Source organism: Klebsiella sp. HMSC16C06, assembly GCF_001808325.1.
Taxonomy (GTDB): Bacteria; Pseudomonadota; Gammaproteobacteria; order Enterobacterales; family Enterobacteriaceae; genus Klebsiella; species Klebsiella variicola.
In genome coordinates this window covers 474,600-531,888 of the sequence record NZ_KV793012.1, presented here as the reverse complement: position 1 = coordinate 531,888, position 57,289 = coordinate 474,600, and the positions used below count along the sequence as shown (strand labels likewise).

At 57.7% G+C, this 57,289-nt stretch carries 53 protein-coding genes and 1 tRNA gene (2 of these 54 only partly in view); 35 read left to right on the top strand and 19 right to left on the bottom strand.

Annotated elements, in window-relative coordinates; translation table 11 throughout:
• The 3 genes from nagC to nagB form a co-directional block, all read right to left on the bottom strand.
• On the bottom strand, positions 1–45 hold the start of the coding sequence (gene nagC, locus HMPREF3142_RS21380) for a DNA-binding transcriptional regulator NagC (protein ID WP_070612538.1). The gene continues 1,176 nt to the left of window position 1, outside the view; the window shows 45 of its 1,221 coding nt (coding positions 1–45); its start codon is at positions 43–45; its stop codon lies beyond the left edge, outside the window.
• Between the two features lie 8 nt (positions 46–53).
• A complete protein-coding gene (nagA, locus tag HMPREF3142_RS21375) occupies positions 54–1,202 on the bottom strand; it encodes an N-acetylglucosamine-6-phosphate deacetylase (RefSeq protein WP_012542447.1) in 1,149 nt (382 codons plus the stop codon).
• Positions 1,203–1,315: 113 nt separating this feature from the next.
• A complete protein-coding gene (gene nagB / locus HMPREF3142_RS21370; RefSeq protein WP_012542446.1) occupies positions 1,316–2,116 on the bottom strand; it encodes a glucosamine-6-phosphate deaminase in 801 nt (266 codons plus the stop codon).
• 315 nt (positions 2,117–2,431) lie between these two features.
• Between nagB and nagE the strand changes: the two genes are divergently transcribed.
• From nagE to chiQ, 4 genes are all read left to right on the top strand, one after another.
• Positions 2,432–4,387, top strand: coding sequence for a PTS N-acetyl glucosamine transporter subunit IIABC (gene nagE, locus HMPREF3142_RS21365; RefSeq protein ID WP_004147599.1), 1,956 nt, complete (start codon positions 2,432–2,434; stop codon positions 4,385–4,387).
• Between the two features lie 178 nt (positions 4,388–4,565).
• Positions 4,566–6,233, top strand: coding sequence for a glutamine--tRNA ligase (gene glnS, locus HMPREF3142_RS21360; RefSeq protein ID WP_070612536.1), 1,668 nt, complete (start codon positions 4,566–4,568; stop codon positions 6,231–6,233).
• A 437-nt stretch (positions 6,234–6,670) separates the two neighbouring features.
• The gene (chiP, locus tag HMPREF3142_RS21355; RefSeq protein ID WP_008805658.1) at positions 6,671–8,074 is read left to right on the top strand and encodes a chitoporin ChiP; all 1,404 of its coding nucleotides are present in this window, start codon (positions 6,671–6,673) and stop codon (positions 8,072–8,074) included.
• 47 nt (positions 8,075–8,121) lie between these two features.
• Entirely contained in the window at positions 8,122–8,454 is a 333-nt protein-coding gene (chiQ, locus tag HMPREF3142_RS21350; RefSeq protein WP_008805659.1) for a ChiQ/YbfN family lipoprotein, read from the top strand.
• A gap of 51 nt (positions 8,455–8,505) precedes the next feature.
• Here chiQ and HMPREF3142_RS21345 read toward each other — a convergent pair whose 3' ends face one another.
• From HMPREF3142_RS21345 to ybfF, 8 genes are all read right to left on the bottom strand, one after another.
• Positions 8,506–9,801, bottom strand: coding sequence for an MFS transporter (locus HMPREF3142_RS21345; RefSeq protein ID WP_032753883.1), 1,296 nt, complete (start codon positions 9,799–9,801; stop codon positions 8,506–8,508).
• Positions 9,802–9,856: 55 nt separating this feature from the next.
• On the bottom strand, positions 9,857–10,996 hold the full coding sequence (gene tcuB / locus HMPREF3142_RS21340; RefSeq protein ID WP_023322236.1) for a tricarballylate utilization 4Fe-4S protein TcuB: 1,140 nt from the start codon (positions 10,994–10,996) through the stop codon (positions 9,857–9,859).
• On the bottom strand, positions 10,983–12,386 hold the full coding sequence (tcuA, locus tag HMPREF3142_RS21335; protein ID WP_022065690.1) for an FAD-dependent tricarballylate dehydrogenase TcuA: 1,404 nt from the start codon (positions 12,384–12,386) through the stop codon (positions 10,983–10,985). Before tcuA ends, tcuB begins: the two co-directional genes overlap by 14 nt.
• A gap of 97 nt (positions 12,387–12,483) precedes the next feature.
• Positions 12,484–13,410 carry a tricarballylate utilization LysR family transcriptional regulator TcuR gene (tcuR, locus tag HMPREF3142_RS21330; RefSeq protein ID WP_008805663.1) on the bottom strand — a complete coding sequence of 309 codons (927 nt, stop codon included), beginning with the start codon at positions 13,408–13,410 and terminating at the stop codon, positions 12,484–12,486.
• Positions 13,411–13,537: 127 nt separating this feature from the next.
• On the bottom strand, positions 13,538–13,990 hold the full coding sequence (gene fur / locus HMPREF3142_RS21325; protein WP_002894761.1) for a ferric iron uptake transcriptional regulator: 453 nt from the start codon (positions 13,988–13,990) through the stop codon (positions 13,538–13,540).
• A 291-nt stretch (positions 13,991–14,281) separates the two neighbouring features.
• On the bottom strand, positions 14,282–14,812 hold the full coding sequence (fldA, locus tag HMPREF3142_RS21320) for a flavodoxin FldA (protein WP_002894765.1): 531 nt from the start codon (positions 14,810–14,812) through the stop codon (positions 14,282–14,284).
• A 151-nt stretch (positions 14,813–14,963) separates the two neighbouring features.
• Entirely contained in the window at positions 14,964–15,257 is a 294-nt protein-coding gene (ybfE, locus tag HMPREF3142_RS21315) for a LexA regulated protein (protein ID WP_012542441.1), read from the bottom strand.
• Between the two features lie 133 nt (positions 15,258–15,390).
• Positions 15,391–16,164, bottom strand: a complete 774-nt coding sequence (gene ybfF, locus HMPREF3142_RS21310; protein WP_012542440.1) for an esterase — start codon at positions 16,162–16,164, stop codon at positions 15,391–15,393.
• Positions 16,165–16,347: 183 nt separating this feature from the next.
• On the opposite strand from ybfF, the gene seqA reads away from it, so the two are divergent.
• From seqA to HMPREF3142_RS21295, 3 genes are read left to right on the top strand one after another with little or no spacing between them, the layout of a single operon-like run.
• On the top strand, positions 16,348–16,896 hold the full coding sequence (seqA, locus tag HMPREF3142_RS21305) for a replication initiation negative regulator SeqA (RefSeq protein WP_012542439.1): 549 nt from the start codon (positions 16,348–16,350) through the stop codon (positions 16,894–16,896).
• A 32-nt stretch (positions 16,897–16,928) separates the two neighbouring features.
• The gene (pgm, locus tag HMPREF3142_RS21300; RefSeq protein ID WP_002894773.1) at positions 16,929–18,569 is read left to right on the top strand and encodes a phosphoglucomutase (alpha-D-glucose-1,6-bisphosphate-dependent); all 1,641 of its coding nucleotides are present in this window, start codon (positions 16,929–16,931) and stop codon (positions 18,567–18,569) included.
• A 53-nt stretch (positions 18,570–18,622) separates the two neighbouring features.
• Positions 18,623–19,060 carry a hypothetical protein gene (locus tag HMPREF3142_RS21295; protein ID WP_032739324.1) on the top strand — a complete coding sequence of 146 codons (438 nt, stop codon included), beginning with the start codon at positions 18,623–18,625 and terminating at the stop codon, positions 19,058–19,060.
• Here HMPREF3142_RS21295 and kdpE read toward each other — a convergent pair.
• Genes kdpE through kdpF form a run of 6 tightly spaced genes read right to left on the bottom strand, consistent with a single transcriptional unit; the run spans position 19,042 to position 26,827 of the window.
• Entirely contained in the window at positions 19,042–19,719 is a 678-nt protein-coding gene (gene kdpE, locus HMPREF3142_RS21290; RefSeq protein WP_032739330.1) for a two-component system response regulator KdpE, read from the bottom strand. The two genes, HMPREF3142_RS21295 and kdpE, sit on opposite strands and share 19 nt — an antisense overlap.
• Positions 19,716–22,403 carry a two-component system sensor histidine kinase KdpD gene (gene kdpD / locus HMPREF3142_RS21285; RefSeq protein ID WP_012542437.1) on the bottom strand — a complete coding sequence of 896 codons (2,688 nt, stop codon included), beginning with the start codon at positions 22,401–22,403 and terminating at the stop codon, positions 19,716–19,718. The genes kdpE and kdpD overlap by 4 nt, the downstream gene beginning before the upstream one ends.
• Positions 22,404–22,979 carry a potassium-transporting ATPase subunit KdpC gene (gene kdpC / locus HMPREF3142_RS21280; protein ID WP_032753886.1) on the bottom strand — a complete coding sequence of 192 codons (576 nt, stop codon included), beginning with the start codon at positions 22,977–22,979 and terminating at the stop codon, positions 22,404–22,406.
• Between the two features lie 10 nt (positions 22,980–22,989).
• Positions 22,990–25,038 carry a potassium-transporting ATPase subunit KdpB gene (gene kdpB / locus HMPREF3142_RS21275; RefSeq protein WP_032753888.1) on the bottom strand — a complete coding sequence of 683 codons (2,049 nt, stop codon included), beginning with the start codon at positions 25,036–25,038 and terminating at the stop codon, positions 22,990–22,992.
• 20 nt (positions 25,039–25,058) lie between these two features.
• A complete protein-coding gene (kdpA, locus tag HMPREF3142_RS21270; RefSeq protein WP_023322238.1) occupies positions 25,059–26,738 on the bottom strand; it encodes a potassium-transporting ATPase subunit KdpA in 1,680 nt (559 codons plus the stop codon).
• Positions 26,738–26,827, bottom strand: a complete 90-nt coding sequence (gene kdpF / locus HMPREF3142_RS28815; RefSeq protein ID WP_020323459.1) for a K(+)-transporting ATPase subunit F — start codon at positions 26,825–26,827, stop codon at positions 26,738–26,740. The genes kdpA and kdpF overlap by 1 nt, the downstream gene beginning before the upstream one ends.
• 307 nt (positions 26,828–27,134) lie before the next feature.
• On the opposite strand from kdpF, the gene HMPREF3142_RS21265 reads away from it, so the two are divergent.
• Positions 27,135–27,344, top strand: coding sequence for a DUF2517 family protein (locus HMPREF3142_RS21265; RefSeq protein WP_004142243.1), 210 nt, complete (start codon positions 27,135–27,137; stop codon positions 27,342–27,344).
• Between the two features lie 184 nt (positions 27,345–27,528).
• The gene (gene phrB, locus HMPREF3142_RS21260) at positions 27,529–28,971 is read left to right on the top strand and encodes a deoxyribodipyrimidine photo-lyase (protein WP_016160504.1); all 1,443 of its coding nucleotides are present in this window, start codon (positions 27,529–27,531) and stop codon (positions 28,969–28,971) included.
• Here phrB and HMPREF3142_RS21255 read toward each other — a convergent pair.
• Positions 28,943–30,421, bottom strand: a complete 1,479-nt coding sequence (locus HMPREF3142_RS21255; RefSeq protein ID WP_012542433.1) for an MFS transporter — start codon at positions 30,419–30,421, stop codon at positions 28,943–28,945. The two genes, phrB and HMPREF3142_RS21255, sit on opposite strands and share 29 nt — an antisense overlap.
• A gap of 268 nt (positions 30,422–30,689) precedes the next feature.
• On the opposite strand from HMPREF3142_RS21255, the gene HMPREF3142_RS21250 reads away from it, so the two are divergent.
• The 6 genes from HMPREF3142_RS21250 to nei are packed head-to-tail and all read left to right on the top strand — an operon-like array spanning position 30,690 to position 35,253.
• On the top strand, positions 30,690–31,433 hold the full coding sequence (locus HMPREF3142_RS21250; RefSeq protein WP_008805677.1) for a type 2 GTP cyclohydrolase I: 744 nt from the start codon (positions 30,690–30,692) through the stop codon (positions 31,431–31,433).
• A gap of 14 nt (positions 31,434–31,447) precedes the next feature.
• Complete coding sequence (gene pxpB / locus HMPREF3142_RS21245; RefSeq protein WP_032739332.1) at positions 31,448–32,104, top strand: 5-oxoprolinase subunit PxpB; 657 nt, start codon at positions 31,448–31,450, stop codon at positions 32,102–32,104.
• Complete coding sequence (gene pxpC, locus HMPREF3142_RS21240; protein ID WP_023297234.1) at positions 32,098–33,030, top strand: 5-oxoprolinase subunit PxpC; 933 nt, start codon at positions 32,098–32,100, stop codon at positions 33,028–33,030. Before pxpB ends, pxpC begins: the two co-directional genes overlap by 7 nt.
• The gene (gene pxpA / locus HMPREF3142_RS21235) at positions 33,020–33,772 is read left to right on the top strand and encodes a 5-oxoprolinase subunit PxpA (RefSeq protein ID WP_012542430.1); all 753 of its coding nucleotides are present in this window, start codon (positions 33,020–33,022) and stop codon (positions 33,770–33,772) included. Before pxpC ends, pxpA begins: the two co-directional genes overlap by 11 nt.
• Positions 33,773–33,801: 29 nt before the next feature.
• On the top strand, positions 33,802–34,446 hold the full coding sequence (gene pcp / locus HMPREF3142_RS21230; RefSeq protein WP_012542429.1) for a pyroglutamyl-peptidase I: 645 nt from the start codon (positions 33,802–33,804) through the stop codon (positions 34,444–34,446).
• Between the two features lie 15 nt (positions 34,447–34,461).
• Entirely contained in the window at positions 34,462–35,253 is a 792-nt protein-coding gene (gene nei, locus HMPREF3142_RS21225) for an endonuclease VIII (protein WP_070612534.1), read from the top strand.
• 66 nt (positions 35,254–35,319) lie between these two features.
• On the opposite strand, the gene gltA is transcribed toward nei, so the two are convergent.
• A complete protein-coding gene (gltA, locus tag HMPREF3142_RS21220) occupies positions 35,320–36,603 on the bottom strand; it encodes a citrate synthase (protein WP_008805683.1) in 1,284 nt (427 codons plus the stop codon).
• 640 nt (positions 36,604–37,243) lie between these two features.
• Between gltA and sdhC the strand changes: the two genes are divergently transcribed.
• The 20 genes from sdhC to HMPREF3142_RS21120 all read left to right on the top strand — a co-directional run.
• A complete protein-coding gene (gene sdhC, locus HMPREF3142_RS21215) occupies positions 37,244–37,648 on the top strand; it encodes a succinate dehydrogenase cytochrome b556 subunit (protein WP_004142216.1) in 405 nt (134 codons plus the stop codon).
• Complete coding sequence (gene sdhD / locus HMPREF3142_RS21210; protein ID WP_002894949.1) at positions 37,642–37,989, top strand: succinate dehydrogenase membrane anchor subunit; 348 nt, start codon at positions 37,642–37,644, stop codon at positions 37,987–37,989. Before sdhC ends, sdhD begins: the two co-directional genes overlap by 7 nt.
• On the top strand, positions 37,989–39,755 hold the full coding sequence (gene sdhA / locus HMPREF3142_RS21205; RefSeq protein ID WP_008805685.1) for a succinate dehydrogenase flavoprotein subunit: 1,767 nt from the start codon (positions 37,989–37,991) through the stop codon (positions 39,753–39,755). Before sdhD ends, sdhA begins: the two co-directional genes overlap by 1 nt.
• A 15-nt stretch (positions 39,756–39,770) precedes the next feature.
• Positions 39,771–40,487, top strand: a complete 717-nt coding sequence (gene sdhB, locus HMPREF3142_RS21200) for a succinate dehydrogenase iron-sulfur subunit SdhB (RefSeq protein WP_008805686.1) — start codon at positions 39,771–39,773, stop codon at positions 40,485–40,487.
• Positions 40,488–40,870: 383 nt separating this feature from the next.
• A complete protein-coding gene (gene sucA, locus HMPREF3142_RS21195; protein ID WP_008805687.1) occupies positions 40,871–43,678 on the top strand; it encodes a 2-oxoglutarate dehydrogenase E1 component in 2,808 nt (935 codons plus the stop codon).
• A 14-nt stretch (positions 43,679–43,692) separates the two neighbouring features.
• Positions 43,693–44,919: a 2-oxoglutarate dehydrogenase complex dihydrolipoyllysine-residue succinyltransferase gene (odhB, locus tag HMPREF3142_RS21190; protein ID WP_012542428.1), complete on the top strand. Its 1,227-nt coding sequence runs from the start codon at positions 43,693–43,695 to the stop codon at positions 44,917–44,919.
• Between the two features lie 145 nt (positions 44,920–45,064).
• On the top strand, positions 45,065–46,231 hold the full coding sequence (sucC, locus tag HMPREF3142_RS21185) for an ADP-forming succinate--CoA ligase subunit beta (protein ID WP_002895039.1): 1,167 nt from the start codon (positions 45,065–45,067) through the stop codon (positions 46,229–46,231).
• A complete protein-coding gene (gene sucD, locus HMPREF3142_RS21180) occupies positions 46,231–47,100 on the top strand; it encodes a succinate--CoA ligase subunit alpha (RefSeq protein WP_004885990.1) in 870 nt (289 codons plus the stop codon). Before sucC ends, sucD begins: the two co-directional genes overlap by 1 nt.
• Positions 47,101–47,927: 827 nt before the next feature.
• Entirely contained in the window at positions 47,928–49,496 is a 1,569-nt protein-coding gene (cydA, locus tag HMPREF3142_RS21175) for a cytochrome ubiquinol oxidase subunit I (RefSeq protein WP_012542427.1), read from the top strand.
• A gap of 15 nt (positions 49,497–49,511) precedes the next feature.
• Positions 49,512–50,651, top strand: a complete 1,140-nt coding sequence (gene cydB, locus HMPREF3142_RS21170; protein WP_008805690.1) for a cytochrome d ubiquinol oxidase subunit II — start codon at positions 49,512–49,514, stop codon at positions 50,649–50,651.
• A gap of 15 nt (positions 50,652–50,666) precedes the next feature.
• Complete coding sequence (gene cydX, locus HMPREF3142_RS21165; RefSeq protein ID WP_004100325.1) at positions 50,667–50,780, top strand: cytochrome bd-I oxidase subunit CydX; 114 nt, start codon at positions 50,667–50,669, stop codon at positions 50,778–50,780.
• Positions 50,781–50,910: 130 nt separating this feature from the next.
• Positions 50,911–51,195: a cyd operon protein YbgE gene (gene ybgE / locus HMPREF3142_RS21160; RefSeq protein WP_008805691.1), complete on the top strand. Its 285-nt coding sequence runs from the start codon at positions 50,911–50,913 to the stop codon at positions 51,193–51,195.
• A gap of 149 nt (positions 51,196–51,344) precedes the next feature.
• Positions 51,345–51,749, top strand: coding sequence for a tol-pal system-associated acyl-CoA thioesterase (gene ybgC / locus HMPREF3142_RS21155; RefSeq protein ID WP_002895056.1), 405 nt, complete (start codon positions 51,345–51,347; stop codon positions 51,747–51,749).
• Complete coding sequence (tolQ, locus tag HMPREF3142_RS21150; protein ID WP_004152221.1) at positions 51,746–52,438, top strand: Tol-Pal system protein TolQ; 693 nt, start codon at positions 51,746–51,748, stop codon at positions 52,436–52,438. Before ybgC ends, tolQ begins: the two co-directional genes overlap by 4 nt.
• Before the next feature lie 3 nt (positions 52,439–52,441).
• Positions 52,442–52,870: a colicin uptake protein TolR gene (tolR, locus tag HMPREF3142_RS21145; RefSeq protein ID WP_002895061.1), complete on the top strand. Its 429-nt coding sequence runs from the start codon at positions 52,442–52,444 to the stop codon at positions 52,868–52,870.
• 99 nt (positions 52,871–52,969) lie between these two features.
• A complete protein-coding gene (gene tolA / locus HMPREF3142_RS21140; protein WP_023322242.1) occupies positions 52,970–54,307 on the top strand; it encodes a cell envelope integrity protein TolA in 1,338 nt (445 codons plus the stop codon).
• Between the two features lie 129 nt (positions 54,308–54,436).
• Complete coding sequence (gene tolB / locus HMPREF3142_RS21135) at positions 54,437–55,729, top strand: Tol-Pal system beta propeller repeat protein TolB (protein WP_008805693.1); 1,293 nt, start codon at positions 54,437–54,439, stop codon at positions 55,727–55,729.
• 34 nt (positions 55,730–55,763) lie between these two features.
• Positions 55,764–56,288, top strand: coding sequence for a peptidoglycan-associated lipoprotein Pal (gene pal / locus HMPREF3142_RS21130; protein WP_002895068.1), 525 nt, complete (start codon positions 55,764–55,766; stop codon positions 56,286–56,288).
• 9 nt (positions 56,289–56,297) lie between these two features.
• Positions 56,298–57,101 carry a cell division protein CpoB gene (gene cpoB / locus HMPREF3142_RS21125; RefSeq protein WP_070612532.1) on the top strand — a complete coding sequence of 268 codons (804 nt, stop codon included), beginning with the start codon at positions 56,298–56,300 and terminating at the stop codon, positions 57,099–57,101.
• Between the two features lie 161 nt (positions 57,102–57,262).
• Positions 57,263–57,289: transfer RNA gene (locus HMPREF3142_RS21120), tRNA-OTHER, on the top strand; it runs 52 nt beyond the window's last position.

Sequence of the window (57,289 nt, the reverse complement as noted above, 5' to 3'; positions counted from 1 at the left end):
TACGAGGTCAACGTTACCAATTTGAGCTTGTCCGCCTGCTGTCATACTTTTACTTACTCAGTGACGACCTCGTTACCATTAACGATGGTCTTGGTGATTTTATAATCGCGTGTAAAGGCGGTCAGGTTAGCGACCATGCCCGGCGCAATGCTGCCGAGCTGCTTGTCCACACCGATAGCGCGCGCGGGATAGAGCGTCGCCATCCGCAATACTTCGTCCAGTGCCACGCCGCAATGCTCCACCAGATTACGCACCCCTTCAATCATGGTCAGGGAGGAGCCGCTGAGCGTGCCGTTTTCATCTACGCACAGTCCATTGCGGTAGTATATTGTTTTCCCGGCAAAAATGAACTGGTCAATATTCGCCCCCGCCGGCGCGGTGGCGTCGGTGACCAGGCACAGTTTGTCGCCTTTCAGGCGCTTGGCGTTACGTACGTTGGCATAATCGACATGCATCCCGTCGACAATAATACCGCAGTAGACATCCGGCTCGTCAAAAATCGCCCCGGCCAGACCCGGTTCGCGTCCGGTAATGTACGGCATCGCGTTATACAGGTGAGTGGCGAAGGTAATGCCGGCGCGGAAGCCGACTTTCGCCTCTTTCAGCGTGGCGTTGGAGTGGCCGGCGGAGACGACGATCCCGGCGGCAACCAGCTTGCGGATCACTTCCGGCTCAACGCGCTCAGGGGCGAGGGTCACCTTGGTGATCACATCGGCGTTATCGCAGAGGAAATCGACCAGCGCGGCGTCCGGTTTACGCACGTAGTCCGGGTTGTGGGTGCCTTTCTTGACGATATTCAGCCACGGTCCTTCAAGATGCAGACCCAGCGCCTGATTCGGGTGTTTTTGCAGGTATTCGCGCATGACGCGGATACCTTGCTTCATCAGATCGTCACTGGAGGTAATCAGCGTCGGCAGGAAGCTGGTGCAGCCTGAACGTTCGTTCGCCTTCTGCATGATCTCCAGCGTTTCAACGGTGACCGCTTCTGGGCTGTCGTTAAACTGCACGCCGCCGCAGCCATTGAGCTGAACGTCGATAAAACCGGGGGCAATTATTGCGCCGTTGACCGAGCGCTGCTCCATGTCAGACGGCAAATCCGCCAGCGGACAGAGACGTTCGATTAGGCCATCGGCGATAACAACCGCATGGTCATCGAGAATTTCATGACCGGTATAAACCCGGCCCTGGGTTAATGCATACATTACGACCCCCGGTATATACGCCCCATCAGGTCAGCGATCGTTCATTTGCCGCCGGCATGATGATGCATACAAAGAAAAAGAGGGTCCCGCGCAAGTGGCGGGACACGACTACATTACAGACCTTTAATATTTTCAGCTTCTAATTCGTTGAAATATTTCAGGGTTTTCACTTTCAGCTCCATGGTGGACGGCTCGTCGCAGACAATCACCGCCTTCGGATGCAGCTGCAGGCAGGTAATGGTCCACATATGGTTGACGTTACCTTCTACCGCCGCCTGCAGCGCCAGCGCTTTCTGATGACCCAGCACCAGAATCATCACTTCTTCTGCATCCAGCAGGGTGCCTACGCCCACGGTCAACGCGTATTTCGGCACCAGATCCACATCACCATCGAAGAAGCGGGAGTTCGCCACACGGGTGTCATGGGTCAGGGTCTTAATACGGGTGCGGGACGCCAGAGAAGAGGCCGGTTCGTTGAACGCGATGTGACCATCGTTGCCTACGCCGCCCATGAACAGGTGGATTTTACCGTAGGAACGAATTTTTTCTTCATAGCGACGGCATTCCGCATCGATGTCCGGCGCGTTACCATTCAGCAGGTTGATATTTTCTGCCGGAATATCAACGTGGTCAAAGAAATTACGGTGCATGAAGCTATGATAGCTTTCCGGATGCTCTTTTGGCAGGCCGACATATTCATCCATATTAAAGGTGACGACGTGTTTGAAGCTAACCTGGCCTGCTTTATGCATTTCAACCAGCGCTTTGTAGGCGGTCAGCGGAGTGCCACCGGTAGGCAGACCCAGCACGAACGGGCGGTCCGCGGTCGGTTTGAATGCATTAATACGGTTAACGATGTGGCGGGCAGCCCATTTACCGACCTGCTCAGCGGTTACCAGGGGGATCAGTCTCATTCTTCACCTCTATAGTTAAAGTAGATTCTGGCGGATTGGCGCCAGCACTCTGAGGAGAGTATTGCAGCAACTGCGCCGACCGGGGTCAATCCGTGTTGATTTTTTGAATGATAAAATAAGTTTTCGATGTTAGCCAGTGAAAGGGAGGGGGGAATACGATATTTGGTGATAATTATCACAAAAAATACCCGTTTAATTTGCGATACGAATTAATTTTTCACACACTTTGCCGGTAAGTGATAAAACCGACCTTGTTACACAATAAAAAAGTGGCTTTGAAAATGAGCCTCATCGGGGTCTCATAGGGGGAATAAGATGAATATTTTAGGTTTCTTTCAGCGACTGGGTAGGGCGTTGCAGCTCCCTATCGCAGTGCTGCCGGTCGCGGCATTGCTGCTGCGTTTCGGGCAACCAGACCTGTTGAATGTACCCTTCATCGCGCAAGCGGGTGGGGCGATCTTCGATAATCTGGCGCTGATCTTCGCAATTGGTGTGGCATCAAGCTGGTCCAAGGATAACGCGGGTTCTGCGGCGCTGGCCGGCGCAGTAGGGTATTTCGTGATGACCAAAGCGATGGTCACCATCAACCCGGAAATTAACATGGGCGTGCTGGCCGGTATCATTACCGGTCTGGTGGCAGGGGCGGTGTACAACCGCTGGGCCGGCATCAAGCTGCCGGACTTCCTGAGTTTCTTCGGCGGCAAACGCTTCGTGCCGATCGCCACCGGCTTCTTCTGTCTGATCCTCGCCGCGATCTTCGGCTACGTCTGGCCGCCGGTGCAACACGCTATCCACTCTGGTGGCGAATGGATCGTCTCCGCAGGGGCGCTCGGTTCCGGTATCTTTGGTTTCATCAACCGTCTGCTGATCCCAACCGGTCTGCATCAGGTGCTGAACACCATCGCCTGGTTCCAGATTGGTGAGTTCACTAACGCCGCTGGCGCTGTGTTCCACGGCGACATCAACCGCTTCTACGCCGGCGACGGCACCGCGGGGATGTTCATGTCCGGCTTCTTCCCGATCATGATGTTTGGTCTGCCGGGTGCGGCGCTGGCGATGTATCTGGCGGCGCCGAAAGCGCGTCGTCCGATGGTCGGCGGTATGCTGCTGTCCGTAGCCATCACCGCGTTCCTGACCGGGGTAACCGAGCCGCTGGAATTCCTGTTCATGTTCCTGGCTCCGCTGCTGTACCTCCTGCATGCGGTGCTGACCGGTATCAGCCTGTTCATCGCAACGGCGCTGGGTATCCATGCGGGCTTCTCCTTCTCCGCAGGTGCAATTGACTATGTGCTGATGTACAGCCTGCCAGCGGCCAGCAAAAACGTCTGGATGCTGCTGGTGATGGGCGTGGTGTTCTTCTTCGTCTACTTCCTGCTGTTCAGCGCGGTGATCCGCATGTTCAACCTGAAAACGCCGGGTCGTGAAGACAAAGCCGCTGACGTGGTAACGGAAGAAGCCAACAGCAACACTGAAGAGGGCCTTACCCAGCTGGCGACCAGCTATATCGCCGCGGTGGGCGGAACGGACAACCTGAAAGCCATTGACGCCTGTATCACCCGTCTGCGTCTGACTGTGGGCGATTCGGCGAAAGTGAACGACGCGGCCTGTAAACGTCTCGGCGCGTCCGGGGTGGTGAAACTGAATAAGCAAACCATCCAGGTTATCGTCGGTGCGAAAGCAGAATCTATCGGCGATGAGATGAAAAAAGTGGTTACCCGCGGCCCGGTAGCGGCAGCAGCAGCCGCACCGGCTGGCAATGTCGCCACCGCAGCGCCAGCGGCTAAACCGCAGGCGGTAGCGAATGCGAAGACCGTTGAGTCGCTGGTTTCGCCGATTACCGGTGACGTGGTGGCGCTCGAACAGGTGCCGGACGAAGCCTTCGCCAGCAAAGCCGTCGGCGACGGTATCGCGGTGAAACCGACCAGCAACATCGTTGTCGCGCCAGCGGCGGGTACTGTGGTGAAAATTTTCAACACTAACCACGCGTTCTGCCTCGAAACCAACAACGGCGCGGAAATCGTCGTCCACATGGGTATCGACACCGTGGCGCTGGAAGGCAAGGGCTTCAAACGTTTGGTTGAAGAGGGCACGGACGTGAAGGCCGGTGAGCCGATCCTGGAAATGGATCTGGACTTCCTCAACGCCAACGCGCGCTCAATGATCAGTCCGGTCGTCTGCAGCAACAGCGATGACTACAGCGCGCTGGTGATACTGGCGAGCGGTAAGGTCGTTGCCGGCCAGACGCCGCTGTATGAGATTAAAGGCAAGTAAGGCTCCTGAGTCGAGTTTATGCCTCAGCGGCGAAGGGAAACCTTCGCCGCTTTTTTTTCCAGCAATCGGCCCCATAATCCTCTTCTGATACCTATTTTACGTAACTAATAGTTGTCACTACGTCCTGCTTGTAAGATCATGTGCCGTTATACGTTGTTTACGCTTTGAGGAACCCGTGATGAGTGAGGCAGAAGCCCGCCCGACTAACTTTATCCGTCAGATCATTGATGAAGATCTGGCTACCGGTAAACATACCACCGTTCACACTCGCTTCCCGCCGGAGCCGAACGGTTATCTGCACATTGGCCATGCGAAATCCATCTGCCTGAACTTCGGCATCGCGCAGGATTATCAGGGTCAATGCAACCTGCGTTTCGATGACACCAACCCGGTGAAAGAAGATATCGAATACGTGGAGTCGATTAAAAACGACGTGCAGTGGTTAGGTTTCCACTGGTCCGGGGACGTTTGCTACTCGTCTGATTACTTTGATCAGCTGCATCAGTATGCGGTTGAGCTGATCAACAAAGGTCTGGCCTATGTTGATGAACTCTCTCCTGATGAAATTCGCGAATACCGCGGCACCCTGAAAGCGCCGGGTAAAAACAGCCCGTATCGCGACCGCAGCGTGGAAGAAAACCTGGCGCTGTTCGAAAAAATGCGCAGCGGCGGCTTCGAAGAGGGCAAAGCCTGCCTGCGTGCGAAGATCGATATGGCGTCGCCGTTCATCGTGATGCGCGACCCGGTGCTGTACCGCATTAAGTTCGCTGAACATCATCAGACCGGCAACAAGTGGTGCATCTACCCGATGTATGATTTCACCCACTGCATCAGCGATGCGCTGGAAGGCATCACCCACTCGCTGTGTACCCTGGAATTCCAGGACAACCGTCGCCTGTACGACTGGGTGCTCGACAACATCAGCATTCCGGTTCACCCGCGTCAGTATGAATTCTCGCGTCTGAATCTCGAATACACCGTGATGTCCAAGCGTAAGCTGAACCAGCTGGTGACCGAGAAGCACGTGGAAGGCTGGGATGACCCGCGTATGCCGACCATCTCCGGTCTGCGTCGCCGTGGCTACACCGCTGAATCCATCCGCGAGTTCTGCAAGCGCATCGGCGTGACCAAGCAGGACAACACCATCGAGATGGCATCGCTGGAGTCCTGCATTCGTGAAGATCTCAACGAAAACGCCCCGCGCGCGATGGCGGTGATCGATCCGGTGAAACTGGTTATCGAGAACTATCCGCAGGGCGAAAGCGAAATGGTGGCGATGCCGAACCATCCGAACAAGCCGGAAATGGGCAGTCGTGAAGTGCCGTTCAGCGCCGAAATCTGGATCGATCGCGCGGACTTCCGTGAAGAAGCCAACAAACAGTACAAGCGTCTGGTGCTGGGTAAAGAAGTGCGTCTGCGCAACGCCTACGTGATCAAAGCGGAACGCGTGGAGAAAGATGCCGAAGGCAATATCACCACCATCTTCTGCACCTACGATGCCGACACCCTGAGCAAAGATCCGGCCGACGGCCGCAAGGTCAAAGGCGTGATCCACTGGGTAAGTGCGGCGCATGCGCTGCCGGTGGAGTTCCGTCTTTACGATCGCCTGTTCAGCGTACCGAACCCGGGTGCGGAGGAAGATTTCCTCGCGGTAATCAACCCGGATTCGCTGGTGATTAAGCAGGGATATGCGGAGCCGAGCCTGGCGCAGGCCGAAGCAGGCAAAGCTTACCAGTTTGAGCGTGAAGGTTACTTCTGCCTCGACAGTCGCTATGCAAACGCCTCCAGTCTGGTGTTCAACCGCACTGTCGGGCTGCGTGATACCTGGGCGAAAGTCGGCGAATAAATTTCCCTCTCGTAAAAGCGTCGCACCTTGCGGCGCTTTTTTTTTGTTTCAGAATCAGCCAATTAAACTTTTCATTTTCGCGATGCGAATTAATCCTGTTACTGCGCGGTAATAAATAGCGCTTCTGATGTTTCCTGTCATATACAAAAAACCAATGTAATCGCTTTCAGTTCTTCTATTTTTCCCTGATTTTGCAATGACTTCCATGACAAAATTATCAGGGATAAGACTGTAACAAAAAGACATAAATTATGTGCGCTTTGTCATAATCTTAAGCTTTGCCTCACGAAAAACATTGATAATTCGCGTCACGAAAAATAGTCTATCTACAGTGGTTTCGCGGCCTTTTTCACCGCCCCACATTTTGCAGTTTTATTTATTTTTTTAGCGAATGACCGTTGGTCTTCGCCTTTTAAAACGTCAAAGAGGATATGCACATGCGTACGTTTAGTGGCAAACGTAGTACGCTGGCGCTGGCTATTGCCGCCGTCACCGCGATGTCGGGCTGGGTTGTGGTTCCGCAGGCCAGCGCAGCAGGCTTTATCGATGATTCAACCTTAACCGGCGGTATCTATTACTGGCAGCGTGAGCGTGACCGTAAAGATGTCACCGACGGCGACAAATATAAAACCAACCTTTCCCACTCCACCTGGAACGCTAACCTGGACTTCCAGTCCGGCTATGCTGCCGATATGTTTGGCCTTGATATTGCTGCATTTACCGCGATTGAAATGGCCGAGAACGGCGATAGCGGCCACCCGAACGAAATTGCCTTCTCATCGCGCAACAAAGCCTATGACGAAGACTACTCCGGCGATAAGAGCGGTATCAGCCTGTATAAAGCCGCCGCGAAATTCAAATACGGTCCGGCGTGGGCACGTGCGGGCTATATCCAGCCAACCGGCCAGACTCTGCTGGCCCCGCACTGGAGCTTTATGCCAGGTACCTATCAGGGGGCGGAGGCCGGGGCTAACTTCGACTATGGCACGGCGGGCGCGTTAAGTTTTTCCTATATGTGGACGAACGAGTATAAAGCGCCATGGCATATCGAGATGGACGATTTCTATCAGAACGACAAGAAAACCAAAGTTGATTATCTCCACTCCGTCGGCGCCAAATATGATTTCAAAAACGACCTGGTGCTGGAGGCGGCATTTGGTCAGGCTCAGGGCTATATCGATCAGTACTTTGCAAAAGCCAGCTACAAGTTTGACGTCGCCGGCGCGCCGCTGAGCACCAGCTACCAGTTCTACGGCACCCGCGATAAGGTCAGCAACGGCGGGGTCAATGACATCTATGACGGCACCGCATGGCTGCAGGCGTTAACCTTCGGCTATAAAGTGGCGGATGTGCTGGACCTGCGTCTGGAAGGCACCTGGGTGAAGGCCGATGGCCAGCAGGGCTACTTCCTGCAGCGTATGACGCCGACCTATGCCTCTTCCAACGGTCGTCTCGATATCTGGTGGGATAACCGCTCCGACTTTAACGCCAACGGCGAAAAAGCGGTCTTCTTCGGCGCGATGTATGACATGAAAAACTGGGATATGCCTGGCTGGGCATTTGGCGCGTCTTATGTCTACGCCTGGGATGCGAAGCCGGGAAGAATGTCCTCTCCGGATGCGTACTATGACCCTGACTATCGCCTGAAAGAATCGGCTTACAGCCTGGATGCGTTGTATACCGTGCAGGAAGGTCGGGCGAAGGGCACCCTGTTCAAACTGCACTTTACCCAGTACGACAACCATTCCGATATTCCGAGCTGGAGCGGCGGCTACGGCAACATCTTCCAGGATGAGCGCGACGTGAAGTTCATGGTTATCGCCCCGTTCACTATTTTCTGATGCCTGCGCGGCGGGCGTGAGCCTGCCGCACCTCTGGGAGAACGACAATGAAAAAAATGCTGCTTATTGCCATGATGGCCTCGGGTCTGGTGGCCTGCGCCACGTCGCCGGCACCGAAAGAAGACACCAAACTCAAAGATGCCTATAGCGCCTGTATTAATACGGCGGAGGGGAATCCGGACAAGATTGAAGCCTGTCAGAGCGTACTGAATGTACTGAAAGAGGATAAACAGCACCAGCAATTTGCCAATCAGGAGAGCGTTCGCGTCCTGGATTACCAACAGTGTATTCAGGCCACCCGCACCGGCAACGATCAGGCGGTGAAAGCGCGCTGCGACCAGATCTGGAAGGAGATCCGCAGCAATAATACGACCCATTAAATCAGACGTTAGCGGCAAACGGGCGGAGCATACCTCCGCCCGTTTGTTTTTTTAGCGCTGACTCTCCGCCGGCTGATAGCCTCGGCTCAGCCGCACGAACAGCAGCGCGGTGGCAATGAACCCGCACAGCGCGGCGCACATTAGCCACCAGCCCGGCGCGCTTTTATCGCCGGTGAGCTCGACCAGGGCGGTAGAGATAGCCGGCGTCAGGCCGCCGAAAATGGCAGTAGCGAGACTAAAGGCCAGAGAGAATCCCACAGTGCGGACGTACACCGGCATCACTTCGGTGAGCGCCGCCACCATCGCGCCGTTATACATGCCAAAAAAGAACGAGAACCACAGCAGGACCAGCGTCATACGCGTAAAATCGGGCGCGGCGGTGAGCCAGTGCATCACCGGCCAGGTGGTGAGCAGCGCCAGCACGGTAATGCCCATCAGCACCGGGCGACGACCGATCCGGTCAGAGATCGCCCCGCCAATCGGTAACCAGATAAAGTTGGAGATGCCCACCAGCATGGTCACCAGCAGGCTGTCGCGAGCGCTGAGGTGTAGCACCGCTCTGCCGTAGGTCGGCGTATAGACGGTGATAAAATAAAAGGTGGTGGTGGTCATCGCCACCAGTAATGTCCCCGCGCTAATAATGCGCCAGTTCCTGACGATGGTGGTCAGGATCTCCTTGGTATCCGGGCGGTGTTTACGCTGCAGGAATTCCTCTGTTTCCTGCAGCGAGCGGCGCAGCACGAAAATCAGCGGAATAATCAGACAGCCAATGAAGAAAGGGATGCGCCAGCCCCAGTCGGCGATCTCCTCATGCTCAAGCGTGGCGTTCAGCGCATAGCCAATCAACGCCGCCATGACGATAGCCACCTGCTGGCTGGCGGACTGCCAACTGGTATAGAAGCCTTTATTGCCCGGCGTGGCGATTTCCGACAGATAGACCGACACCCCGCCAAGCTCGACGCCCGCGGAAAACCCCTGCAGCAAGCGGCCCACTAACACGAGGATCGGCGCCAGCACGCCGATGGTCTGATAGCCAGGTACCAGGGCGATGAGTAGCGTCCCGCAGCCCATGATCGCCAGGGTGACCATCAGCCCTTTGCGGCGCCCGATTCTGTCGATATAGGCGCCGAGGACCACCGCGCCGATGGGGCGCATCAGGAAGCCCGAACCAAACACCGCAAAGGTCAGCATCAGCGCTGCGAACTCGCTCTCCGCCGGAAAGAAGGTGCGGGCGATATAGGTGGCATAAAAGCCAAACAGGAAAAAGTCGAACTGTTCGAGAAAATTACCGCTGGTCACGCGGAGGATAGCGCCGACGGTGCCGGCGCGCGTGGATTGTTGCGTCATAGGGTGTGCTCTCCATTGTCTTTATCTTGTTTTTATAGAGGTAAGAGGGAGCGGGTTAGTCGCCTGCGACTGCCGCCTGTTTTCCGCGCCGCTTCTCAATTGCCCACTTGAGTAGCGCCGCACAGCGATAAAATCCGTGGGCAAATTTTCCGTAGGGAAGGGTTAAGAACAGGGCCATTACCACCCCGAGGTGAACAGCGAGCAAAATACCCATCCATGAGGTATCCCGTCCCGCCAGCAGCGCCAGGCCGGTGAAGCTGGTCAGCAGCAGTAGCAGGATAAAGCCGCGGTCCATCGGTTTTTGTCGTGCATCGCCGTGCAACGGCGACCGGCGCAGGTTTAGCCACAGCAGGCCAGCCGGCCCCACCAGCAGGCCGATGCCGCCAAGGGTCCCCAGCAGCACCGGGACGCTGAAGAACGGGTAGGGAGCTTCCCGGTCGGCGAAATAGTGATAGCCCGTGGCCACCACGGTGGCGGCGAAGCAGAGCATAAAGCCGTAGAAGGTGAAGTGGTGGAAACGGCGGCGCATCAGCGTGAAGGCGTCATCGGCTTCGTTGCAGCCTTTGCCATGCCCGCCATCGAGATATTTCAGCGTCAACGCATCCTGTGAGGCCTTGGCGATATCAACCGCGTGCGGCTGGCCCGGGGAGATCTCGCGCCAGAAGCGGATCACCCCGGTCATCAGCAAGCCAAAGGCCAGCACGAAGACCGAGCCAAACATCCACGCCAGCAGGTTATGCGGGAATATCTGATAGAAATCGCCCGCCAGCGGCGGATGAAGCAGCGAGCCTTTGAGCCCCATCGCCAGCAGCAGAAAGAAAATCAGTCCGCCGACCAGCGCCAGTACGGTGGTCACGCCAGCCCGGCGGTACAGGCTGCCAAAGGCGGCGGGCTGGGCGTAATGCTGATAAGTTTCCAGCCGAACTTCGGCCATCGCCTTCGGCACGTTAATCGCGAATTCGTGCGGCGGCGCGTACTGACAGGCGTGCAGGCAGGCGCCGCAGTTATGACACAGGTTAGCCAGATAGTTAATATCTGCTTTGCCAAAGGCCAGGCGCTGGGTCATCGCCGGGAATACGGCGCAAAACCCTTCGCAGTAGCGGCAGGCGTTACATACCTGCATCACCCTTTCCACTTCCGCCTCCGGCTCGGTGATGATCTGCGCCTCAATGATCAGCTTCTCAAGCGACTTCATGGTGTTTCTCCTGCTGTGCCGCCCGGGCGGCTTGCTGGCCGGCAATGCGGCCGAAGGTGGTGCCGATCGACATCCCGACGCCGGCGGTATAGCCTTTGCCCAGCACGTTGCCAGCCATCATTTCCCCGGCGACAAACAGGTTGCGGCTGGGTTTACCGGCGAAGTGGACGGCGGCGGTGTCGTCGACGTAGAGCCCGAGGTAGGTGAAGGTGATCCCCGGACGTAAGGCATAGCCGTAGTAAGGCGGCGTATCGATAGGCCGCGCCCAGTGGGTCTTTGGCGGCGTCAGGCCGGCGGTGGCGCAGTTATCCAGGCGGGTATGATCGAACTGGCCTGGCGCGCAGGCGGCATTATAGTCGGCGATGGTTTGCGTAAAGCGTTCGCTGTCCAGGCCGAGCTGGCGGGCCAGCTCGGGAAGGGTGTTGGCCTGAGCGCCGGGAAAGACGGGCGGCATAAAGTGGCCGATGGCTTTGCTGTCGATGATCGAGTAGCCGATTTGCCCGGGCTGGTGGGCGACCAGCCGGCCCCAGATGGCATAGCGTTTGGGCCAGAAATCTTCTCCTTCATCGTAAAAACGGTCGGCATCGCGGTTGACCACTACCCCCAGCGACACGCAGTCGACGCGGGTACAGATCCCGCCATCGTAGAGCGGCGCCCGGGCGTCAATGGCGACGCAGTGGGACTGCGAGGGATCGCCGATAATATCGGCCCCGGCGTCGATCATAAACTTAAGCAGCACTCCCTGGTTGAAGCGGGTGCCGCGGATGAGAAAGTTATCGGCGGGCCATTCACCGCGGTCATTTTGCCCCCAGGCCTCGCGCAGCCATTCGCGGTTGGATTCAAATCCGCCGGCGGCGAGGACGCAGCTTTTTGCAACAATCCGTTCCTCGCCCGCCAGCGCGGCGACAAATTCGCCGTTGCGCAGCTCGAGAGCCTGCACCGGTGTGTTGTAGCGGATCTGCACCCCCATTTGCTCCGCGCTGCGGTAATAGGCATTGACCAGCGCTTTGCCGCCGCCCATAAAAAAGGCGTTGGTGCGGGCCACGTGCAGGGCGCCGGAGAGCGGTGGCTGAAAGTTCACGCCGTGCTGGCGCATCCAGTCCCGGCATTGTGACGAGGTGCGGATCACCATTCGGGCCAGCGCTTCGTTGGTATTCCCCTCGGTGACGCGCAGCAGATCCTGCCAGTACTCTTCTTCCGGGTAGCTGTCGACCAGCACGTCCTGCGGCGCATCGTGCATACAGCGCAGGTTACGCGTGTGCTGCGAGTTGCCGCCGCGCCACTCCCGCGGCGCCGCCTCCAGCAGCAGCACCGAGGCGCCAGCTTCCCGGGCGGTTAAGGCGGCGCATAGCGCGGCATTGCCGCCGCCAATCACCAGTACATCCACCATTATCGGCTCCCTTACAATTTAATTAATTGTTAAATTTGTAATGGGAATGTAGGTGGTAACAGCGGTGAGGCGCTATGGTGTAATGCTAAAGAGGGGTTTAGTGAGCGTAAAGGGTAGCACCCGGCCAGCGGTCAGACTCCACCAGCTGGCGCATGACTTTGCTGAGTATCACTCGAGCCGCAAGGCCTGCCGGAGTGAGTTCATCATCAGACAGACTGACCAGAAAGTTGGGGCGACTGAGTATCGGGTTGACGACGTCGATCACCCTCAGCGCCTGATGGTCGAGGTGGGAGATGGCGGCCCCGGGCTGCAGGGTGGCCCCCAGTCCGCTGCGCACGGCCTGCATCAGCAGGGCCAGACCGTCAATGTCCGCCACCACCTCAACGCTGAGATGATGCTGCTGGCAAACTGCCTCCAGCCTGCCGCGCAGGCCATGGCCCTGGCTTGGCATAATCAACGGCAGGGAGGTGAGCTGGTCAGGGGAGATGTGGTCCTCCTGCAGGGGGGCCAACAGCGCATGGGTGCCAATCAGGAACAGGCGTTCTTCCAGCACCGGTCTGGCGCTCCAGCGCAGGATCTTTTCCTGCTGGAAAACGATAGCTAAATCGAGCTGGCGGGTGTTGATCATCCGCTCCAGATTACCGGAGAGGCTTTCCACCAAATGCAGGCGCACGTCGGGATAGCTTTCGCGCATCGCATTGATGAACGGGACGCCGAGAACGGAGGCGGTGCTGGGGGCCATGCCGACGCTAACGTGGCCTGACAGGCGCGCCTCGCGGGCGGCGAGGATGGCATCATCGGCATGGCGCAGCGCCAGCTGTGCCTGCGAGTAGAAAGCGAGACCCGCGCTGGTGGGCGTGACCCCGCGGGAGGTCCGCTGCAGCAGGCGAATGGCCAGTTCGTTTTCCAGGCGTGCGATCTGCTGGCTGAGCGCCGAGACGCCGATATTAAGATCAAGCGCGGCGCGCCCCATGCTGCCGGTTTCAACAATGCGCACAAAATAGCGTAGCTGGCGAAGTTCCATATCAACTCTCCGGACAAAACGGGGACGCGGGAAGGTCACCTGTGGGACGAGAGCGGTAAGGGCAGCAGAGGCGCCCATAAAAAAGCCAACCGGCAGGTTGGCTTTTCAGTCTCAGCGAAGCGGGGAATTATTTTTCCACCGCGTCGTGGGCGTGTTCGTCCTCGCGGCAATCACCTTCCGCACAATGACCGTACAGATACAGACTGTGGTTGGTCAGGCGGATGCCGTGGCGGGAGGCAATTTCACGCTGGCGTAATTCGATCGAGTCATCGCTGAATTCGATCACTTTGCCGCAGTCGAGGCAAATCAGGTGATCGTGGTGATGCTGCTGGGTCAGTTCGAAAACGGATTTACCGCCTTCAAAATTATGACGAGTCACGATACCGGCATCATCAAACTGGTTGAGTACGCGGTAAACGGTCGCCAGACCGATCTCTTCGCCCATGTCGATCAGGCGTTTATATAAGTCTTCCGCACTGACATGATGGTTATCCGGTTCCTGCAGCACTTCAAGGATTTTCAGTCGAGGAAGTGTGACTTTCAGGCCAGCCTTCTTTAATGCGGTATTGTTGTCAGTCATGCGGAATCTGTCCTGTTGCTAAACGATCTACTTCCTTCAACGGAAGTCATACAGAAATTAACCCGACGTAATGCGTCTCATTATAGAACTGCCACTGGTAAATGAAAACTGCAAGCATCAGGCCTGGTTTGCTGTCAAAAACGAGGCACCAGCTACAAACTGCGTCACGTGCCTCGTAGAATCAGAGGACATTGTACAGATATGTGATTAAAAGTTAAAAACTTGTAGCTATTAGTTTGATTGCTTTTGTCTATTAATGCGACGCAACTCAATGATTGCGCCGCTTAATCATCAGGCGTTTTTGATTTCTTCGAGGTGCAGCTCTTCGGCAACCTGCTTCACCCATTTCTCAACGCGCTCGTTGGTCAGCTCCGGCTGGCGGTCTTCATCAATGGCGAGGCCGACGAAGTGGTCGTCATCCGCCAGGCCTTTGGAGGCCTCAAAATGATACCCGGCTGTCGGCCAGTGACCGACGATGGTCGCGCCGCGCGGCTCAATGATGTCGCGGATGGTGCCCAGCGCGTCACAGAAGTATTCTGCGTAGTCTTCCTGGTCGCCACAGCCGAACAGCGCCACCAGTTTACCATTGAAGTCGATCTCTTCCAGCGTCGGGAAGAAGTCGTCCCAGTCACACTGCGCTTCGCCGTAGTACCAGGTCGGGATACCGAGCAGCAGAATGTCGTGGGCTTCCAGGTCTTCTTTGCTGCTTTTGGCAATGTCGTGAACATCAGCAACATCTTTACCAAGCTGCTTTTGAATCATTTTTGCAATATTTTCGGTGTTGCCGGTGTCGCTGCCAAAAAAGATGCCGATGATTGCCATGAGTAAAATAACCTCTTGAAACTTAAATGATGTGGTAGGGACGCGATGCCCATAGATAACGGCAATCATAGCAGAACAGGCAAGGGCGCGGAAACAGCAATCACGCCCGACTGCACACTCTGCTACACGAATGCGGATTTTTCGCGGAAAGTTAGACTTTTCCCTGGCTGTGCAGGGCGCGCAATTGGGTCATCAGCATCTCTTCAATGAGATCGCTGCGGCTCATATTACGCGCTTCCGCCAGTTCATTGAGCGCATCGACCGCGTCGGCGTTGAGTTTTAACTCGACGCGCTTCAGCCCGCGAACCTTATCGCGTTTCAGCTGGTTACGTTTGTTGATGCGCAGTTGTTCATCGCGCGACAGCGGATTGGTTTTCGGTCTTCCCGGGCGACGCTCGTTTGCGAACAAATCTAATGTCGTACGGTCCGTTTGTTCTTTTGCCATGATTCTGAGTGACTTCGGGGAAACAAGCTGCCGGGCTCTAGCCGGCGCAGATAGCGCGCCATCATACATCAGGCGAACGGCTGCGCCAACGACCGCGGGCATTCTGCGGCGCGGTCGGGCATATTTTAGCCAATCAGGCGGCGATGCTCGTCAGATAGCGGCGGATGGCGCGTAACACCGCCTCGGGTTTCTCGGCATGCACCCAGTGTCCGGCGCCGGCGATGACGTGCGCCCGGGCCTGCGGGAACTGCGCCAGCAGCGCGTCGCGGTAGGCGTCGGTCACATAGGGCGAGTTGCCGCCGGGAATAAACTGCGTCGGGTGCGGCCAGGCCGGAATGGTTTCCCAGCCGACGATATGCGGGTACTGGTCCCACAGCACCGGCACGTTAAAGCGCCATTCGCCGTCGACAAAAGATTTCAGCAGGAACTGAATCACGCCCTCTTCCCGCAGATGCTCACGCATCACCTGCGCCGCCTGCTGGCGACTGCTGGCGGAGGATTCGCTGACGGCGCGGATAGCGGCGAAGATCTCATCATGGCGGCGCACATGATAATCCACCGGCGCGATATCGATCGCCACCAGCCCGCTGATGCGTTCCGGCGCCAGGGCGGTCAACGCCATCACCGCTTTCCCGCCCATCGAATGGCCGATAAAGGTGGCGCGCTCGATCTGGTGCGCGTCAAGCGTATCAAGCAGATCCTGCGCCATGGCGGGGTAGGTCATCTCTGGCGATCGCGGCGACAAACCGTGGTTGCGCATATCGACCTGCACAATATCGTGGTCGGCGATCAGGTCGCGGGCGAGGATGCCCAGGTTGTCCAGGCTGCCAAACAGACCGTGGACCAGCACGATCGGGGAGTGGTTGTGCGGATTCTGTGCAGATTGCGCTCGGCTATTTAATTTCATGGCAAAGTTCTTTTTTTCGCTCCGTCGGGTTAGGGTATTATGTTGGACATTCTGCCATCCGGCTGCAAGACCCAGAAGTTTTCTGAGTTTTACCGCCATCCTGGTTTGACGCTATCCGCGGTTGGGATTTGTACTTATAATCCCAACGATTTGTATTCAGAAAAGATATCGCACTGGATTAAGATGAAAACAATTGAAGTTGATGATGAACTCTATCGCTATATTGCCAGCCACACTCTGCATATCGGCGAGAGCGCATCCGACATTTTACGGCGCATGCTGAAATTTTCCGCCGTTTCCCAACCGGCTACACCGGTCAGCAAAGCCGCGCCGGCACTGGCGCCAGCGCCTGCCGTGGAGGTGAAACCCGCTAACCCGGCGAAAGATAAAGTCCGCGCCATGCGCGAGCTGTTGTTATCTGATGAATACGCCGAGCAGAAGCGTGCGGTGAACCGTTTCATGCTGGTGTTGACGACCCTCTATTCTCTGGACAATAAAGCATTTGCCGAGGCGACTGAGTCTCTGCATGGCCGCACGCGCGTCTACTTTGCAGAAGATGCGCGTACGCTGCTGAAAAGCGGTAATCAGACCAAACCAAAACAGGTTCCTGGTACACCGTGGTGGGTTATCACTAATACCAATACCGGCCGTAAATGCAGCATGATTGAGCACATCATGCAGTCGATGCAGTTCCCTGCGGAGCTGATTGAAAAGGTTTGCGGCACGATCTAGCTTTTTAACATTTGCACCAGAAGGATCAGGCAATGGCAATCGATAAACGTGCGGGGCAGCCTGCGCAACAGAGTGATTTGATTAACGTCGCCCAACTGACTGCTCAGTACTACGTGCTGAAGCCTGAAGTCGGTAATGCGGAGCATGCGGTAAAATTCGGCACCTCTGGCCATCGCGGTAGCGCGGCGCGCCACAACTTCAACGAACCGCATATCCTGGCCATCGCCCAGGCCATTGCGGAAGATCGTGCGAAGAACGGGATCACCGGTCCGTGCTATGTCGGCAAAGATACCCACGCTCTCTCCGAGCCGGCGTTTATTTCGGTGCTGGAAGTGTTAACCGCCAACGGCGTTGACGTGATCGTGCAGGAAAACAACGGCTTCACTCCGACGCCGGCAGTCTCCAACGCGATTCTGGTGCATAACAAAAAAGGCGGTCCGCTGGCGGACGGCATTGTGATCACCCCGTCACACAACCCGCCGGAAGATGGTGGTATCAAGTACAATCCGCCAAACGGCGGCCCGGCTGATACCAACGTCACCAAAGTGGTGGAGAACCGCGCCAACGAACTGCTGGCCGCGGGCCTGCAGGGCGTGAAACGCATTTCTCTGGACGCGGCGCTGGCTTCTGGTCACGTTAAAGAACAGGATCTGGTGCAGCCGTTCATTGAAGGGCTGGCGGACATCGTCGACATGGCGGCGATCCAGAAAGCGGGCCTGACGCTGGGCGTCGATCCGCTGGGCGGGTCCGGTATCGAATACTGGAAACGCATTGGCGAACACTACAAGCTCAATCTGACCATTGTGAACGATCAGGTTGACCAGACCTTCCGCTTTATGCACCTCGATAAAGACGGCGCCATCCGTATGGACTGCTCCTCAGAGTGTGCGATGGCGGGCCTGCTGGCGCTGCGCGATAAGTTCGATCTGGCGTTTGCTAACGATCCGGATTACGACCGCCACGGGATTGTCACCCCAGCCGGGTTGATGAACCCGAACCATTACCTGGCGGTAGCGATCAACTACCTGTTCCAGCATCGTCCGCAGTGGGGCAAAGAGGTGGCGGTGGGTAAAACGCTGGTCTCCTCCGCGATGATTGACCGCGTGGTGAACGATCTGGGCCGCAAGCTGGTGGAAGTGCCGGTGGGCTTTAAATGGTTTGTCGACGGCCTGTTCGACGGCAGCTTCGGCTTCGGCGGCGAAGAGAGCGCCGGGGCCTCCTTCCTGCGCTTTGACGGCACGCCATGGTCCACCGATAAAGACGGCATCATCATGTGCCTGCTGGCGGCGGAAATCACCGCGGTGACCGGGAAAAACCCGCAGGAGCATTATAACGAACTGGCCGAACGCTTCGGTGCGCCGAGCTACAACCGTCTGCAGGCTTCCGCAACCTCCGCGCAAAAAGCGGCGCTGTCCAAGCTCTCTCCGGAAATGGTCAGCGCCGACACCCTAGCGGGCGATCCGATCACTGCTCGTCTGACCGCGGCGCCGGGCAACGGGGCGGCGATTGGCGGCCTGAAGGTGATGACCGACAACGGCTGGTTCGCGGCGCGTCCGTCAGGCACCGAAGACGCCTACAAGATCTACTGCGAAAGCTTCCTCGGCGAAGAACATCGCAAGCTGATTGAAAAAGAAGCGGTAGAGATTGTCAGTGAAGTGCTGAAGAACGCGTAACCGCAGCAAACATCAGGCCCCTTGCGGGCCTGATTTTTTTCGCAAGGATAGCGATGAAAATACAACGGAAGACCCTGTTTTTATTCTGGGCGTGGATGGATCTCTTTTTCGTCCTGCAATTCTTATGGTGGAATATTGCCCACCGCCGCCTCCCTTTTTACGACGATCTGCTGGCTTATCTCCAGCTGCTGCATACTTACGGCTCTGGGGCGGTCTGGCTGTATCCGCTGAATGTTCTGCTGATTATCAGCATCCCGCTATCGATGATCCTCTTTTTCCGTCAGAGCCGCTATGCGCTGTGGCTGGCCTGGGGGCAGGCGCCGCTCAGACTGGTGTTTATGCAGCCTTCGCTGTCGCTGGGTCTGTGGCTGATTCAGGCTGCCGGCGTCAGGCATGTAGCGATCCTGGCCGGTTTTCTGCTGCTCTCTGAAGGGCTGAAAATCGCCAGCCTCTGGTACTGCAGAGGCGGGATTCAGGGCATAAAGCGATAGCCAATGCCTGTTTCAGTCAGCAAATGCTGCGGCCGTGCCGGATCGGCCTCCAGCTTTTGTCGCAAATGACCCATATAGATCCGCAGATAGTGGCTGTGCTCCACGGCGTTAGGCCCCCACACCTGATTCAGCAACTGGCGCTGGGTAAGCACTTTGCCGGGATTATTCAACAGCGCCGCCAGCAGACGAAACTCGATGGGCGTCAGGTGGATCTCTTCGCTGCCGCGCAGGATGCGGCGGGCGGGGATATTGACCTCCAGGTCGGCGAAGCGCACCACTGGCTCATCGTCCTGCGCCGCGCCGTGGCGACGCAGCGCAACGCGCAGGCGGGCCTGCAATTCGCCGATGCCAAAGGGTTTACTTAAGTAGTCATCGGCGCCGGCATCCAGGGCGGCAATTTTGTCATGCTCTTCGCTACGCGCTGACAGGACGATAATCGGCATCTGGCTCCACTGACGCAGGTCGCGAATAAAATCAATGCCGTCACCATCCGGCAGGCCCAGATCGAGGATCGCGAGGTCGGGCTTACGGGTAGCGGCTTCAATCAGCCCACGCTGCAGGGTTTCCGCTTCAAATACGCGCATGCCGTCGGCTTCCAGCGCGGTGCGCAGAAAGCGTCGGATAGCGTGTTCGTCTTCGATAATCAGAACGTTAATCACAATTCCTCAGGTAGCTCTTCCAGTTCAGGGGGCGTTTCTCCCGGCAGTGTAACACGGAATGAGGCACCGCCCTCGGGCCGGTTGCTGGCGGAGATGGTCCCGCCGTGAACGTCGACGATGGCCTGACAGATGGCAAGGCCCAGCCCGACGCCAGGGATCGCCGACTCTTTGTTGCCGCGGGCGAATTTATCAAAGATAGCCTGTTCCTGGCCTGCCGGGATCCCCGGACCGTTATCCCATACCTCCAGCGACAGCTGCCGGGCGTCCGCCTCGGCGCGGATGCCGATGTTCGCCCGGGCGCCGGCATACTTATGGGCATTTTCCAGCAGGTTGATCAGCACCCGCTCGAACAGCGGCCCGTCGACATGCACCAGCTGGAGGGGATCGGGGAGATCCAACTGAATGTGCTGGCCGCCGAGGCTCGGTTCGAGCATGCGCAGCGCGCTGCCGACCACTTCCTCCAGCGTCAGCCACTCCTTATGCAGATTAAAGCCGCCGGACTGGATCCGCGCCATATCCAGCAGGTTGTTCACCAGACGGGTGGTGTTGAGCACATGCTGGCGAATTTCATTGGCCTGCGGAGCATGCTTTGAACCTTCGCTGGCCAGATCGAGGGTCAGAATTTCCGCCTGGCCAAACAGCACGGTCAGCGGAGTACGCAGATCGTGCGACAGGGCGGCGAGCAGCGAGTTACGCAGGCTTTCCCGCTCGCTGGTCAGCCGGGCCTGCTCTTCGCTGGCGGTCAGGGTGAGGCGCTCCAGGGCGCTGGCCACCAGCAGGGTAAAGGTCTCCAGCAACCGCTGCTGCTCCGGGATCATCAGCTGGCGCAGATTCTCCGGCTCCACCACTAAGAGCCCCCAGGTGCGGGCGGCGCTCTTCAGCGGTAAAATTTGGTACGGCACGCCGGGCAGGGTATCGGTGCCGGCGCCGGCAGGCTGCCCCTTATCAAAGCTCCAGCGGGCGATGGCGTCATCCCATGGGGTCAGCCCTGGCTGGTGGGTTAAGGGCAGCAGTTTTCCCTGGGCGTCCGGCAGCAGCAACTGGCTGCGGGCCTGAAAGGTGGAGGCGATGAAGCGCTCGCTGGTGGTGGCGATATCCTGCTGGCTACGACCCACCGCCAGTGCTTTAGACATCTCATACAGGTGGCGGGTACGGCGTTCACGGTAGCGCGCCACCCGCGCCTGGTAGCGTACGCCAGCGGTGAGGTTACCGATAAGCAGGCCCACAGTGAGCATCACGCCGAAGGTGAGCAGATACTGGACATCTGACACCGCCAGCGTCCCGCGCGGGGCGACAAAAAACAGATCGAAGCTGATAACGTTGATCACCGTCGCCAGCACCGACGGCCAGCGGCCATAGACCAGGGCGATGATCACCACCCCCAGCAGATAGAGCATCACCAGGTTGGCGGCTTCGAAGGCCATCAACCACTGCATGGCCACCAGGGTAATGATGGCGCATAGCGCCACCGCCACCGCGCAGCCCTGCAGCTGCAGGCGCCACTTTTCCAGCGCCGTACGGCTGTCGTTGGCCCGGGCAGGGAGAGGGGACGGTTTTTCATCGAGGGCGATCACCACCAGATCGAGGTCCGGCGCATGGCGAGCCAGACGGTCGGCGAAGCCGCTGCGATCCCACCAGCGGCGTTTGCGCTGGCGGCCGATGACGATTTTGCCGAGGTTATGCTCGCGGGCGTAATGGAGAACCGCTTTCTCTTCCGACGGGTCGGAGAGGGTGGCGGTTTCGGCGCCCAGCTCCTGGGCCAGACGCAGCGCGGCGAGAATAGCCCGCCGCCGGGCTTCCGGCAGCCGGTGCAGGGAAGGGGTCTCGACATACACTGCATGCCAGACGCTGCCCAGGCGGGCGGCGAGCCGGGCGGCGGCGCGTACCAGCTTTTCGCTGCCGGTGTTGTGCCCGATACAGAGCAGGATCGCATCGCGGGTGTGCCAGACTTTCTCCTGGCCCTGGCGGTCGCGCCAGGCGCGCATCTGCTCATCGACGCGGTCAGCGGTGCGGCGCAGAGCCAGTTCACGCAGCGCAATCAGGTTTCCCTTGCGGAAAAAGTTTTCGATGGCGCGCTCGGCCTGGCCGCCGATATAGACTTTGCCCTCATTGAGCCGCTGGCGCAGATCGTCAGGGGGGAGGTCCACCAGCACCACGTCGTCCGCGGCGTCAAAGAAGGGGTCGGGAACGGTCTCCCGCACCTGCACGCCGGTGATCCCGCTGACGACGTCGTTCAGGCTTTCCAGATGCTGGACGTTGACGGTGGTAAAGACATCAATTCCGGCCTCCAGCAGTTCATCCACATCCTGCCAGCGCTTCGGATGGCGGGAGCCGGGCGCATTGCTGTGCGCCAGCTCATCCACCAGAATCAGTGCCGGACGGCGGGCGAGGGCGGCGTCGAGATCGAACTCATACACGTACCGCCCGCGATGAGCGAGCCGCCGCGGCGGCAGGGTGCTCAGGCCCTCCAGCATCGCAGCGGTCTCTTTTCGGCCGTGGGTCTCCGCCACGCCAATCAGAATATCCAGCCCCTGGGCGCGCAGCCGCTGCGCTTCCGCCAGCATCGCCCAGGTTTTCCCCACCCCGGCGCAGGCGCCGAAGAACACTTTCAGTTTGCCGCGATGCGGGGCGGCGGTGTGCTGCAGCAGGCGGTCAGGGTCCGGGCGCAGCGGCTCGTCACTCATTTACTTATCCTTCAGGGCATCCAGCGCCATATTGAGTTGCAGTATATTGACCTCCGGCTGACCAAGGAAGCTCAGCAGCGGGGTTTGTGTGGCCTGGTTCACCAGCTGGCTTACCTGCTCAACGCTCAGCTGACGCGCTTTAGCCACCCGGGGGACCTGCCACAGCGCGGCGGCCGGGGTCAGGTTGTTATCGAGACCGCTCGCCGAGGTGGTGACCAGCTCGACCGGCACCCGCGGGTCGGCGTCCGGGTTCGCGGCGCGCAGGGCCTGTACGCGCTCGCTCACCGCTTTATCCAGCGCCGGGTTGCTGGCGGCAAGGTTGCTGCCGCCTGACGCCATGGGATTATCCGCCGTCTCAGCGGTGGCCGACGGGCGGCCCTGGAAATAGCCTGCGGCAGTAAAGTTCTGGCCAAGCAGTCCGGAGCCGCGCACCTCACCGTTCAGGCGGATCAGCGAGCCGTTGGCCTGTGAGTGAAACCACCATTGTCCCAGGCTGGTGGTCAGCAGAGGATAGACGCCGCCGGTGAGCAGCGTTAACAGAATAAATAGCACAAGTGCTGGACGAATCAATGACATAGTTTTTTCCTCACACCAGACCGCTCAGGGTCAGCAGCAGGTCGATGACTTTAATACCGATAAAGGGCACCAGCAGACCGCCGAGGCCGTAGATCCACAGGTTGCGGCGCAGCATCGCCGAGGCGGAGAGTGGGCGATAGCTCACGCCTTTCAGGGCCAGCGGGATCAGGAAGACGATGATCAGCGCGTTAAAGATAACGGCGCTAAGGATCGCTGATGACGGCGAATGCAGGCCCATCACGTTCAGCATGGCCAGCTGGGGATAGACCGCGGCAAATGCCGCCGGAATAATGGCGAAATATTTCGCCACGTCGTTGGCAATACTGAAGGTAGTCAGCGAGCCGCGCGTCATTAACATCTGTTTACCGATATGGACCACCTCAATCAGCTTGGTGGGGTTGGAATCCAGGTCGACCATGTTGCCCGCTTCCTTCGCCGCCTGGGTGCCGGAGTTCATGGCCACCGCCACGTCGGCCTGAGCCAGCGCGGGCGCATCGTTGGTGCCGTCGCCGGTCATCGCCACCAGCCGACCTTCCGACTGATACTGGCGGATCAACGCCAGTTTGGCTTCCGGCGTCGCTTCGGCGAGGAAATCATCGACCCCGGCCTCGGCGGCGATCGCCGCGGCGGTCAGGCGGTTATCGCCGGTGATCATCACCGTTTTAATGCCCATTTTGCGCAGCTGGGCGAAACGTTCTTTGATACCGCCTTTAACGATATCTTTGAGCGAAATAATCCCCAGCACCTTTTCCCCTTCGGCGACCACCAGCGGCGTGGCCCCCTGGCGGGCGACCTCTTCCACCTGCTTATCGACATCGGCAGGGAAGTGGCCGCCGTTGGCCTCCACGTGGCGGCGAATGGCGTCCACCGACCCTTTGCGGATCATGCGTTGATCAATATTGATGCCGCTCATCCGCGTTTGCGCGGTAAAGGGGACAAAGGTGGCGTGCAGCGACTGCAGATCGCGTTCGCGCAGGTTAAAGCGCTGTTTCGCCAGCACCACGATGCTGCGCCCCTCAGGGGTTTCATCCGCCAGCGAGGAGAGCTGGGCGGCGTCGGCGAGGGTTCGCTCTTCCACGCCGCGCGCCGGCAGGAAGGCGGAAGCCTGACGGTTGCCGAGGGTAATGGTCCCGGTTTTATCCAGCAGCAGGACATCGACGTCGCCAGCGGCCTCCACCGCGCGGCCACTGGTGGCGATGACGTTGGCGCCGAGCATACGACTCATCCCGGCGACGCCGATGGCCGACAGCAGCCCGCCGATGGTGGTCGGGATCAGGCACACCAGCAGGGCGACCAGCACGGTAACGCTGACCGCATTGCCGCTCCACGCCGAAAACGGCCAGATGGTGGCGGTGGCCAGCAGGAACACCAGCGTCAGGGCGATCAGCAGGATCGTCAGGGCGATCTCGTTCGGAGTTTTACGGCGCTGGGCGCCTTCCACCATGGCGATCATCCGGTCGAGGAAGGTTTCTCCCGGGTTCACGCTGCAGCGGATCACCAGCCAGTCGGAGAGAATGCGTGTCCCGCCGGTCACCGAGGCAAAATCGCCACCGGATTCACGGATCACCGGGGCAGACTCGCCGGTAATGGCGCTTTCGTCCACCGAGGCGCCGCCTTCGATGACTTCGCCATCGCAGGGGATAATATCCCCGGCTTCCACCAGCACCACGTCGCCTTTGCGCAGGTCTTCCGCTGGCACGTGGTCGACCGTCGCGTCATGCTGCGGGGCGCGCAGTTTGCGGGCGAAGGCCGTTTTTTTCACCCCTTTCAGGCTGTTGGCCTGGGCTTTGCTGCGGCCTTCCGCCATCGCTTCGGCAAAGTTAGCGAACAGCACGGTAAACCACAGCCAGATGCTGACGGCGGCGGTAAAGGTGGCGCTACCGGTCAGGGCGCCGCCAGCCATGGCGATCGCCAGCAGGGTGGTTAACAGACTGCCCACCCAGACGATAAACATCACCGGATTGCGCCATTGCACCATCGGGCTGAGTTTTTTCACGGCATCCAGCAGCGCCTGGCGCACCAGCGTCGGCTCCAGCAGGGCTAATTGTTTGCGACTCATAACAGGGTGCTCCGCATCGCTCAAAGTAAGGAAAAGTGTTCAGCCAGCGGGCCAAGCGCCAGCGCAGGAATAAAGGTCAGGGCGCCCACCAGCAGCACGGTGCCGATCAGTAAACCGATAAACAGGGCGTCGTGGGTGGCCAGGGTGCCGGGGCTGGCCGGTTGAATTTTCTTCGCCACCAGCGAGCCGGCGATGGCCATCACCGGAATGATGACGGCGAAGCGGCCGACCAGCATGCAGAACGCCAGCAGCAGGTTCCAGAACGGCGTCGCCGCACCCAGGCCAGCGAAGGCGCTGCCGTTGTTATTGGCCGCCGAGGTGACGGCGTACAGCACTTCGCTAAAGCCGTGCGGTCCAGGGTTGAACATCCCGGCGCGGCCGGCGTCGGTCATCATCGCCAGCGCCGTGCCAAGCAGCACCAGCGTCGGGGTGACCAGAATGGCGAGGGCGATCATTTTCATTTCCCGGACATCGATTTTCTTCCCGAGGTACTCCGGGGTGCGGCCGACCATCAGCCCGGCGATAAACACCGCCAGCATGACGAACAGCAGCATGCCGTACAGGCCCGAACCGACGCCGCCGAACACCACTTCGCCAATCTGCATCAGCCACATCGGCACCATGCCGCCCAGCGCGGTGAAGGAGTCATGCATGGCATTGACCGCGCCGCAGGAGGCGGCAGTGGTGATCACCGCGAACAGACTGCTGGCGAGAATACCGAAGCGACTCTCTTTACCTTCCATATTCAGGCTACTGTCAGCGCCCAGCGTCAGCAGGTGGGGGTTGCCGCGAGTTTCCGCCCACATCACCACGGCGACGCAGAGGATAAAGATCAACGTCATTGCCCACAGGATGGCGCGTCCCTGACGTCGATCGCTCACCACCTCGCCGAAGGCGAAGCACAGTGCCGCCGGGATCAGGAAGATTGCCAGCATCTGCACGAGATTGGTCAGCGCGGTCGGGTTTTCAAACGGGTGAGCGGAGTTGGCGTTAAAGAAACCGCCGCCGTTGGTGCCCAGCAGCTTAATCGCTTCCTGCGAGGCGACAGGCCCCATCGGCAACAGCTGGTGCGCCCCTTCGAGGGTGGTAAAGGGCTGGTAGGCCAGCAGATTCTGCGGCACACCCTGCTGAATAAAGAACAGGGCCACCAGCAGGGAGAGCGGCAGCAGCAGCCACAGGGTAATGCGCGTCAGGTCGACCCAGGCATTGCCAAGGGTGGACATTTTCTGCCGGGCGAAGGCGCGGGTCAGGGCGAATACCACGGCGATCCCGGTGGCGGCAGAGAGGAAATTCTGCACCGTCAGGCCGACCATCTGGCTGAGATAGCTCATGGTGCTTTCGCCGGCGTAAGCCTGCCAGTTGGTATTGCTGACAAAGCTGACCGCCGTGTTGAGCGCCAGATCCCATGACAATCCCGGCAGATGCTGCGGGTTAAACGGCAACACGCCCTGGAGCATCAGCAGGGCAAACAGGGCCAGGCCGCCGAGGGCGTTAAACAGCAGGATCGCCAGCAAATACTGCAGCCAGCCCATCTCCTCGGCGCGGATCCCGGCCACGCGCCACAGGACGCGCTCGACGCCGGCCAGGCCGGGAAGCGGGATATCGTTCACCATCCTCGCCAGACACGTCCCCAGCGGGCGCGCCAGCACCAGCAACACCAGCAGGTAGCTGGCTAATAATAAAAATCCCTGGGCAGCCATCAGAATGCCTCCGCGTGTATCAAGGCATAAACCAGATAAGCCAGTAACAGGAACACCAGCCCAACGCCAGTGAGTACGCCTGCAGTCACAATCCACCTCCGGGTGTCTTTTTTGATTTACCGGGAGAATAGAAATTACGGCGCAAAGATTTCGCAAAAATCGGCGGGCGCGGTGTAAAAAAAGTATAAAAATGACAAAGGCACAATTTAACTGATGGTTAGTATTAATTTAACTTTTTTGTAACTAATTTACGTGGTGAATGTAAATTAAGTATAAATACGTGCTTTTTAGTGGTCGGATGAGTAGTAAAATTACAACCATAGCGGTATTATTTTGCTCAGACAAACATGATTAATTTTACCGGCGCTGCTTGCCGGCCTGACAAAGGGGAGAGAAATGATGGCGTTGTACAAAGCTTATCCTGCTCATATTATTTTACTGCGTCGTGCTTTCGCCGTCGTGGCTGGCGTCGCGGCGCTGCCGGTGATGCTGTTCTGGAAAGATCGCGCCCGCTATTACAGCTGGCTGCACCGGGTGTGGTCGAAAACCAGCGAGCAGCCGGTGTGGATGGCGCAGGCGGAAAAAGCCGCTCACGATTTCTATTAATCCGTCCTGCTGCGACGAAGACAAGAAAACCGCCGGTTGCCCCCGGCGGTTTTTTTTCGTCGCTTGTCTACACTCGTTTTCATGCACCGCAGTGGAATTGGCAGGTGCTTATTTTGCCGGAGCGCGCTATTTTTTCCGGCTTATATCATGAGATGAGTTTTGCTGACGGATATTGAGGAGTTATATGGCCACCCATCTGGTCTGGTTACGCACGGATTTACGCATTCACGATAACCTGGCGCTGGCCGCCGCCTGCCGGGATCCGCAGGCGCAGGTGCTGGCGCTGTATATCGCCACTCCGGGGCAGTGGCGTGAGCATCACCTGGCGCCGCGGCAGGCCGCGTTTATCGTCAGCCATTTGCACAGTCTGCACACCGCGCTGGCGGAACGGGGCATACCGCTGTGGGTCGAAGAGGCGGATGATTTTACCGCCAGCGTCGAACGGCTGGTCCATTTCTGCCAGCAGCACCAGGTCAGTCACCTGTTCTACAACTATCAGTACGAATTCAATGAACGTCAGCGCGATGCCGCCGTTGAGAACACCTTGCGCGATGTCATTTGCCAGGGCTTTGACGACAGCGTCCTGTTGCCGCCCGGCAGCGTCATGACCGGCAGCGGCGAAATGTATAAAGTTTTCACGCCGTTTAAGAATGCGTTTATTCGCCGTCTGCGGGACGGGCTCCCGGCGTGCGTGGCGGCGCCGAAGCCGCGCCAGGCGCCTGCCCGCCAGGCGCCGCCGCTGCCTGAGCTCAACTACCCGCAAACGCCGTTCGATGGGCTGCTGTTTGCCGCGGATGAAAAAACGGCGCTGGCGCGGCTGCGCGCGTTTTGTCAGCAACCGGCGGCGGAGTATGAGGGGCAGCGTGACTTCCCCGCCGTGGAAGGGACCAGTCGCCTGTCGCCCTGCCTGGCCACCGGGGTGTTGTCACCGCGCCAGTGCCTGCATCGTCTGCTGACGGAACACCCCGCCGCGCTGGACGGCGGGGCAGGCGCCACCTGGCTTAATGAGCTGATCTGGCGCGAGTTTTACCGCCATCTGATGGTCTACTATCCGAAACTCTGTAAAGGACGCCCGTTTATCGCATGGACTGATAAGGTCGCCTGGCGTGAAGATGACGCCGCCCTGCAGGCCTGGCAGCGCGGGGAGACCGGCTTTCCGATAGTCGATGCCGCGATGCGCCAGCTTAACGCCACCGGCTGGATGCATAACCGGTTGCGCATGATTGTCGCCAGCTTCCTGACGAAAGATCTGCGCCTCGACTGGCGGGCAGGGGAGCGCTACTTCATGAGTCAACTGATTGATGGCGACCTGGCGGCGAACAACGGCGGCTGGCAGTGGGCGGCCTCGACAGGCACCGACGCCGCGCCCTATTTCCGCATATTTAACCCCACCACCCAGGGCGAGAAGTTTGATAAGCAGGGGGTGTTTATGCGTCGCTGGCTGCCTGAGCTGGCAAAGGTGCCGGAGAAGGCGCTGCATCAGCCATGGGCGTGGGCGGATAAACAGGGGATCAAACTGGATTATCCGCGCCCGATAGTCGATCACAAACAGGCGCGGCAGGAGACGCTGGCGGCCTGGGAGGCCGCCAGAAAAGGAATTACTCCACCGCCAGACGGCGGGTCCTGACCTTCAGCGAGTGATACAGCCAGATGACCAGCACCACGCCGACACAGGCCAGCGCGCCCCAGGTGATCTGGCTGAAGACCTTGATGTAGGCGTCAATGGAGTAGTTCACTGCCCCGGCGGCGTCGAAGGACGCCTGCGAGGTCTGGTCGGCGATGACGCCGGCCAGATAGTTGGCGATGGCCCCGGAGAGCAGCATATAGATACCGGTCAGCACCCCGGTGACCCCCGGGATCTCAATGCGGGTGATTTGCGACATGGCGACCGGGTCGATAAACAGTTCGGCAAAACCCATCACCGCCAGCCCCAGCACCATCAGCGGCATGGACGACTGGCCATAGGCCGCGGACCAGCGGGCGCTGAGGGTCAGGATGCAGAACCCGGCGCTCATCAGGCCCAGACCGAGGGCAAATTTCCCCCAGATGCGCACGGTGCGATTGCCACCGACGCTCTCTTTCACCAGCCACGCCAGCACCATCCCGCAGAGCATCACCGCGAAGGCGTTGACCGACTGGAACATGGCGGTAGGGACTTCGTAGCTCATGATATGGCGATTAACGAAGCGGTCAATATACAGGCTGATGGAGCTCCCGCCCTGCTGGGCGAAGGCCCAGAACAGCAGGCTAAACGCGGTGAGGACGACGATCAGGCGCAGATCCTTACGCTGTTTATCGGTTTCAGCGCGCAGGTAGATCCGCGCCAGCACCGCCAGGCCGATAACGGTGGCCACGATCAGGGCATACACCGACCACTCCTGCCAGAACAGCACGGCGATCAGCAGCGGGGCGGTAACCAGCAGCACCAGCAGCCAGCCCCAGTTCGGCAGCAGGAAGCGGCGCGCGCACAGCGCCTGGCGGTTGACGCCGGCAGTATGCTGGAAGTGACGGTTGCCGCAGAGAAAAATCACCAGTCCCGCCACCATGCCGATGGCCGCCAGGGCAAAGCCCATCGCCCAGCTATACTCCTCCTGTACGTAGCCGCAGGCGATCGGCGCGATAATCGAGCCGATATTGCCCGCGGCATACATCAGCGAGAAGCCGCCGTCGCGACGCGGATCGGCAGGTTCGTAGAGTTCGCCCAGCAGACAGCTGACGTTGGATTTAAACAACCCGTAGCCGCAGACGATGATCGCCAGCGACAGGTAGAGGAAGACTGGGGCGGTTTCGCTGGCTCCGAGCACCAGATGGCCAATGGCCATCAGCAGCGCGCCGAGCATGACCGCCATCCGGTTGCCTAACAGCTTATCGGCCAGATAGCCGCCGAGGATCGGCGTGACATAGACCAGCGAACAGTAGGCGCTGAACAGGGCATAGGCGTGGTTATCGTCATATTTGAGCTGATTGGTGAGATAGAGGATCAGCAGGGCGCGCATGCCGTAGAAGCTAAAATATTCCCAGATTTGCAGCGCCACGACGTAGTAAATCGCCCGCGGTTGCGATGATGTTGTCTTCATGAGAAGTGTGGTTTCCTGGCGTAAAGCGAAAGTCGATCGTTCTGCATGAATAGCGCTTTATTAGTCATATTCATGGCTTGAGGGGCTTTCTGTTTATTTAATATGCTTTATTAATGCATAAATATACACGAATGCGCGATGGGGTGGGTAGACAAAATGCGGGATTAACAAAAAAGTCATGGTCGGTGCCGGTTGTGGACTATCGACGGCCCGAATGGATCTGGTTATGTTATGCCTTTGTATACCCTGATTATCTGCTGGAGTGGCGATGAAAAATAGCGAACTGGAACAACTGATAAACGACAAGCTCAATAGTGCGGCCATCAGTGATTTCGCCCCTAACGGTCTGCAGGTGGAAGGACGTGATACGGTGCAAACGATCGTCACCGGGGTGACGGCCAGCCAGGCGCTGCTGGATGAAGCCGTTCGGCTGCAGGCGGATGCGGTGATCGTCCATCATGGCTATTTCTGGAAAAACGAGTCGCCAGTGATCCGCGGCATGAAGCGCCGCCGCCTGAAGACTCTGCTGGCCAACGATATCAATCTCTACGGCTGGCACCTGCCGCTGGATGCCCACCCGGAGCTGGGCAACAACGCGCAACTGGCGCATCTGCTGGGGATTAACGTGCTGGGTGAAATCGAACCGCTGGTGCCTTGGGGCGAACTGTCGATGCCGGTTTCCGGCCTCGAACTGGCCTCGTGGATCGAAGCGCGGCTGGGGCGCAAGCCGTTATGGTGCGGCGATACCGGGCCGGACACCGTCAGCCGCGTCGCCTGGTGTACCGGCGGCGGCCAGAGCTTTATCGACGCCGCGGCGCGCTTTGGGGTGGATGCGTTTATTACCGGCGAGGTGTCGGAACAAACTATTCACTCTGCCCGCGAACAGGGGCTGCATTTTTATGCCGCCGGCCACCACGCCACCGAGCGGGGCGGCATTCGCGCCCTCAGTGAATGGCTGACGGAAACGACCGACCTGGATGTCACCTTTATTGATATTCCTAACCCTGCCTGACGGGAGAGAGAAAAGTGCAGCGAGCGCGTTGTTATCTGTTAGGAGAAACGGCCGTCGTGCTGGAGCTGGAGCCGCCGGTCACGCTCGAGAGCCAGCAACGGATCTGGGGATTGGCCCAGCGTCTGTCTCACCATGAAGAGGTGGTTGACGCCATTCCCGGCATGAACAATATCACCGTGGTGCTCCGCCGCCCGCAGGAGATGGCGTGGGAGGCGATAGACCGTCTGCAGCGCTGGTGGGAGGAGAGTCTTGCGCTGGAGCCGGAGTCGAGGTCATTAACCATCCCGGTCGTGTACGGCGGCGAGGCCGGGCCGGATCTCGGGGTGGTGGCGCAACACAGCGGCCTGAGTGAAAAACAGGTTGTGGAGCTGCATGCCTCGGTGGAATACCTGGTCTGGTTTATTGGTTTTCAGCCGGGATTCCCCTACCTGGGCGGGCTGCCGCTGGCGCTGGCGACCCCGCGTCGCGCCGAACCGCGCGTGCGGGTCCCGGCCGGATCGGTGGGCATTGGCGGCGCGCAAACCGGCATCTATCCGCTGGCGACGCCCGGCGGCTGGCAGCTGCTGGGGCGGACCGCGTTGACGCTGTTTGACCCGGCGCGTAAGGAGCCTGCGCTGTTGCGCGTGGGCGATAAAATTCGCTTTGTGCCGCAAAAGGAGGGGGTATGTTAACCCTGATCCGCGCCGGTCTGTACACCTCGGTACAGGACGGTGGACGAGAAGGCCTGCGCCAGTCTGGCATCAGCCGCTGCGGCGCTCTGGATTATCCCTCGCTGGTGATTGCCAATCTGCTGGTTGGCAACGAGGCGAACGCCGCCGGGCTGGAGATTACCCTCGGTCAGGTGGAGATCGAATTTGCCCGCAGCGGCTGGTTCGCGCTGACCGGCGCCGCCTGCGAAGCGACGCTGGACGGCAAAGCGGTCTGGGTGGGCTGGCGCACCGCCTACCGGGCCGGGCAACGGTTGGTGCTGAAAACGCCGCAGCATGGCATCCGCAGCTATCTGGCGGTGGCGGGCGGGGTCGCGGTCCCGGTGGTGCTTGGCTCGCGCAGCACGGATCTTAAGGCGGGGATTGGCGGTCTGGAAGGACGCCGCCTGCAGGATGGCGATCAGCTGAAGCTCGGGAAAGCCGCTCGGCGCTTTACCACCTCGCGCGGTGTCAAGCAGCTGCCGCTGGGCAACCGCATTCGCGCGCTGCCGGGCCCGGAGTATCATGAGTTTGATGCGGCCTCGCAGGCGTCGTTCTGGCGCTCCCCCTGGCAGCTCAGTCCGCAGAGCAATCGCATGGGCTACCGCCTGCAGGGGCAGCCGTTGAAACGGATCACCGATCGCGAGATGCTGTCGCACGGTCTGCTGCCGGGCGTAGTGCAGGTGCCGCATAACGGCCAGCCCATCGTCCTGATGAACGATGCGCAAACCACCGGCGGCTATCCGCGCATCGCCTGCATTATTGAGGCTGATATGTACCAGCTGGCGCAGATCCCGCTGGGGCAGCCGATCCACTTTGTCGCCTGCTCGCTGGAGGATGCCTTAAAAGCACGGGCCGATCGCCAGCGTTATCTTGAACAACTGGCCTGGAGACTCCACGATGATGATTGATCTCAATGCCGATCTCGGGGAAGGGGGCGCGAACGATAGCGCGCTGCTCCAGCTGGTCTCGTCGGCGAATATCGCCTGCGGCTTTCATGCCGGCGACGCCGGACTGATGGTGCAGAGCGTACGCGAGGCGCTGAAGTACGGCGTGGCGGTGGGCGCCCATCCGGGATACCCCGACCGGGAAAATTTTGGCCGTACGGCGATGGATCTGCCGCCGGAAACGGTCTATGCCCAGATGCTGTATCAGATTGGCGCCCTGGCGGCGATCGTTCAGGCGCAGGGCGGCGAGCTACAGCATGTGAAGCCGCACGGCATGCTTTATAACCAGGCGGCCAAGTCGCCGCCGCTGGCGGACGCGATCGCCCGCGCGATCCGTGATGTTAACCCGAAGCTGGTGCTGGTGGGGCTGGCGGGCAGCGAACTGATCCGCGCCGGGCAGCACTATGGTCTGACGACGCGCCAGGAGGTGTTTGCCGACCGCGGCTACCTGGCCGACGGTAGCCTGGTGCCGCGCAGCCAGCCCGGCGCGCTGATCGACAGCGAAGAGCAGGCTCTGGCGCAAACCCTCGAGATGGTGCAGCACCACCGGGTGCGCAGCATCAGCGGCGAGTGGGCGAACGTGGTGGCGCAGACGGTGTGTCTGCACGGCGATGGCCCGCACGCGCTGGATTTTGCCCGCCGTCTGCGGGCGGCCTTTGCCGGGCGCCATATTCTGGTCAGCGCGCAACTGGACGCTGAAGCGTGACAACCTGAATGACCGCGAAGGAGAGGATGATGGCGGGAGTATTGCTCACCGGTTTTGAACCCTTTGATGGCGAAACGGTTAACCCTTCATGGGAAGTGGTGAAGCAGCTGGACGGGACGATGATTGCCGGGCAGCCGGTGATCGCCCGCCAGCTCCCCTGTGTGTTTGGCGAGGCGCTGTCGGTGCTTTACGCGGCGATAGAAGACCTGCAGCCGAGGCTGGTCATTGCCGTTGGGCAGGCCGGCGGTCGCGTCGATATCAGCGTTGAACGTGTGGCTATCAACGTCGATGATGCGCGCATTCCCGATAACAAAGGCCAGCAGCCTGTCGACACGCCGATCGTCGACGGGGGGCCGGCGGCGTGGTTCAGTACCTTACCGATCAAAGCGATCGTCAGCGCGTTGCGCGATCGCGGGATCCCGGCTTCGGTCTCCCAAACCGCCGGCACCTTCGTCTGCAATCACGTGATGTATGGTTTGCTACATAAGCTGCAGGAGCAGGCTGGCGTCAGGGGCGGCTTTATCCATATTCCATGGCTACCGGCGCAGGCGGCGGCCCATCCCGGCGAGCCGAGTATGGCGACCGCCACCGTGCGGGAAGCGCTGGAAACGGCCATTGCCGTGGCGCTGCGCCAGTCGGTGGATAGTAAACTGGGCGGCGGCGCCACCCATTAACAGAAGGATGACAGTATGCCGGAAGGTCCGGAGATCCGCCGCGCGGCGGATAAACTGGAGGCGGCAATCAAAGGCGAACCCTTAACCGATGCCTGGTTCGCCTTTCCGCAGTTGCAACCCTATCAAAGCCTGTTGATTGGCCAGCGGGTGACCCATATCGCCACCCACGGCAAGGCCCTGTTAACACACTTCTCCGGCGGGCTGACCCTGTACAGCCATAATCAGCTGTACGGTGTCTGGCGCGTGGTCGATGCCGGGGAACAGCCCGCCTCTAACCGGGTGCTGCGCGTCAGGCTGCAGACCGCCCGCAAGGCGATTTTGCTCTATAGCGCCTCGGACATCGAGATGCTCACGGCGGAGCAGGTTGCCCATCACCCGTTTTTACTGCGCGTGGGGCCAGATGTGCTGGATATGACGTTAACCGTGGAGGAGGTGAAAGCGCGGCTGCTGTCGGCCAAATTCCGCCATCGTCAGTTTTCCGGCCTGCTGCTGGATCAGGCTTTTCTGGCCGGGCTCGGTAACTATCTGCGGGTGGAGATCCTCTGGCAGGTGGGATTAAGCGGAAAGCGTAAAGCCACTGAACTGAGCGATAGTCAGCTGGATGCGCTGGCGCACGCGCTGCTGGCTATTCCGCGGTTGTCGTATCACACCCGCGGCCAGGCCGATGACAACAAGCATCACGGCGCGCTGTTTCGCTTTAAGGTCTTCCATCGCGACGGGGAAAGGTGCGAGCGCTGTGGGGGTGTGATTGAGAAGACGACACTCTCCTCGCGGCCGTTTTACTGGTGTCCTGGATGCCAGCATTAAGCCCGGCAGTCAGGCAGATAAAAAAACGCGCCAGGCGGCGCGTTTTTTTTCATCCGGACGGCAAGATTAGCGCTTAATGTCGGACTGGTAATCGCGTTTGGTGTAGCCAGTGTACAGCTGACGCGGACGGGCGATCTTCATGCCATCGCTGTGCATTTCGTTCCAGTGCGCAATCCAGCCCACGGTACGCGCCATGGCGAAGATAACGGTAAACATGGAGGACGGAATACCCATCGCTTTCAGGATGATACCGGAGTAGAAGTCGACGTTCGGGTAGAGTTTCTTCTCGATGAAGTACGGGTCGTTCAGCGCGATATGCTCCAGCTCCATGGCTACCTGCAGCAGATCGTCTTTGGTGCCCAGCTCTTTCAGCACTTCATGGCAGGTTTCACGCATCACGGTGGCGCGCGGGTCGTAGTTTTTGTAAACACGATGGCCGAAGCCCATCAGGCGGAAAGAGTCATTCTTGTCTTTCGCACGACGAACAAATTCCGGAATGTGCTCAACGGAGCTGATCTCTTCCAGCATCTTCAGCGCCGCTTCGTTGGCGCCGCCGTGCGCCGGTCCCCACAGGGAGGCGATGCCAGCAGCGATACAGGCGAACGGGTTAGCGCCGGAGGAGCCGGCGGTACGTACCGTCGAGGTCGACGCGTTCTGCTCGTGATCGGCGTGCAGGATCAGAATACGATCCATCGCGCGTTCAAGCACCGGATTGACTTCATACTCTTCGCACGGTGTCGCGAACATCATGCGCAGGAAGTTGCCGGCGTAGGAGAGGTCGTTGCGCGGATAAACAAACGGCTGGCCGATAGAATACTTGTAACACATGGCTGCCATGGTTGGCATTTTGGACAGCAGACGGTAGGCAGCAATCTCGCGGTGACGTGGGTTATTCACGTCGAGGGAGTCATGATAGAACGCCGCCAGGGCGCCGGTGATCCCGCACATCACGGCCATCGGGTGGGAATCGCGACGGAATGCATGGAACAGACGCGTGATCTGCTCATGAATCATGGTGTGGCGGGTGACGGTGGTTTTGAATTCGTCATATTCGGCCTGAGTCGGTTTTTCACCGTACAGCAGAATATAACATACTTCGAGATAGTTAGATTCGGTCGCTAACTGGTCGATCGGGAAGCCGCGGTGCAGCAGGATCCCCTCGTCACCATCGATAAACGTAATTTTAGATTCACAAGAAGCGGTGGATGTGAAACCTGGGTCAAAAGTAAATACGCCTTTTGAACCAAGACTACGAATATCAATAACATCCTGACCGAGCGTGCCTTTTAGCACATCCAGTTCAATAGCAGTGTCACCACCCAGGGTGATTTTTGCTTTAGCATCAGACATTTATGGTCTCCTTAGCGCCTTTATTGCTTAAGACTGCCGGGTGGTGGATTTGCTTTCGGCCCGCGCCTGCATACGTTACCAGTTTGTTATGTTGCACACAGCTCTGCGTCAGCGAAAAGGGCAGGGTACAGAGCAACGGCGCTTGATGGTACGTCCTTCAGGGCTGCGGTGAAACAACAGCAAATCAGCGTTTTAGCAGTCCGAATATTAAAACCTGTATACCACTAATAACTGTCCTGATTACATCGGTCAATACTGACACACTGTTACATAACTTATTCTCAGGTGAAAGAGTGACCCCATAACTTTTGAGCATTATTGCATTTAACTGGTAATGGTTGTAACAAGAATGTTTAATATTTGTCAAATCAGGTGATTAAAAATTAAAAAAATGTTGTTATCGTGACCTTGATCACTGTTCCGGAGAAAACCCAACAAACTATATGTAGGTTAATTGTAATGATTTTGTGAACGGCCTATACTGCGGCCAGGTCTCCGGAACACCCTGCAATCCCGAGCCACCCAGCGTTGTTTAGTGATGTTTTAATGCCTGAAAAGACGTTTTAACATGACTTCTGGTTATAGAAAGGACGCTGTCTGACCCGCAAGCAGACCGGAGGAAGGAAACAATAAGAACAGCATGTGGGCGTTATTCATGGTAAGAAATGTGAAAAAACAAAGACCTGTCAATCTGGATCTACAAACGATACGGTTCCCAATCACGGCGATAGCGTCCATTCTCCATCGCGTTTCCGGTGTCATCACCTTCGTGGCGGTCGGAATTCTGCTTTGGTTGCTGGGCACCAGCCTTTCCTCCCCTGAAGGTTTTCTGACGGCGGCCTCGATCATGGATAGCTTCTTTGTGAAGTTCATCATGTGGGGCATTCTCACCGCACTGGCCTATCATGTCGTTGTCGGTATCCGCCATCTGATGATGGACTTTGGCTACCTGGACGAAACCCTCGAAGCAGGGAAACGTTCCGCCAAAATCTCTTTTGTTATTACTGTCGTGCTTTCACTTCTCGCAGGAGTCCTCGTATGGTAAGCAACGCCTCAGCACTGGGACGCAACGGCGTACATGACTTTATTCTGGTCCGTGCTACCGCCATCGTTCTGACCCTCTACATCATCTACATGGTTGGCTTCTTCGCCACCACCGGTGAAATCTCATGGGAAGTGTGGACCGGATTCTTTGCCTCCGGCTTCACTAAAGTCTTCACTCTGCTGGCTCTCGTCTCCATTCTCATCCATGCCTGGATCGGGATGTGGCAGGTGTTAACGGACTACGTTAAACCACTGGCTCTGCGCCTGGTTCTGCAACTGGCTATCGTTGTGGCGCTGGTGGCTTACGTTCTTTATGGATTTGTTGTGGTGTGGGGTGTGTAATGAAATTGCCAGTCAGAGAGTTTGATGCTGTTGTTATCGGTGCCGGCGGCGCAGGTATGCGCGCGGCGCTGCAAATTTCCCAGAGCGGACAGACCTGTGCACTGCTCTCCAAAGTGTTCCCTACCCGTTCCCATACCGTATCCGCGCAGGGTGGTATCACCGTCGCGCTCGGTAACTCCCATGAAGATAACTGGGAATGGCATATGTACGACACCGTAAAAGGGTCGGACTATATTGGCGACCAGGACGCCATCGAATATATGTGTAAGACCGGCCCGGAAGCGATTCTTGAGCTGGAACATATGGGCCTGCCGTTCTCCCGTCTTGACGACGGCCGTATTTATCAGCGCCCGTTCGGCGGCCAGTCGAAAAACTTCGGCGGCGAGCAAGCGGCACGCACCGCGGCGGCGGCTGACCGTACCGGCCACGCGCTGTTGCACACCCTGTATCAACAGAACCTGAAAAACCACACCACTATCTTCTCCGAATGGTATGCCCTCGATCTGGTGAAAAACCAGGACGGCGCGGTGGTCGGTTGTACCGCCCTGTGCATCGAGACCGGCGAAGTGGTCTACTTTAAAGCCCGCGCCACAGTGCTGGCGACCGGCGGCGCAGGCCGTATTTATCAGTCCACCACCAACGCCCACATCAACACCGGTGACGGCGTCGGGATGGCCATCCGCGCCGGCGTTCCGGTGCAGGATATGGAAATGTGGCAGTTCCACCCGACCGGCATCGCCGGGGCAGGGGTGCTGGTCACCGAAGGTTGCCGCGGCGAAGGCGGTTACCTGCTGAACAAACACGGCGAGCGCTTTATGGAGCGTTATGCCCCGAACGCCAAAGACCTGGCGGGTCGTGACGTGGTGGCGCGTTCCATCATGATCGAAATTCGCGAAGGCCGCGGCTGCGATGGTCCGTGGGGCCCGCATGCGAAACTGAAACTGGATCACCTGGGTAAAGAGGTTCTGGAATCTCGTCTGCCAGGTATCCTTGAGCTGTCCCGTACCTTTGCTCACGTCGATCCGGTGAAAGAGCCAATCCCGGTTATCCCAACCTGCCACTACATGATGGGCGGTATCCCGACCAAAGTCACCGGTCAGGCGCTGACCGTGAATGAGAAGGGCGAAGACGTGGTGATCCCGGGCCTGTTCGCGGTAGGCGAAATTGCCTGCGTATCGGTCCACGGCGCCAACCGTCTGGGCGGCAACTCGCTGCTCGACCTGGTGGTCTTCGGCCGCGCGGCGGGCCTGCATCTGCAGGAGTCCATCGCCGAGCAGGGCACGCTGCGCGACGCCAGCGAATCGGATGTCGAAGGCTCGCTGGACCGCCTCAATCGCTGGAACAATACCCGCTCCGGCGAAGACCCGGTGGAAATCCGCAAAGCACTGCAGGAATGTATGCAGCACAACTTCTCGGTGTTCCGCGAAGGCGATGCGATGCACAAAGGTCTGGAGCAACTGAAAGTGATCCGCGAGCGCCTGAAAAACGCGCGTCTCGACGATACTTCCAGCGAGTTCAACACCCAGCGCGTCGAGTGCCTGGAGTTGGACAACCTGATGGAGACCGCGTTTGCGACCGCCGTGTCCGCTAACTTCCGTACTGAAAGCCGTGGCGCCCATAGCCGCTTCGACTTCCCGGATCGTGATGATGAAAACTGGCTGTGCCATTCCCTGTATCTGCCAGAGTCGGAATCCATGACGCGTCGTAGCGTCAACATGGAACCGAAACTGCGTCCGGCATTCCCGCCGAAGATTCGTACTTACTAATGCGGAGACAGGAAAATGAAACTCGAGTTTTCAATTTATCGCTATAACCCGGATGTTGACGACGCTCCGCATATGCAGGATTACACCCTCGAAGCGGAAGAAGGTCGTGACATGATGCTGCTGGATGCGCTGATCCAGCTGAAAGAAAAAGATCCGTCGCTGTCGTTCCGCCGCTCCTGCCGTGAAGGGGTTTGCGGTTCCGATGGTCTGAACATGAACGGGAAAAACGGTCTGGCGTGCATCACGCCAATCTCCGCGCTGAATCAGCCGGGCAAGAAGATTGTTATCCGTCCGCTGCCAGGATTACCGGTTATCCGTGATTTGGTGGTGGACATGGGGCAATTCTATGCACAATATGAGAAGATTAAGCCTTACTTGTTGAATAATGGGCAAAATCCTCCGGCTCGCGAGCATCTGCAGATGCCTGAGCAGCGTGAGAAACTCGATGGTCTGTACGAGTGTATTCTGTGCGCATGTTGTTCAACCTCGTGCCCGTCGTTCTGGTGGAACCCGGACAAGTTCATCGGCCCGGCTGGCCTGCTGGCCGCGTATCGCTTCCTGATCGACAGTCGCGATACCGAAACCAGCGAGCGCCTGGAAGGCCTGAGCGATGCTTTCAGCGTATTCCGCTGTCACAGCATTATGAACTGCGTCAGCGTGTGTCCTAAAGGGCTTAACCCGACGCGCGCCATCGGCCATATTAAGTCGATGCTGCTGCAGCGCAGCGCGTAAGCAACACGGTCTGTCCCGGATGGCGCTTGCGCTTATCCGGGCTACCAAAGCAGTAGCCCCGGCAAGCGTTAGCGCTGCCGGGGGACAGATAGCAGGAAATCTTTAAAAACCGCCACAAGATGTACCAGTAATCGAGGCGTTCAGTGCGAGGTAAGGCGGCAACTGAGCGCATCCCCGGGAGCATAGTGAACTATGTGACCGGGGTAAGCGAAGGCAGCCAACGCAACCGCAGCCTGAACGCTGAAGATTAATGGCAGTTTTTAAAGGTTCCTTAGCGGATCGAAACCACAACTCGTCCGCAACAAGTGAACCCCGGCACGTGCACTCGGTGTGCGTGGTAGTTTCTACGGCGAAATAAGCATAAAAGTGCTTAAGGGATCACGATGCAGAACGGCGCAATGAAAGCCTGGCTGGACTCTTCTTTCCTCTCTGGTTCGAACCAGAGCTGGATAGAACAGCTCTATGAAGACTTCTTAACCGATCCTGACTCTGTTGACGCCAACTGGCGTTCGATGTTCCAGCAGTTACCTGGCACCGGAGTTAAACCGGATCAATTCCATTCCAAAACACGTGATTATTTCCGTCGACTGGCGAAGGATGCCTCACGTTACACTTCTTCGATTTCCGACCCTGACACCAATGTGAAGCAGGTTAAAGTCCTGCAGCTCATCAACGCATACCGTTTCCGTGGCCACCAGCATGCGAATCTCGATCCGCTGGGACTGTGGAAGCAAGAGAGAGTGGCGGATCTTGATCCGGCCTACCACGATCTGACCGAGGCCGATTTCCAGGATAGCTATAACGTAGGTTCATTCGCCATCGGTAAAGACACGATGAAGCTGGGCGACCTGATTGCCGCCCTCAAGCAAACCTACTGCGGCTCCATCGGCGCGGAATACATGCATATCACCTCTACTGAGGAAAAACGCTGGATCCAGCAGCGTATTGAATCGGTAGCCGGTAAAGCGAGCTTCACCGCGGCAGAGAAAAAGCGCTTCCTCAGTGAACTGACCGCTGCAGAAGGGCTGGAACGCTACCTCGGCGCCAAATTCCCGGGGGCGAAACGCTTCTCGCTGGAAGGGGGTGATGCCCTGATCCCGATGCTCAAAGAGATGATCCGCCATGCAGGCAAAAGCGGCACCCGCGAAGTGGTGCTGGGCATGGCGCACCGTGGCCGTCTGAACGTGCTGGTCAACGTGCTGGGTAAAAAACCGCAGGACCTGTTCGACGAGTTCGCGGGCAAACATAAAGAACACCTCGGCACCGGCGACGTGAAGTACCACATGGGCTTCTCTTCCGATATGGAAACCGAAGGCGGTCTGGTCCACCTGGCGCTGGCGTTTAACCCGTCGCACCTGGAGATCGTTAGCCCGGTGGTTATCGGTTCCGTACGCGCCCGTCTGGATCGTCTGGACGAGCCAAGCAGCAACAAAGTTCTGCCTATTACCATCCACGGCGACGCCGCCGTTACCGGCCAGGGCGTGGTTCAGGAAACCCTGAACATGTCGAAAGCCCGCGGTTACGAAGTCGGCGGTACCGTGCGTATCGTTATCAACAACCAGGTTGGCTTTACCACCTCCAACCCGCTGGATGCGCGTTCTACGCCATACTGTACCGATATCGGTAAGATGGTTCAGGCGCCGATTTTCCACGTTAACGCGGATGACCCGGAAGCCGTTGCTTTCGTTACCCGTCTGGCGCTGGATTTCCGTAATACCTTCAAACGCGATGTCTTTATCGACCTGGTGTGCTACCGCCGTCACGGCCATAACGAAGCCGACGAGCCGAGCGCAACCCAGCCGCTGATGTACCAGAAAATCAAAAAGCATCCGACCCCGCGCAAAATCTATGCTGACAAGCTGGAGCAGGAGAAAGTTGCGACGCTGGAAGACGCGACTGAGCAGGTTAACCTTTACCGCGATGCGCTGGATGCCGGCGAATGCGTGGTAGAGGAGTGGCGTCCGATGAATATGCACTCCTTTACCTGGTCTCCCTACCTCAACCACGAGTGGGACGAGAGCTATCCGGATAAAGTGGATCCGAAACGTCTGCAAGAGCTGGCTAAACGCATCAGTACGGTGCCGGAAGGTATCGAAATGCAGTCCCGTGTAGCGAAAATCTACGGCGATCGCCAACTGATGGCCGCCGGCGAGAAGCTGTTCGATTGGGGCGGCGCTGAAAACCTGGCTTATGCCACCCTGGTTGACGAAGGCATTCCGGTGCGCCTGTCCGGTGAAGACTCCGGTCGCGGCACCTTCTTCCACCGTCACGCGGTTATCCATAACCAGAGCAACGGTTCTACCTATACCCCGCTGCAGCATGTGCACAACGGCCAGGGCCAGTTCCGCGTCTGGGACTCGGTGCTGTCTGAAGAAGCCGTGCTGGCGTTCGAATACGGTTACGCCACCGCAGAGCCGCGTACGCTGACCATCTGGGAAGCGCAGTTCGGCGACTTCGCCAACGGCGCGCAGGTGGTGATTGATCAGTTCATCTCCTCTGGCGAACAGAAATGGGGCCGGATGTGCGGTCTGGTGATGTTGCTGCCGCACGGCTACGAAGGGCAGGGCCCGGAGCACTCCTCCGCGCGTCTGGAACGCTATCTGCAACTGTGCGCTGAGCAGAACATGCAGGTTTGCGTACCGTCCACCCCGGCACAGGTTTACCATATGCTGCGTCGTCAGGCGCTGCGCGGTATGCGCCGTCCGCTGGTGGTGATGTCGCCGAAGTCTCTGCTGCGCCACCCGCTGGCGGTCTCCAGCATGGACGAACTGGCGAACGGCACCTTTATGCCGGCCATCGGCGAAATCGACGAACTCGATCCGCAAGCCGTGAAGCGCGTCGTACTGTGCTCTGGTAAGGTTTACTACGACCTGCTGGAACAGCGCCGCAAAAACGAGCAAAAAGATGTCGCCATCGTGCGTATCGAACAGCTCTACCCGTTCCCGCATCAGGCGGTGCAGGAAGCGCTGAAAGCTTACTCGCACGTACATGATTTTGTCTGGTGCCAGGAAGAGCCGCTCAACCAGGGCGCATGGTACTGCAGCCAGCACCACCTTCGTGAAGTAGTTCCATTTGGGGCCTCTCTGCGTTATGCAGGCCGCCCGGCCTCCGCCTCTCCGGCGGTAGGGTACATGTCCGTTCACCAGAAACAGCAACAAGATCTGGTCAATGACGCGCTGAACGTCGATTAATTAAAGGATACACAATGAGTAGCGTAGATATTCTGGTTCCCGACCTGCCTGAGTCCGTAGCTGACGCAACCGTCGCCACCTGGCATAAAAAACCGGGCGACGCGGTCGTCCGTGACGAAGTTCTGGTCGAAATCGAAACTGACAAAGTGGTACTGGAAGTACCGGCATCAGCGGACGGCATTCTGGATGCAGTGCTGGAAGACGAGGGCGCTACCGTCCTGTCTCGCCAGATCCTTGGCCGCCTGCGTGAAGGCAACAGCGCAGGTAAAGAAACCAGCGAAAAAGCGGATGCGAAAGCGTCCACCCCGGCGCAGCGCCAGCAGGCTTCTCTGGAAGAGCAGAACAACGATGCGCTCAGCCCGGCGATCCGTCGTCTGCTGGCGGAGCACAACCTCGACGCCGCTGCCATCAAAGGTACCGGCGTGGGTGGCCGCCTGACTCGTGAAGACGTCGAGAAACATCTGGCGAAAGCCCCGGCGGCGGCTGAAGCCAAAGCGCCAGCGGCTACCGCGGCAGCGACACCAGCGCCGCAGCTGGGTCACCGTTCAGAAAAACGCGTCCCGATGACCCGTCTGCGTAAACGCGTGGCCGAGCGTCTACTGGAAGCGAAAAATTCCACCGCCATGCTGACGACCTTTAACGAAGTCAACATGAAGCCGATTATGGATCTGCGTAAGCAGTACGGCGATGCCTTCGAAAAACGTCACGGTATCCGTCTGGGCTTCATGTCCTTCTACGTGAAAGCGGTGGTTGAAGCGCTGAAACGCTACCCGGAAGTGAACGCTTCCATCGATGGCGACGACGTGGTTTACCACAACTACTTCGATGTCAGCATGGCAGTGTCCACTCCGCGCGGCCTGGTAACCCCGGTTCTGCGTGACGTTGACCTGCTGGGCATGGCGGACATCGAAAAGAATATCAAAGAGCTGGCGGTGAAAGGCCGTGACGGCAAGCTGACCGTAGATGACCTGACCGGCGGTAACTTCACCATTACCAACGGCGGCGTCTTCGGTTCCCTGATGTCCACGCCGATCATCAACCCACCGCAGAGCGCCATCCTGGGTATGCATGCCATTAAAGACCGTCCGATGGCGGTGAATGGCAAGGTAGAGATCCTGCCGATGATGTACCTGGCGCTCTCCTATGACCACCGTCTGATCGATGGGCGTGAATCGGTTGGCTTCCTGGTGGCGATTAAAGAGCTGCTGGAAGATCCGACTCGTCTGCTGCTGGACGTGTAGTCAGTAAGAGTATGACTTACCGTAGGCCGGATAAGGCATTTTTGCCGCCATCCGGCGTTGATGAGATGCCTGATGGCGACGCTAGCGCGTCTTATCAGGCCTACAGGTTTAAAGATAATTACACCCTGAAGGATGGACTGAACACATGAACTTACATGAATATCAGGCAAAACAACTTTTTGCCCGCTATGGCTTACCGGCGCCGGTGGGTTATGCCTGTACTACTCCGCGTGAAGCAGAAGAAGCCGCTTCAAAAATCGGCGCGGGTCCGTGGGTAGTGAAATGTCAGGTTCACGCTGGTGGCCGCGGTAAAGCGGGCGGTGTGAAAGTAGTTAAGAGCAAAGAAGAGATCCGCGCTTTTGCTGAGCATTGGCTGGGCAAACGCCTGGTGACCTACCAAACCGATGCCAACGGCCAGCCGGTCAACCAGATTCTGGTGGAAGCAGCGACCGATATCGATAAAGAGCTGTATCTGGGCGCGGTCGTTGATCGTAGCTCCCGTCGCGTGGTGTTCATGGCGTCGACTGAAGGCGGCGTGGAAATCGAAAAAGTCGCGGAAGAAACCCCGCACCTGATCCACAAGATCGCCATCGATCCGCTGGCGGGCCCGATGCCTTATCAGGGGCGTGAACTGGCGTTCAAACTGGGTCTGGAAGGTAAGCAGGTTCAGCAGTTCACCAAGATTTTCATGGGTCTGGCGACCATTTTCCTTGAGCGCGACCTGGCGCTGATCGAAATCAACCCGTTGGTTATCACTAAGCAGGGCGACCTGATCTGCCTCGACGGCAAACTGGGCGCTGACGGCAACGCGCTGTTCCGCCAGCCGGATCTGCGCGAAATGCGCGACCAGTCTCAGGAAGATCCGCGCGAAGCGCAGGCGGCGCAGTGGGAACTGAACTACGTTGCGCTCGACGGCAACATCGGTTGCATGGTTAACGGCGCAGGCCTGGCGATGGGCACCATGGACATCGTTAAGCTGCACGGCGGCGAACCGGCTAACTTCCTCGACGTTGGCGGCGGCGCCACCAAAGAGCGCGTGACCGAAGCGTTCAAAATCATCCTCTCTGACGACAACGTTAAAGCGGTTCTGGTTAACATCTTCGGCGGTATCGTACGTTGCGACCTGATCGCTGACGGCATCATCGGCGCGGTAGCGGAAGTTGGGGTTAACGTTCCGGTCGTGGTTCGTCTGGAAGGTAACAACGCCGAACTGGGCGCGAAAAAACTGGCTGACAGCGGCCTGAATATTATTGCAGCGAAAAGTCTGACGGACGCAGCACAGCAGGTTGTTGCCGCAGTGGAGGGGAAATAATGTCAGTTTTAATTAATAAAGATACCAAGGTTATCTGCCAGGGCTTCACCGGTAGCCAGGGGACCTTCCACTCTGAACAAGCGATCGCTTACGGTACGCAAATGGTTGGCGGCGTGACGCCAGGCAAAGGCGGCACCACCCATCTGGGTCTGCCGGTGTTCAACACCGTGCGCGAAGCCGTTGAAGCGACCGGCGCGACCGCGACCGTTATCTACGTTCCGGCGCCGTTCTGCAAAGACTCCATTCTGGAAGCAATCGACGCGGGCATTAAGCTGATTATCACCATCACCGAAGGTATCCCGACGCTGGATATGCTGACTGTGAAAGTGAAGCTGGACGAAGCGGGCGTGCGCATGATTGGCCCGAACTGCCCAGGCGTTATCACCCCGGGCGAATGCAAAATCGGCATCATGCCGGGTCACATTCACAAGCCGGGTAAAGTGGGCATCGTTTCCCGTTCCGGTACCCTGACCTATGAAGCGGTTAAGCAGACCACCGACTACGGCTTCGGCCAGTCTACCTGCGTCGGTATCGGCGGCGACCCGATCCCGGGCTCCAACTTCATCGATATCCTGAAGCTGTTCCAGGAAGATCCGCAGACCGAAGCGATCGTGATGATCGGTGAGATCGGCGGCAGCGCGGAAGAAGAAGCGGCAGCCTACATCAAAGAGCACGTGACCAAGCCGGTTGTCGGCTACATCGCGGGCGTGACCGCGCCGAAAGGCAAGCGTATGGGCCACGCGGGCGCGATCATCGCTGGCGGTAAAGGTACTGCTGATGAGAAATTCGCCGCCCTGGAAGCCGCTGGTGTGAAAACCGTTCGCAGCCTGGCCGATATCGGCGAAGCGCTGAAAGCTATCATCAAGTAAACCCTCTCTGCTTCTCCGAAGCAGAAATCTGTCCGATTTCGACATGGTTGGCCACCGTCAGGTGGCCTTTTTTATGGGCGTTATCCATCTCGCCAGAACATCCGCTGAACCGGCGGAATGCCTGCTCCGTGAAAAACCTTATCTATCATATTGATTTTATGAATTATTTCATGAATATAATCCCGGCAGCGTGGTTGCTGAAGGAAATATTTCCGCAATTCGCGACAGGCAAGGGTTTTAGATAGTGAAAAAACAGAAGAGAAGGGCATAAGAAAACAGGAAAAATACTGTGAGCAGTCTAGCATTATTAGGATCGGCGCATTTTTTTTCATTTTTCCCCGCGGCGTTAAATAATATTACCTATGATTCTCATATCTCTCTTTTCAGTAACCAAGCAAGCCATACTTTAAACACAATATTAACATTAAGTTCACCAATATTCTTTATTGAGCTACATAATTAACACGTAGAGTAAAAATTGATTTATATCAATGCTTAATGCTTGGAAAAATTCTTCAAAAAACGTTAAATTGTCGCAAGTCAAATTGGCCTAAACAGGCTATCTTCGCTATATATTGATCACCGTCGAAAAATGTAAAACTGGAACAATAAAAACATATTTATTGTAAGGTTATTGCGGCGTAATATATTGGGGAATCAATTGGGTTTTCGTTAACGTATTTGTAACCTTGACGTGGCGTGGCTTCACTTTCAGGTGAAACGCGCTGCGGACGGGCCAACAAATAACTTTTGTATTGGGGCATGCGTATGAGCCAGAGCTTCTCGGTTCATTTTCGGAGTCTTCATGCGATGAGCAAGGAGTCATGATGTTAGATATAGTCGAACTGTCGCGCTTACAGTTTGCCTTGACCGCGATGTACCACTTCCTTTTTGTGCCGCTAACGCTCGGTATGGCGTTCCTGCTGGCCATCATGGAAACGGTTTACGTCCTTTCCGGCAAACAGATTTATAAAGATATGACCAAATTCTGGGGCAAGTTGTTTGGTATCAACTTCGCGCTGGGTGTGGCGACCGGTCTGACCATGGAGTTCCAGTTCGGGACTAACTGGTCGTATTACTCACACTACGTGGGCGATATCTTCGGTGCGCCGCTGGCCATTGAAGGTCTGATGGCCTTCTTCCTCGAATCCACCTTTGTAGGTCTGTTCTTCTTCGGTTGGGATCGTCTGGGTAAAGTTCAGCACATGGCGGTCACCTGGCTGGTTGCGCTGGGCTCCAACCTCTCCGCGCTGTGGATCCTCGTCGCCAACGGCTGGATGCAGAACCCTATCGCATCGGACTTCAACTTCGAAACCATGCGTATGGAGATGGTCAGCTTCTCCGAACTAGTCCTGAACCCGGTTGCTCAGGTTAAATTCGTCCACACCGTGGCCTCCGGCTATGTGACTGGCGCGATGTTCATCCTGGCTATCAGCTCCTGGTATATGCTGAAAGGCCGCGACTTTGCCTTTGCTAAGCGCTCCTTTGCCATCGCAGCCAGCTTCGGTATGGCGGCGATCCTCTCCGTTATTGTGCTGGGTGACGAATCCGGTTACGAAATGGGTGACGTGCAGAAAACCAAACTGGCGGCTATCGAAGCTGAGTGGGAAACCCAGCCGGCGCCGGCTGCCTTTACTCTGTTTGGTATTCCCGATCAGAATGCGCAGACCAACCACTTCGCGATCCAGATCCCTTACGCGCTGGGAATCATCGCCACCCGCTCGGTGGATAAGCCGGTTATCGGCCTGAAAGATCTGATGGTTCAGCACGAAGAGCGTATCCGTAACGGGATGAAAGCGTACGCGCTACTGGAGCAGCTGCGCGCCGGTTCGACCGACCAGGCCGTGCGTGACCAGTTCAATAGCGTGAAGAAAGACCTCGGCTATGGCCTGTTGCTGAAGCGCTATACCCCGAACGTTGCTGACGCCACGGAAGAGCAGATCGCCAAAGCGACCAAAGACTCTATTCCAAGCGTCGCCCCGCTGTACTTCGCCTTCCGTATCATGGTGGCGTGCGGCATCCTGATGCTGTTGATTATCGGCGCCTCCTTCTGGAGCGTGATTCGTAACCGCATTGGCGAGAAAAAATGGCTGCTGCGCGCCGCGTTCTTTGGCCTGCCGCTGCCGTGGATTGCCGTGGAGTCAGGCTGGTTTGTTGCCGAGTATGGCCGTCAGCCGTGGGCGATTGGTGAGGTCCTGCCGACCGCGGTGGCCAACTCGTCGCTGACCGCAGGCGATCTGATCTTCTCAATGTTGCTGATCTGCGGTCTGTACACGCTGTTCCTGGTGGCTGAACTGTTCCTGATGTTCAAGTTTGCCCGCAAAGGACCTAGCAGCCTGAAAACCGGCCGCTATCACTTTGAACAGTCCTCTGCGGCTATTCAGTCGGCACGCTAAGACAGGAGTCGTCAAATGATCGATTATGAAGTATTGCGTTTTATCTGGTGGCTGCTGATTGGCATTCTGCTGATTGGCTTCGCTGTCGCCGACGGGTTCGACATGGGGGTGGGCATGCTCACCCGTTTCCTCGGCCGTAACGACACCGAGCGTCGGATTATGATCAACGCCATCGCTCCGCACTGGGACGGTAACCAGGTGTGGCTGATCACCGCCGGCGGCGCGCTGTTCGCGGCCTGGCCGATGGTTTACGCCGCAGCGTTCTCTGGCTTCTATGTAGCGATGATTCTGGTGCTGGCTTCGCTGTTCTTCCGTCCGGTCGGTTTTGACTACCGTTCCAAGATCGAGGACACCCGCTGGCGCAACATGTGGGACTGGGGCATCTTCATCGGTAGCTTCGTGCCGCCGCTGGTGATTGGTGTGGCCTTCGGCAACCTGTTGCAGGGCGTGCCGTTCCACGTCGATGAATACCTGCGTCTGTTCTATACCGGAAACTTCTTCCAGCTGCTGAACCCGTTTGGTCTGCTGGCCGGTATCGTCAGCGTGGCGATGATCCTGACTCAGGGTGCCACCTACCTGCAGATGCGTACCGTAGGCGAACTGCACCTGCGTACCCGCACCGTTTCCACGGTGGCGGCGCTGGTGACGCTGGTCTGCTTCGCGCTGGCGGGTGTGTGGGTCTACTACGGCATCGACGGCTATGTGGTGAAATCAGTAATGGATCATAGCGGCCCGTCTAACCCGCTGACTAAAGAAGTCGTGCGTGAGGCCGGTGCATGGATGGTGAACTTTAATAACATGCCAGCGCTGTGGGCCGTTCCTGCCCTGGGCGTGGTGCTGCCGCTGCTGACCGTCGTCTCGACTAAAGCGGATAAAGGCGCGTGGGCATTCCTGTTCTCCTCGCTGACCCTGGCCTGCATCATTCTGACCGCCGGTATTGCGATGTTCCCGTTCATCATGCCGTCCAGCACCATGCTGAACGCCAGCCTGACGATGTGGGACGCGACCTCCAGTCAGCGGACGCTGAACCTGATGACCTACGTGGCGATTGTCTTCGTGCCGATCATTCTGGCCTACACCAGCTGGTGTTACTGGAAGATGTTCGGCCGCATTACGCGCGAAGACATCGAAAAGAACACCCACTCGCTGTACTAAGGTAAGGAGCTATATATGTGGTACTTCGCATGGATTTTGGGAACGCTTCTTGCCTGTGCCTTTGGGGTGATTACCGCGCTGGCGCTTGAGCACGTGGAAGCCACCAAAGCAGGTAAAGAAGAACACTGATGAGTATTATCGTGATGCGATATACGAAATCATTCGGATTGCATCGAGGCGGCAAGTCTGTGAATCCCCAGGAGCTTACACCAGTAAGTGACTGGGGTAAGCAGACGTAGCCAACAAAGAGGCGACGTGAATGATAAAGTATATGTATGCGATAATGGACAAGCGCCCGTTAAGGGCGCTTTCCTTATTGATGGCGCTGCTGCTGGCAGGCTGCATCTTCTGGGATCCGTCGCGCTTTGCGGCGAAGACCAGCGAGCTGGAAATCTGGCATGGTTTCTTGCTGATGTGGGCGGTTTGCAGCGGCGTTATTCACGGCGTGGGCTTCCGTCCGCGTGCCGTTCACTGGCAGGGGATTTTTTGTCCGCTTATCGCTGATATCGTGCTCGCTTTGGGTCTCTTCTTTTTCTTCTTTTGAATAAGAGATCTCTGTTAATGGTATGGGCTTGCATAAGCCCATAAAAATTTACGCCCCGTTTACTTTCCCCCATTCCAAACCACCTTTCCCGCGCGTATAGTAGCGAAGTTTGAAAGCTCTAACCTTTTTTTGCATTACCGGGATGTAAAGTGAATACAACGCTGTTTCGATGGCCGGTTCGGGTCTACTACGAAGATACCGACGCCGGTGGTGTGGTTTACCACGCCAGTTACGTCGCTTTTTATGAAAGAGCACGCACAGAGATGCTGCGCCACCATCACTTTAGTCAACAGGTGCTGTTGGCTGAACGCGTTGCCTTCGTGGTTCGCAAAATGACGCTGGAGTATTTTGCCCCCGCCAGACTCGACGACATGCTCGAAGTCCAGACGGAAATTACCTCGATGCGCGGCACCTCTTTGGTTTTCACGCAGCGAATCGTCAACGCCGAGAATACAGTGTTAAACGAAGCTGAGGTTCTCATTGTGTGCGTTGATCCACTCTTAATGAAGCCACGTGCGCTTCCCAAGTCTATTGTCGCGGAGTTTAAGCAGTGACTGACATGAATATCCTTGATTTGTTCCTGAAGGCGAGCCTTCTGGTTAAACTTATCATGTTGATTTTGATTGGTTTTTCTATCGCTTCCTGGGCTATCATTATTCAGAGAACGCGTATCCTTAACTCGGCCGCGCGTGAAGCTGAAGCGTTCGAGGACAAATTCTGGTCCGGGATCGAGCTGTCCCGTTTGTACCAGGAGAGCCAGGGGCGTCGCGATAACCTGACCGGTTCGGAACAAATCTTCTACAGCGGTTTCAAAGAATTTGCGCGCCTGCATCGGGCCAACAGCCATGCGCCGGAAGCGATTGTCGAAGGGGCATCGCGCGCGATGCGTATTTCGATGAACCGCGAGCTGGAAACGCTGGAAACCCATATCCCGTTCCTCGGCACCGTAGGCTCCATCAGCCCGTATATCGGTCTGTTCGGTACTGTCTGGGGGATTATGCATGCCTTTATCGCCCTTGGCGCGGTGAAGCAGGCCACCCTGCAGATGGTGGCGCCAGGTATCGCCGAAGCGCTGATCGCCACCGCGATCGGTCTGTTCGCCGCGATCCCGGCGGTCATGGCGTACAACCGCCTGAACCAGCGCGTGAACAAGCTTGAACTGAACTACGACAACTTTATGGAAGAGTTCACCGCTATTCTGCACCGTCAGGCCTTTACCACCAGCGAAAGCAATAAGGGGTAAGCCATGGCCAGAGCACGTGGACGCGGACGTCGCGAACTGAAGTCCGAGATCAACATCGTTCCGCTGCTGGATGTCCTGCTGGTACTGCTGCTGATCTTTATGGCAACGGCGCCCATCATTACGCAGAGCGTGGAAGTCGATCTGCCGGACGCCACGGAATCGCAAGCGGTGAAAAGCAATGACGATCCGCCGGTGATTGTGGAAGTCTCCGGGGTAGGGCAGTACAGCGTGAAAGTGGGGCAGGAGACGCTGTCCCAGCTGCCGCCGGAGCAGGTGATTGCCGAAGCGAAGCGTCGTCTTGAAGCCAATGAGAAAACGGTATTCCTGATCGGCGGTGCGAAAGACGTCCCTTACGATGAAATTATTAAAGCGCTGAACCTGTTGCATAGTGCAGGGGTTAAATCGGTCGGCTTGATGACCAAACCTATTTAATCGCTTCAGGTATGTGCGTCCGCGTGGCGTCCGATGGTGGGTATCGCTCGCCGTCGGCGTGCATCGCGGGTACAGGCGAACAGTTTTTGGGAACCGATAGTGTCAAAGGCAACCGAACAAAACGACAAGCTTAAACGAGCGATCATCATTTCAGTCGCGCTGCACATCATTCTGATCGCGCTGCTGATCTGGAGTTCGTTTGACGAGCATCTGGATGCCTCTGCCGGCGGCGGCGGGGGATCGTCCATTGATGCCGTCATGGTCGATCCGGGGGCGGTGGTAAATAACTATAACCGTCAGCAACAGCAGCAGGCCAGCGCACGTCGCGCCGCTGAGCAGCGTGAAAAACAGGCGCAGCAGCAGGCGGAAGAGTTACGTGAGAAACAGGCAGCGGAACAGGAACGGCTGAAACAGCTCGAACAGGAACGGCTGCAGGCGCAGGAAGCGGCGAAAGAAGCGAAGGAACAGCAGAAGCAGGCTGAGGAAGCGGCTGCCAAGGCTGCCGCGGCGGCGAAAGCCAAAGCGGATGCGCAGGCTAAAGAAGCGCAGGAAGCGGCTGCCAAAGCGGCTGCCGACGCAAAAGCGAAGGCGGATGCCCAGGCAAAAGCGGCTGAGCTGGCAGCGGCTAAAGCCGCCGCTGACGCGAAGAAACAGGCCGATGCCGCCGCCGCGAAAGCGGCAGCCGATGCGAAGAAACAGGCGGAAGCCGAAGCGGCGAAAGCCGCAGCAGAAGCGCAGAAGAAAGCGGAAGCGGCAGCGGCGAAGAAAGCGCAGCAGGAAGCAGAGAAGAAGGCCCAGCAGGAGGCGGCTAAGCAAGCTGCGGCTGAAAAAGCGGCAGCAGAAAAAGCTGCCGAAAAAGCCGCTGAGAAAGCTGCCGCCCAAAAAGCGGCCGCAGAGAAGGCCGCCGCCGAGAAAGCCGCCGCAGCTGAAAAAGCGGCGGCAGCCAAAGCGGCTGCGGCTGAGAAGGCAGCGGCCGATAAAGCGGCCAAAGCGGCAGCAGCAAAAGCGGCGGCAGCGAAGAAAGCGGCTGCCGCGAAAGAAGCGGACGGCGTTGACGACCTGCTTGGCGATCTGAGTTCGGGTAAGAATGCGCCTAAAACAGGCGGAGGAGCCAAAGGAAACAATGCCTCTGCTGCCGGGAGTGGTAATACTAAAAACAGTGCCTCGGGGGCTGATATCAATAACTATGCCGGGCAGATAAAGTCGGCGATTGAAAGTAAGTTTTATGACGCATCGTCCTATGCAGGCAAAACATGTACCTTGCGTATCAAACTTGCTCCTGACGGCCTGTTGTTAAATATACAGTCCGAAGGTGGTGATCCTGCTCTGTGCCAGGCCGCTCTTGCCGCAGCCCGGCAGGCTAAGTTCCCGAAACCACCTAGCCAGGCAGTATATGAAGTCTTCAAAAATGCGCCACTGGACTTCAAACCTCAGTGATATTTTTCCCCGTGCAAACGGGGAAAAACAATCTATGGTAGTCACAGGGTTTTGGTAGTTTTGTATATTTGAGTTTGTTAACATTCTGCTAAATTATCGTGGGCTTTCCGCCCGGATAAGGGAGATATGATGAAGCAGGCATTACGAGTAGCATTTGGTTTTTTAATGCTGTGGGCGGCGGTGCTGCACGCAGAAGTACGTATCGAGATCACCCAGGGGGTGGACTCGGCACGCCCTATCGGCGTGGTACCGTTCCAGTGGGCCGGCCAGGGCGCTGCGCCTGAAGATGTTGGCGGTATCGTGGCAGCTGACCTGCGCAACAGTGGTAAATTCAACCCGCTGGATCGCTCGCGTCTGCCGCAGCAGCCGACCAGTGCCCAGGAAGTGCAGCCTGCTGCCTGGTCTGCGCTGGGTATCGACGCCGTGGTCGTCGGTCAGGTCACGTCAAACCCGGATGGTTCTTATCAGGTAGCATATCAGCTGGTGGATACCGGCGGTGCGCCGGGTACAACGCTGGCGCAAGGCTCTTTTAAAGTCACTAAACAGTACCTGCGCTACGCAGCGCACGCTGCCAGCGACGCGGTATTTGAGAAGCTGACCGGCATCAAGGGCGCCTTCCGTACCCGTATCGCCTACGTGGTGCAGAAAAACGGCGGCCAGTTCCCTTACGAACTGCGCGTGTCCGACTACGATGGTTACAACCAGTTCCTTGTTCACCGTTCCTCCCAGCCGCTGATGTCCCCGGCCTGGTCTCCGGACGGTTCTAAACTGGCTTACGTGACCTTTGAAAGTGGTCGTTCTGCGCTGGTGGTTCAGACCCTGGCGAACGGCGCTGTGCGTCAGATCGCCTCCTTCCCGCAGCACAATGGCGCGCCGGCGTTCTCTCCGGATGGCTCTAAGTTGGCCTTCGCGCTGTCGAAAACCGGTAGCCTGAACCTGTACGTGATGGATCTGGGCTCCGGTCAGATTCGTCAGGTGACTAACGGTCGCAGCAACAACACCGAACCAAGCTGGTTCCCGGACAGCCAGAACCTGGCCTTCACCTCTGACCAGGCCGGTCGTCCGCAGGTGTATAAAGTCAACATCAATGGCGGCACGCCGCAGCGTATCACCTGGGAAGGTTCACAGAACCAGGACGCCGACGTGAGCGCGGATGGTAAAACCATGGTAATGGTCAGCTCGGCCGGCGGTCAGCAGCACATTGCCAAACAAGATCTGGAAGCGGGTGGTGTACAGGTTCTGTCATCAACGTTTTTAGACGAAACGCCAAGTCTGGCACCTAACGGCACTATGGTAATCTACAGCTCTTCTCAGGGGATGGGATCCGTGCTGAATCTGGTTTCTACAGATGGGCGTTTCAAAGCGCGTCTTCCGGCAACTGATGGACAGGTAAAATCGCCTGCCTGGTCGCCGTATCTGTGATAATAAATAATTGATTATTAAAGGAATCAAAGAAATGCAACTGAACAAAGTGCTGAAAGGGCTGATGATCGCTCTGCCGGTTATGGCAATCGCGGCATGTTCTTCTAACAAGAACGCCAGCAACGACCAGAGCGGTGAAGGCATGCTGGGTGCCGGCACTGGTATGGACGCTAACGGTAACGGCGGCAACATGTCTTCTGAAGAGCAAGCTCGTCTGCAGATGCAGCAGCTGCAACAGAACAACATCGTTTACTTCGATCTGGACAAGTACGATATCCGTTCTGACTTCGCTGCCATGCTGGACGCGCATGCGAACTTCCTGCGCAGCAACCCGTCCTACAAAGTGACTGTAGAAGGTCACGCGGATGAGCGCGGTACGCCGGAATACAACATCGCTCTGGGTGAGCGTCGTGCTAACGCCGTTAAGATGTATCTGCAGGGCAAAGGTGTTTCTGCCGATCAGATCTCCATCGTTTCTTACGGTAAAGAAAAACCAGCAGTACTGGGTCATGACGAAGCGGCATATGCCAAAAACCGTCGCGCCGTACTGGTTTACTAAGAGAATTGCATGAGCAGTAACTTCAGACATCATTTATTGAGTCTGTCGTTACTGGTTGGCATAGCGGCCCCCTGGGCCGCTTTTGCTCAGGCGCCAATCAGTAGTGTCGGCTCAGGCTCGGTCGAAGACCGCGTCACTCAACTCGAGCGTATTTCCAATGCTCACAGCCAGCTTTTAACCCAACTCCAGCAACAACTCTCTGATAACCAGACTGACATTGATTCTCTCCGTGGCCAGATCCAGGAGAACCAATATCAGCTGAATCAGATCGTTGAGCGCCAGAAGCAGATTCTGCTGCAGATAGATAGTCTGAGCAGCCGTGGCGCCGGCGCAGCGGCAGCATCAGGTACGCAGGCTCCATCGTCTTCCGGCGATCAGAGCGCGGCTGCTACCAGCGCAGCGCCAGCGGCCTCGTCAGGCGCCCCGGCGATGACCGGCGATGCGAACACCGATTACAATGCGGCCATTGCCCTGGTGAAGGATGCTTCACGCCAGGATGACGCAATGGTGGCGTTTCAGAACTTCGTTAAAAAGTACCCGGATTCAACTTATCAGCCGAACGCCAACTATTGGCTCGGACAGTTGAATTACAATAAGGGGAAAAAAGACGATGCGGCGTTTTACTTCGCCTCGGTGGTGAAGAACTACCCGAAATCGCCAAAAGCGCCTGACGCCATGTTTAAGGTCGGCGTGATCATGCAGGACAAGGGTGATACCGCGAAAGCGAAAGCGGTTTACCAGCAGGTGATCAGTAAATTCCCCGGCACCGACGGTGCGAAACAAGCGCAAAAACGTCTTAATGCTCTTGGTTGATTACGGCATGACCAGAAATCGCGTTATTTCTGGTCTTGTCGCCTGAATCACCAGCAGTTAAGTGATCTTTATCGAAATTTTAGTTGCGCTGAATTCTGAAATCAGTAATATATGCCGCCGTTGCCAAGGGATATCAAACAAGCCCAAAGCGATGCCAGAGTGGGTCGTTAGCTCAGTTGGTAGAGCAG

What these genes read in the sequence shown, in the direction of transcription:
- nagA (WP_012542447.1), bottom strand. Translation starts at nt 1,202, where the DNA reads ATGTATGCATTAACCCAGGGCCGGGTTTATACCGGTCATGAAATTCTC.
- nagB (WP_012542446.1), bottom strand. Translation starts at nt 2,116, where the DNA reads ATGAGACTGATCCCCCTGGTAACCGCTGAGCAGGTCGGTAAATGGGCT.
- nagE (WP_004147599.1), top strand. Translation starts at nt 2,432, where the DNA reads ATGAATATTTTAGGTTTCTTTCAGCGACTGGGTAGGGCGTTGCAGCTC.
- glnS (WP_070612536.1), top strand. Translation starts at nt 4,566, where the DNA reads ATGAGTGAGGCAGAAGCCCGCCCGACTAACTTTATCCGTCAGATCATT.
- chiP (WP_008805658.1), top strand. Translation starts at nt 6,671, where the DNA reads ATGCGTACGTTTAGTGGCAAACGTAGTACGCTGGCGCTGGCTATTGCC.
- chiQ (WP_008805659.1), top strand. Translation starts at nt 8,122, where the DNA reads ATGAAAAAAATGCTGCTTATTGCCATGATGGCCTCGGGTCTGGTGGCC.
- HMPREF3142_RS21345 (WP_032753883.1), bottom strand. Translation starts at nt 9,801, where the DNA reads ATGACGCAACAATCCACGCGCGCCGGCACCGTCGGCGCTATCCTCCGC.
- tcuB (WP_023322236.1), bottom strand. Translation starts at nt 10,996, where the DNA reads ATGAAGTCGCTTGAGAAGCTGATCATTGAGGCGCAGATCATCACCGAG.
- tcuA (WP_022065690.1), bottom strand. Translation starts at nt 12,386, where the DNA reads ATGGTGGATGTACTGGTGATTGGCGGCGGCAATGCCGCGCTATGCGCC.
- tcuR (WP_008805663.1), bottom strand. Translation starts at nt 13,410, where the DNA reads ATGGAACTTCGCCAGCTACGCTATTTTGTGCGCATTGTTGAAACCGGC.
- fur (WP_002894761.1), bottom strand. Translation starts at nt 13,990, where the DNA reads ATGACTGACAACAATACCGCATTAAAGAAGGCTGGCCTGAAAGTCACA.
- fldA (WP_002894765.1), bottom strand. Translation starts at nt 14,812, where the DNA reads ATGGCAATCATCGGCATCTTTTTTGGCAGCGACACCGGCAACACCGAA.
- ybfE (WP_012542441.1), bottom strand. Translation starts at nt 15,257, where the DNA reads ATGGCAAAAGAACAAACGGACCGTACGACATTAGATTTGTTCGCAAAC.
- ybfF (WP_012542440.1), bottom strand. Translation starts at nt 16,164, where the DNA reads ATGAAATTAAATAGCCGAGCGCAATCTGCACAGAATCCGCACAACCAC.
- seqA (WP_012542439.1), top strand. Translation starts at nt 16,348, where the DNA reads ATGAAAACAATTGAAGTTGATGATGAACTCTATCGCTATATTGCCAGC.
- pgm (WP_002894773.1), top strand. Translation starts at nt 16,929, where the DNA reads ATGGCAATCGATAAACGTGCGGGGCAGCCTGCGCAACAGAGTGATTTG.
- HMPREF3142_RS21295 (WP_032739324.1), top strand. Translation starts at nt 18,623, where the DNA reads ATGAAAATACAACGGAAGACCCTGTTTTTATTCTGGGCGTGGATGGAT.
- kdpD (WP_012542437.1), bottom strand. Translation starts at nt 22,403, where the DNA reads ATGAGTGACGAGCCGCTGCGCCCGGACCCTGACCGCCTGCTGCAGCAC.
- kdpC (WP_032753886.1), bottom strand. Translation starts at nt 22,979, where the DNA reads ATGTCATTGATTCGTCCAGCACTTGTGCTATTTATTCTGTTAACGCTG.
- kdpB (WP_032753888.1), bottom strand. Translation starts at nt 25,038, where the DNA reads ATGAGTCGCAAACAATTAGCCCTGCTGGAGCCGACGCTGGTGCGCCAG.
- kdpA (WP_023322238.1), bottom strand. Translation starts at nt 26,738, where the DNA reads ATGGCTGCCCAGGGATTTTTATTATTAGCCAGCTACCTGCTGGTGTTG.
- HMPREF3142_RS21265 (WP_004142243.1), top strand. Translation starts at nt 27,135, where the DNA reads ATGATGGCGTTGTACAAAGCTTATCCTGCTCATATTATTTTACTGCGT.
- phrB (WP_016160504.1), top strand. Translation starts at nt 27,529, where the DNA reads ATGGCCACCCATCTGGTCTGGTTACGCACGGATTTACGCATTCACGAT.
- HMPREF3142_RS21255 (WP_012542433.1), bottom strand. Translation starts at nt 30,421, where the DNA reads ATGAAGACAACATCATCGCAACCGCGGGCGATTTACTACGTCGTGGCG.
- HMPREF3142_RS21250 (WP_008805677.1), top strand. Translation starts at nt 30,690, where the DNA reads ATGAAAAATAGCGAACTGGAACAACTGATAAACGACAAGCTCAATAGT.
- pxpC (WP_023297234.1), top strand. Translation starts at nt 32,098, where the DNA reads ATGTTAACCCTGATCCGCGCCGGTCTGTACACCTCGGTACAGGACGGT.
- pxpA (WP_012542430.1), top strand. Translation starts at nt 33,020, where the DNA reads ATGATGATTGATCTCAATGCCGATCTCGGGGAAGGGGGCGCGAACGAT.
- pcp (WP_012542429.1), top strand. Translation starts at nt 33,802, where the DNA reads ATGGCGGGAGTATTGCTCACCGGTTTTGAACCCTTTGATGGCGAAACG.
- nei (WP_070612534.1), top strand. Translation starts at nt 34,462, where the DNA reads ATGCCGGAAGGTCCGGAGATCCGCCGCGCGGCGGATAAACTGGAGGCG.
- gltA (WP_008805683.1), bottom strand. Translation starts at nt 36,603, where the DNA reads ATGTCTGATGCTAAAGCAAAAATCACCCTGGGTGGTGACACTGCTATT.
- sdhC (WP_004142216.1), top strand. Translation starts at nt 37,244, where the DNA reads ATGTGGGCGTTATTCATGGTAAGAAATGTGAAAAAACAAAGACCTGTC.
- sdhD (WP_002894949.1), top strand. Translation starts at nt 37,642, where the DNA reads ATGGTAAGCAACGCCTCAGCACTGGGACGCAACGGCGTACATGACTTT.
- sdhA (WP_008805685.1), top strand. Translation starts at nt 37,989, where the DNA reads ATGAAATTGCCAGTCAGAGAGTTTGATGCTGTTGTTATCGGTGCCGGC.
- sdhB (WP_008805686.1), top strand. Translation starts at nt 39,771, where the DNA reads ATGAAACTCGAGTTTTCAATTTATCGCTATAACCCGGATGTTGACGAC.
- sucA (WP_008805687.1), top strand. Translation starts at nt 40,871, where the DNA reads ATGCAGAACGGCGCAATGAAAGCCTGGCTGGACTCTTCTTTCCTCTCT.
- odhB (WP_012542428.1), top strand. Translation starts at nt 43,693, where the DNA reads ATGAGTAGCGTAGATATTCTGGTTCCCGACCTGCCTGAGTCCGTAGCT.
- sucC (WP_002895039.1), top strand. Translation starts at nt 45,065, where the DNA reads ATGAACTTACATGAATATCAGGCAAAACAACTTTTTGCCCGCTATGGC.
- sucD (WP_004885990.1), top strand. Translation starts at nt 46,231, where the DNA reads ATGTCAGTTTTAATTAATAAAGATACCAAGGTTATCTGCCAGGGCTTC.
- cydA (WP_012542427.1), top strand. Translation starts at nt 47,928, where the DNA reads ATGTTAGATATAGTCGAACTGTCGCGCTTACAGTTTGCCTTGACCGCG.
- cydB (WP_008805690.1), top strand. Translation starts at nt 49,512, where the DNA reads ATGATCGATTATGAAGTATTGCGTTTTATCTGGTGGCTGCTGATTGGC.
- cydX (WP_004100325.1), top strand. Translation starts at nt 50,667, where the DNA reads ATGTGGTACTTCGCATGGATTTTGGGAACGCTTCTTGCCTGTGCCTTT.
- ybgE (WP_008805691.1), top strand. Translation starts at nt 50,911, where the DNA reads ATGATAAAGTATATGTATGCGATAATGGACAAGCGCCCGTTAAGGGCG.
- tolR (WP_002895061.1), top strand. Translation starts at nt 52,442, where the DNA reads ATGGCCAGAGCACGTGGACGCGGACGTCGCGAACTGAAGTCCGAGATC.
- tolB (WP_008805693.1), top strand. Translation starts at nt 54,437, where the DNA reads ATGAAGCAGGCATTACGAGTAGCATTTGGTTTTTTAATGCTGTGGGCG.
- pal (WP_002895068.1), top strand. Translation starts at nt 55,764, where the DNA reads ATGCAACTGAACAAAGTGCTGAAAGGGCTGATGATCGCTCTGCCGGTT.
- cpoB (WP_070612532.1), top strand. Translation starts at nt 56,298, where the DNA reads ATGAGCAGTAACTTCAGACATCATTTATTGAGTCTGTCGTTACTGGTT.